The 56,933-nt window shown below is 58.6% G+C and carries 54 protein-coding genes and 1 riboswitch (2 of these 55 cut by a window edge); of the genes, 25 read left to right on the top strand and 29 right to left on the bottom strand.

Annotated features, from left to right (window positions below):
- Window positions 1-817, top strand: partial view of a histidine ammonia-lyase gene (hutH, locus tag QFI97_RS20000; protein WP_346431858.1) — the 3' portion only. 716 nt of this gene lie to the left of the window's left edge; only the last 817 of its 1,533 coding nucleotides appear in the window; its start codon lies beyond the left edge, outside the window; its stop codon occupies window positions 815-817.
- A gap of 100 nt (window positions 818-917) precedes the next feature.
- Window positions 918-2,306 (top strand): amino acid permease, encoded by a 1,389-nt coding sequence (locus tag QFI97_RS19995; RefSeq protein ID WP_346431857.1) that lies wholly within the window; start codon window positions 918-920, stop codon window positions 2,304-2,306.
- Window positions 2,307-2,356: 50 nt separating this feature from the next.
- Here the strand turns inward: QFI97_RS19995 and QFI97_RS19990 are convergent, their stop codons facing one another.
- A complete protein-coding gene (locus QFI97_RS19990; RefSeq protein ID WP_346431856.1) occupies window positions 2,357-2,833 on the bottom strand; it encodes a kinase inhibitor in 477 nt (158 codons plus the stop codon).
- Window positions 2,834-2,902: 69 nt separating this feature from the next.
- Entirely contained in the window at window positions 2,903-4,192 is a 1,290-nt protein-coding gene (bioA, locus tag QFI97_RS19985; RefSeq protein ID WP_095095248.1) for an adenosylmethionine--8-amino-7-oxononanoate transaminase, read from the bottom strand.
- Window positions 4,193-4,277: 85 nt separating this feature from the next.
- On the opposite strand from bioA, the gene bioB reads away from it, so the two are divergent.
- Genes bioB through bioD form a run of 4 tightly spaced genes read left to right on the top strand, consistent with a single transcriptional unit; the run spans window position 4,278 to window position 7,926 of the window.
- Complete coding sequence (gene bioB / locus QFI97_RS19980) at window positions 4,278-5,318, top strand: biotin synthase BioB (RefSeq protein ID WP_159237248.1); 1,041 nt, start codon at window positions 4,278-4,280, stop codon at window positions 5,316-5,318.
- Window positions 5,315-6,472, top strand: a complete 1,158-nt coding sequence (gene bioF, locus QFI97_RS19975; RefSeq protein ID WP_331835736.1) for an 8-amino-7-oxononanoate synthase — start codon at window positions 5,315-5,317, stop codon at window positions 6,470-6,472. Before bioB ends, bioF begins: the two co-directional genes overlap by 4 nt.
- A complete protein-coding gene (bioC, locus tag QFI97_RS19970) occupies window positions 6,456-7,211 on the top strand; it encodes a malonyl-ACP O-methyltransferase BioC (protein WP_346431855.1) in 756 nt (251 codons plus the stop codon). The genes bioF and bioC overlap by 17 nt, the downstream gene beginning before the upstream one ends.
- Window positions 7,204-7,926, top strand: a complete 723-nt coding sequence (gene bioD, locus QFI97_RS19965; RefSeq protein WP_331835734.1) for a dethiobiotin synthase — start codon at window positions 7,204-7,206, stop codon at window positions 7,924-7,926. The genes bioC and bioD overlap by 8 nt, the downstream gene beginning before the upstream one ends.
- On the opposite strand, the gene QFI97_RS19960 is transcribed toward bioD, so the two are convergent.
- Window positions 7,868-8,590 (bottom strand): ABC transporter ATP-binding protein, encoded by a 723-nt coding sequence (locus tag QFI97_RS19960; protein ID WP_095097988.1) that lies wholly within the window; start codon window positions 8,588-8,590, stop codon window positions 7,868-7,870. The two genes, bioD and QFI97_RS19960, sit on opposite strands and share 59 nt — an antisense overlap.
- Window positions 8,591-9,327: 737 nt before the next feature.
- Between QFI97_RS19960 and uvrB the strand changes: the two genes are divergently transcribed.
- Entirely contained in the window at window positions 9,328-11,343 is a 2,016-nt protein-coding gene (gene uvrB, locus QFI97_RS19955; RefSeq protein ID WP_095095262.1) for an excinuclease ABC subunit UvrB, read from the top strand.
- A gap of 268 nt (window positions 11,344-11,611) precedes the next feature.
- Here the strand turns inward: uvrB and pmrB are convergent, their stop codons facing one another.
- The 4 genes from pmrB to yvcK form a co-directional block, all read right to left on the bottom strand.
- Window positions 11,612-12,709 carry a two-component system sensor histidine kinase PmrB gene (gene pmrB, locus QFI97_RS19950; protein ID WP_346431854.1) on the bottom strand — a complete coding sequence of 366 codons (1,098 nt, stop codon included), beginning with the start codon at window positions 12,707-12,709 and terminating at the stop codon, window positions 11,612-11,614.
- Between the two features lie 2 nt (window positions 12,710-12,711).
- Window positions 12,712-13,386, bottom strand: coding sequence for a two-component system response regulator PmrA (gene pmrA, locus QFI97_RS19945; protein WP_095095271.1), 675 nt, complete (start codon window positions 13,384-13,386; stop codon window positions 12,712-12,714).
- Window positions 13,383-15,029 carry a phosphoethanolamine transferase EptA gene (gene eptA / locus QFI97_RS19940; protein WP_331835732.1) on the bottom strand — a complete coding sequence of 549 codons (1,647 nt, stop codon included), beginning with the start codon at window positions 15,027-15,029 and terminating at the stop codon, window positions 13,383-13,385. Before eptA ends, pmrA begins: the two co-directional genes overlap by 4 nt.
- A gap of 112 nt (window positions 15,030-15,141) precedes the next feature.
- On the bottom strand, window positions 15,142-16,047 hold the full coding sequence (gene yvcK, locus QFI97_RS19935) for a uridine diphosphate-N-acetylglucosamine-binding protein YvcK (RefSeq protein ID WP_095095277.1): 906 nt from the start codon (window positions 16,045-16,047) through the stop codon (window positions 15,142-15,144).
- 209 nt (window positions 16,048-16,256) lie between these two features.
- A riboswitch (molybdenum cofactor riboswitch) is annotated at window positions 16,257-16,395 on the top strand.
- Between yvcK and moaA the strand changes: the two genes are divergently transcribed.
- The 6 genes from moaA (at window position 16,383) to QFI97_RS19905 (ending at window position 19,843) form a co-directional block, all read left to right on the top strand.
- Window positions 16,383-17,372, top strand: a complete 990-nt coding sequence (gene moaA, locus QFI97_RS19930) for a GTP 3',8-cyclase MoaA (RefSeq protein ID WP_346431853.1) — start codon at window positions 16,383-16,385, stop codon at window positions 17,370-17,372. It overlaps the preceding riboswitch by 13 nt.
- A gap of 22 nt (window positions 17,373-17,394) precedes the next feature.
- Window positions 17,395-17,907 (top strand): molybdenum cofactor biosynthesis protein B, encoded by a 513-nt coding sequence (moaB, locus tag QFI97_RS19925; protein WP_095095286.1) that lies wholly within the window; start codon window positions 17,395-17,397, stop codon window positions 17,905-17,907.
- 3 nt (window positions 17,908-17,910) lie between these two features.
- Entirely contained in the window at window positions 17,911-18,399 is a 489-nt protein-coding gene (gene moaC / locus QFI97_RS19920) for a cyclic pyranopterin monophosphate synthase MoaC (RefSeq protein ID WP_095095289.1), read from the top strand.
- A complete protein-coding gene (moaD, locus tag QFI97_RS19915; RefSeq protein WP_095095292.1) occupies window positions 18,392-18,640 on the top strand; it encodes a molybdopterin synthase sulfur carrier subunit in 249 nt (82 codons plus the stop codon). Before moaC ends, moaD begins: the two co-directional genes overlap by 8 nt.
- Window position 18,641: 1 nt before the next feature.
- Entirely contained in the window at window positions 18,642-19,094 is a 453-nt protein-coding gene (moaE, locus tag QFI97_RS19910) for a molybdopterin synthase catalytic subunit MoaE (RefSeq protein WP_095095294.1), read from the top strand.
- A 44-nt stretch (window positions 19,095-19,138) separates the two neighbouring features.
- The gene (locus tag QFI97_RS19905) at window positions 19,139-19,843 is read left to right on the top strand and encodes a Bax inhibitor-1/YccA family protein (protein ID WP_095095297.1); all 705 of its coding nucleotides are present in this window, start codon (window positions 19,139-19,141) and stop codon (window positions 19,841-19,843) included.
- 62 nt (window positions 19,844-19,905) lie between these two features.
- Here QFI97_RS19905 and QFI97_RS19900 read toward each other — a convergent pair whose 3' ends face one another.
- From QFI97_RS19900 to QFI97_RS19890, 3 genes are read right to left on the bottom strand one after another with little or no spacing between them, the layout of a single operon-like run.
- Window positions 19,906-20,871 carry a lysylphosphatidylglycerol synthase domain-containing protein gene (locus tag QFI97_RS19900; protein WP_331835730.1) on the bottom strand — a complete coding sequence of 322 codons (966 nt, stop codon included), beginning with the start codon at window positions 20,869-20,871 and terminating at the stop codon, window positions 19,906-19,908.
- Window positions 20,871-22,115: a cardiolipin synthase ClsB gene (gene clsB / locus QFI97_RS19895; protein WP_095095304.1), complete on the bottom strand. Its 1,245-nt coding sequence runs from the start codon at window positions 22,113-22,115 to the stop codon at window positions 20,871-20,873. Before clsB ends, QFI97_RS19900 begins: the two co-directional genes overlap by 1 nt.
- Window positions 22,112-22,873, bottom strand: coding sequence for an endonuclease/exonuclease/phosphatase family protein (locus tag QFI97_RS19890; RefSeq protein ID WP_331835729.1), 762 nt, complete (start codon window positions 22,871-22,873; stop codon window positions 22,112-22,114). The genes clsB and QFI97_RS19890 overlap by 4 nt, the downstream gene beginning before the upstream one ends.
- Window positions 22,874-23,004: 131 nt before the next feature.
- On the opposite strand from QFI97_RS19890, the gene QFI97_RS19885 reads away from it, so the two are divergent.
- Window positions 23,005-23,442 carry a YbhQ family protein gene (locus tag QFI97_RS19885; RefSeq protein WP_095095307.1) on the top strand — a complete coding sequence of 146 codons (438 nt, stop codon included), beginning with the start codon at window positions 23,005-23,007 and terminating at the stop codon, window positions 23,440-23,442.
- A 65-nt stretch (window positions 23,443-23,507) separates the two neighbouring features.
- Here the strand turns inward: QFI97_RS19885 and QFI97_RS19880 are convergent, their stop codons facing one another.
- The 5 genes from QFI97_RS19880 to cecR form a co-directional block, all read right to left on the bottom strand.
- A complete protein-coding gene (locus QFI97_RS19880; RefSeq protein WP_346431852.1) occupies window positions 23,508-24,614 on the bottom strand; it encodes an ABC transporter permease in 1,107 nt (368 codons plus the stop codon).
- An 82-nt stretch (window positions 24,615-24,696) separates the two neighbouring features.
- On the bottom strand, window positions 24,697-25,818 hold the full coding sequence (locus QFI97_RS19875) for an ABC transporter permease (RefSeq protein ID WP_095097991.1): 1,122 nt from the start codon (window positions 25,816-25,818) through the stop codon (window positions 24,697-24,699).
- 1 nt (window position 25,819) lies between these two features.
- Window positions 25,820-27,559, bottom strand: a complete 1,740-nt coding sequence (locus QFI97_RS19870) for an ATP-binding cassette domain-containing protein (protein WP_346431851.1) — start codon at window positions 27,557-27,559, stop codon at window positions 25,820-25,822.
- Entirely contained in the window at window positions 27,552-28,547 is a 996-nt protein-coding gene (gene hlyD / locus QFI97_RS19865; protein ID WP_346431850.1) for a secretion protein HlyD, read from the bottom strand. The genes QFI97_RS19870 and hlyD overlap by 8 nt, the downstream gene beginning before the upstream one ends.
- Window positions 28,544-29,221 carry a transcriptional regulator CecR gene (gene cecR / locus QFI97_RS19860; protein WP_095095329.1) on the bottom strand — a complete coding sequence of 226 codons (678 nt, stop codon included), beginning with the start codon at window positions 29,219-29,221 and terminating at the stop codon, window positions 28,544-28,546. Before cecR ends, hlyD begins: the two co-directional genes overlap by 4 nt.
- Window positions 29,222-29,479: 258 nt before the next feature.
- Here cecR and rhlE point away from each other — a divergent pair, with 258 nt between their 5' ends.
- The 3 genes from rhlE to ybiB all read left to right on the top strand — a co-directional run bounded on the left by rhlE (window position 29,480) and on the right by ybiB (window position 34,296).
- Window positions 29,480-30,850, top strand: a complete 1,371-nt coding sequence (gene rhlE, locus QFI97_RS19855; protein ID WP_095095332.1) for an ATP-dependent RNA helicase RhlE — start codon at window positions 29,480-29,482, stop codon at window positions 30,848-30,850.
- A 207-nt stretch (window positions 30,851-31,057) separates the two neighbouring features.
- Window positions 31,058-33,202 (top strand): ATP-dependent DNA helicase DinG, encoded by a 2,145-nt coding sequence (gene dinG, locus QFI97_RS19850; RefSeq protein ID WP_346431849.1) that lies wholly within the window; start codon window positions 31,058-31,060, stop codon window positions 33,200-33,202.
- 125 nt (window positions 33,203-33,327) lie between these two features.
- Window positions 33,328-34,296 carry a DNA-binding protein YbiB gene (gene ybiB, locus QFI97_RS19845; RefSeq protein WP_095095338.1) on the top strand — a complete coding sequence of 323 codons (969 nt, stop codon included), beginning with the start codon at window positions 33,328-33,330 and terminating at the stop codon, window positions 34,294-34,296.
- Window positions 34,297-34,546: 250 nt separating this feature from the next.
- Here ybiB and ybiJ read toward each other — a convergent pair whose 3' ends face one another.
- From ybiJ to QFI97_RS19815, 6 genes are all read right to left on the bottom strand, one after another.
- Window positions 34,547-34,807 (bottom strand): DUF1471 family protein YbiJ, encoded by a 261-nt coding sequence (gene ybiJ, locus QFI97_RS19840; RefSeq protein WP_095095340.1) that lies wholly within the window; start codon window positions 34,805-34,807, stop codon window positions 34,547-34,549.
- 285 nt (window positions 34,808-35,092) lie between these two features.
- Window positions 35,093-35,359, bottom strand: coding sequence for a DksA/TraR family C4-type zinc finger protein (locus QFI97_RS19835; protein ID WP_095095343.1), 267 nt, complete (start codon window positions 35,357-35,359; stop codon window positions 35,093-35,095).
- Between the two features lie 193 nt (window positions 35,360-35,552).
- Window positions 35,553-36,230, bottom strand: a complete 678-nt coding sequence (ybiX, locus tag QFI97_RS19830; protein ID WP_331835723.1) for a PKHD-type hydroxylase YbiX — start codon at window positions 36,228-36,230, stop codon at window positions 35,553-35,555.
- A 45-nt stretch (window positions 36,231-36,275) separates the two neighbouring features.
- Window positions 36,276-38,564: a catecholate siderophore receptor Fiu gene (locus QFI97_RS19825; RefSeq protein WP_346431848.1), complete on the bottom strand. Its 2,289-nt coding sequence runs from the start codon at window positions 38,562-38,564 to the stop codon at window positions 36,276-36,278.
- Window positions 38,565-38,853: 289 nt separating this feature from the next.
- The gene (locus tag QFI97_RS19820; RefSeq protein WP_331835721.1) at window positions 38,854-39,117 is read right to left on the bottom strand and encodes a YdgH/BhsA/McbA family protein; all 264 of its coding nucleotides are present in this window, start codon (window positions 39,115-39,117) and stop codon (window positions 38,854-38,856) included.
- 167 nt (window positions 39,118-39,284) lie between these two features.
- Window positions 39,285-39,899, bottom strand: a complete 615-nt coding sequence (locus QFI97_RS19815) for a flavin reductase family protein (protein WP_346431847.1) — start codon at window positions 39,897-39,899, stop codon at window positions 39,285-39,287.
- A 95-nt stretch (window positions 39,900-39,994) separates the two neighbouring features.
- Between QFI97_RS19815 and rlmF the strand changes: the two genes are divergently transcribed.
- The gene (rlmF, locus tag QFI97_RS19810; protein WP_346431846.1) at window positions 39,995-40,909 is read left to right on the top strand and encodes a 23S rRNA (adenine(1618)-N(6))-methyltransferase RlmF; all 915 of its coding nucleotides are present in this window, start codon (window positions 39,995-39,997) and stop codon (window positions 40,907-40,909) included.
- A 58-nt stretch (window positions 40,910-40,967) separates the two neighbouring features.
- On the opposite strand, the gene ybiO is transcribed toward rlmF, so the two are convergent.
- The 6 genes from ybiO to rhtA all read right to left on the bottom strand — a co-directional run bounded on the left by ybiO (window position 40,968) and on the right by rhtA (window position 47,625).
- Window positions 40,968-43,184: a mechanosensitive channel protein gene (gene ybiO / locus QFI97_RS19805; protein ID WP_095097994.1), complete on the bottom strand. Its 2,217-nt coding sequence runs from the start codon at window positions 43,182-43,184 to the stop codon at window positions 40,968-40,970.
- Window positions 43,185-43,293: 109 nt separating this feature from the next.
- A complete protein-coding gene (gene glnQ / locus QFI97_RS19800; protein WP_346431845.1) occupies window positions 43,294-44,016 on the bottom strand; it encodes a glutamine ABC transporter ATP-binding protein GlnQ in 723 nt (240 codons plus the stop codon).
- The gene (gene glnP, locus QFI97_RS19795) at window positions 44,013-44,672 is read right to left on the bottom strand and encodes a glutamine ABC transporter permease GlnP (protein WP_095095381.1); all 660 of its coding nucleotides are present in this window, start codon (window positions 44,670-44,672) and stop codon (window positions 44,013-44,015) included. Before glnP ends, glnQ begins: the two co-directional genes overlap by 4 nt.
- A 168-nt stretch (window positions 44,673-44,840) precedes the next feature.
- Entirely contained in the window at window positions 44,841-45,587 is a 747-nt protein-coding gene (gene glnH, locus QFI97_RS19790) for a glutamine ABC transporter substrate-binding protein GlnH (protein WP_095095384.1), read from the bottom strand.
- 402 nt (window positions 45,588-45,989) lie between these two features.
- Window positions 45,990-46,493 (bottom strand): DNA starvation/stationary phase protection protein Dps, encoded by a 504-nt coding sequence (gene dps / locus QFI97_RS19785; protein ID WP_095095388.1) that lies wholly within the window; start codon window positions 46,491-46,493, stop codon window positions 45,990-45,992.
- A gap of 244 nt (window positions 46,494-46,737) precedes the next feature.
- Window positions 46,738-47,625 (bottom strand): threonine/homoserine exporter RhtA, encoded by an 888-nt coding sequence (gene rhtA / locus QFI97_RS19780; protein ID WP_346431844.1) that lies wholly within the window; start codon window positions 47,623-47,625, stop codon window positions 46,738-46,740.
- 353 nt (window positions 47,626-47,978) lie between these two features.
- On the opposite strand from rhtA, the gene ompX reads away from it, so the two are divergent.
- Window positions 47,979-48,488, top strand: a complete 510-nt coding sequence (gene ompX / locus QFI97_RS19775; RefSeq protein WP_346431843.1) for an outer membrane protein OmpX — start codon at window positions 47,979-47,981, stop codon at window positions 48,486-48,488.
- Between the two features lie 104 nt (window positions 48,489-48,592).
- On the opposite strand, the gene QFI97_RS19770 is transcribed toward ompX, so the two are convergent.
- Window positions 48,593-50,170 (bottom strand): phosphoethanolamine transferase, encoded by a 1,578-nt coding sequence (locus tag QFI97_RS19770; RefSeq protein WP_095095394.1) that lies wholly within the window; start codon window positions 50,168-50,170, stop codon window positions 48,593-48,595.
- Window positions 50,171-50,438: 268 nt separating this feature from the next.
- Complete coding sequence (mntS, locus tag QFI97_RS19765) at window positions 50,439-50,564, bottom strand: manganase accumulation protein MntS (protein ID WP_331835718.1); 126 nt, start codon at window positions 50,562-50,564, stop codon at window positions 50,439-50,441.
- A 183-nt stretch (window positions 50,565-50,747) separates the two neighbouring features.
- On the opposite strand from mntS, the gene mntR reads away from it, so the two are divergent.
- From mntR to QFI97_RS19735, 6 genes are all read left to right on the top strand, one after another.
- A complete protein-coding gene (gene mntR, locus QFI97_RS19760) occupies window positions 50,748-51,221 on the top strand; it encodes a manganese-binding transcriptional regulator MntR (protein ID WP_095095400.1) in 474 nt (157 codons plus the stop codon).
- On the top strand, window positions 51,218-52,330 hold the full coding sequence (locus QFI97_RS19755) for an anion transporter (RefSeq protein WP_346431842.1): 1,113 nt from the start codon (window positions 51,218-51,220) through the stop codon (window positions 52,328-52,330). The genes mntR and QFI97_RS19755 overlap by 4 nt, the downstream gene beginning before the upstream one ends.
- Window positions 52,331-52,437: 107 nt before the next feature.
- On the top strand, window positions 52,438-53,475 hold the full coding sequence (locus tag QFI97_RS19750) for an aldo/keto reductase (protein ID WP_346431841.1): 1,038 nt from the start codon (window positions 52,438-52,440) through the stop codon (window positions 53,473-53,475).
- Between the two features lie 158 nt (window positions 53,476-53,633).
- Window positions 53,634-55,010, top strand: coding sequence for a glycoside hydrolase family 1 protein (locus tag QFI97_RS19745; RefSeq protein WP_346431840.1), 1,377 nt, complete (start codon window positions 53,634-53,636; stop codon window positions 55,008-55,010).
- Window positions 55,011-55,122: 112 nt separating this feature from the next.
- Window positions 55,123-56,442, top strand: a complete 1,320-nt coding sequence (locus QFI97_RS19740; protein WP_331835715.1) for a PTS sugar transporter subunit IIC — start codon at window positions 55,123-55,125, stop codon at window positions 56,440-56,442.
- A gap of 12 nt (window positions 56,443-56,454) precedes the next feature.
- Window positions 56,455-56,933 carry the 5' portion of a GntR family transcriptional regulator gene (locus QFI97_RS19735; RefSeq protein WP_076945013.1) on the top strand. Its footprint extends 235 nt past the window's final position, so only the first 479 of its 714 coding nucleotides appear in the window; it begins with the start codon at window positions 56,455-56,457; the stop codon falls past the right edge of the window.

The following is a 56,933-nucleotide window of genomic DNA, read 5'->3' as shown; positions in this document are numbered from 1 at the left end:
ACGTATCCATGAGGCTCGCGGCCAGCGCGGGCAGATTGACGCCGCCGCGCTCTATCGCCACGTTCTGACCGACGATAGCGCGATTTCTCAGTCGCACCACGACTGCACCAAGGTGCAGGACCCGTACTCTCTGCGCTGTCAGCCGCAGGTGATGGGCGCCTGTCTGACGCAGATCCGTCAGGCGGCGGAAGTTTTATTGGTTGAAGCCAACGCGGTCTCCGACAACCCGCTGGTGTTCGCCAGCGAGAATGAGGTGATTTCCGGCGGTAACTTCCACGCCGAACCGGTGGCGATGGCGGCGGACAACATCGCCCTGGCGATAGCCGAAATCGGCTCGCTGTCGGAGCGTCGCATCGCGCTGATGATGGACAGCCATATGTCGCAGCTGCCGCCGTTCCTCGTGAAAAACGGCGGCGTCAACTCCGGCTTTATGATCGCCCAGGTGACCGCGGCGGCATTAGCCAGCGAAAACAAAGCGCTTTCGCACCCGCATAGCGTTGATAGCCTGCCGACTTCAGCAAACCAGGAGGATCACGTCTCGATGGCGCCGGCCGCCGGTCGCCGCCTGTGGGCGATGGCTGAAAACACGCGCGGCGTGCTGGCGGTCGAGTGGCTGGCCTCCGTCCAGGGGCTGGATATGCGCGAGGGCCTTGCCAGCAGCCCGCTGCTGGAAAAGGCGCGCCATCTGCTGCGCGAACGCGTGCCGCATTACACCGAAGACCGCTTCTTCGCGCCGGATATTGAAAACGCTATTGAGCTTTTGGCCGCGCGTCACCTGACGCGACTGCTGCCTGCCGTACTGCCCGATCACAACTAACCATTCGCTGTTCTCTGTACCCGCGTCGGGGGGATGTCTTCCCCCCGGCCGTCCTACACGCATATTTGTCGTCGTATAAAAATTATCAGGACACTTGCATATGCAACAACAATCGCAACAAAAGCCCCATCTGCTGCGCGGGCTGAACGCTCGCCATATTCGCTTTATCGCGCTCGGTTCCGCCATCGGCACCGGGCTGTTCTACGGATCGGCCGCCGCCATCAAGGCCGCCGGTCCTGCGGTGCTGCTGGCCTATCTTATCGGCGGCGCGGCGGTCTTTATCGTGATGCGGGCGCTGGGAGAAATGGCGGTGCGCAACCCCATCTCCGGCTCCTTCGGCAGCTACGCGCGGCAGTATCTCGGCCCGCTGGCCGGGTTTATCACCGGCTGGACCTACACTTTCGAAATGGTGATTGTGGCCCTCGCCGACGTGACCGCGTTTGGGATTTATATGGGGCTGTGGTACCCCGACGTGCCGCGCTGGATTTGGGTGCTGAGCATTATCTTTTTCATCGGCGCGATGAACCTGTGCCACGTGCGAATTTTTGGTGAGATGGAGTTTGGGCTCTCGCTGATTAAAGTGGTGGCCATTATTGCGATGATCGTTGCCGGCGGCAGCATCATCTTCTTTGGCTTCGGCCACGCGTTTCCGGCGACGGGGCTGGAAAATCTGTGGAGCCACGGCGGATTTGCCCCCAACGGCTGGCAGGGGATTATCGCTTCGCTGGGGATTGTGATGTTTGCCTTCGGCGGGGTCGAAATCATTGGCGTCACCGCCGCGGAGGCGCAGGACCCGAAAAAGGTTATTCCGCAGGCAATCAATACCATCCCGCTGCGCATCGTGCTGTTCTACGTCTGCACGCTGGCGATCCTGATGGCTATTTTCCCGTGGAACAGCTTTGGCGAGCAGGGCAGCCCGTTCGTGCTGATCTTCAGCGGGCTGGGGATTCCGGCGGCGGCGACCATCCTCAATATTATCGTCATTAGCGCCAGCATTTCGGCCATCAACAGCGATATATTTGGCGCGGGGCGCATGATGTACGGCATGGCGAAAGAGGGCATGGCGCCGAAAAGCTTCCAGCGTATCGCCAGCAACGGCGTGCCGTGGATGACGGTGGTGGTGATGGGCGTGGCGCTGCTGGCGGCGGTAGTGCTGAACTACCTGATGCCGGAGCAGATCTTCGTGCTGATCGCCTCGCTGGCGGCGTTTGCCACGGTATGGGTCTGGCTGATGATCCTGCTGGCCCACTTTGCGATGCGCCGGGGCCTGTCGGCGCAAGAGCGGCGCAATATCGCGTTCCCGGTGCCGTTCTGGCCGCTGGCGCCGCTGCTGACCCTGCTGTTTATGGGGCTGGTGATTGCGGTGCTGGGGATGGTGGAAGAGACGCGTATTGCGCTGATCGCCGGCCTGGTCTGGCTGGGCCTGCTGACCGTGGTGTGGTATGCGCGGGTGCGAAAAAGCGCGGTCATCGCGGTGACGGAGCAGTAATCAGACATCCCCGGGTCAGGCGTGAGCCCCGGCCCGGGGATGTTCCGAAGTTAGCTAAACAGGGCGGTTATCGAGGCGCTGCCGAGGCTGTGGAAATGCACGTTAAAACCGACCATCGCACCGCTTGCGCCTTCATCGACGTCAATTTTGTCGACGTCCAGGGCGTGCACGGTAAAGATATAGCGATGGCTTTCACCCTTCGGCGGCGCCGCGCCGCCGTAACCCGCCTGGCCGAAATCGGTCCGGGTTTGAACCGCCTCTTCCGGCAGCGCCGCGAGGCCGGAACCGGCGCCCTGGGGCAGCACGCGGGTCTCGGCAGGAAGGTTCGCCACAATCCAGTGCCACCAGCCGGAGCCGGTCGGCGCGTCCGGGTCGTAACAGGTCACCACAAAGCTTTTGCTGCCCGCCGGAACATCATCCCACGCCAGATGCGGTGAAATATTGTCCCCCGCGTAGCCCATGCCGTTGAATACATGACGATTGGGCAGTTTTTCACCATCCTGCAAATCATGACTGATGAGTTTCATCGTCTCTCCTCAAGTTAATCTACTGATTCGCAAAGAAGTGTAGCGCGTGAGGCGCGGTATTACCGTCTCTTAATCGCTAAAAAATGTTTCTTCCAGCACCGCCGCGTTAACCGCCCGGGTCAGGCGCGTCAGCTGTTCTGAGGTAATGATATACGGCGGCATCAGGTAGATAAGCTTGCCGAACGGGCGGACCCACACGCCTTGCTCGACGAAAAAGCGCTGCAGGGCGGCCATATTCACCGGCCGACGGGTTTCAACCACGCCAATGGCGCCAAGCACGCGCACGTCGGCCACCAGCGCGGAGTCGCGCGCGGGAGCCAGCTCGGCTTTCAGCTGCGCTTCTATGGCGGCAACCTGGGCCTGCCACTCGCCGCTTGCCAGCAGGTTCAGGCTCTCTGCGGCCACCGCGCAGGCCAGCGGGTTGCCCATAAAGGTCGGGCCGTGCATAAAGCAGCCGGCCTCCCCGTTGCTGATGGTTTCCGCGACAGAACGGGTCGTCAGCGTCGCGGAGAGCGTCATGGTCCCGCCGGTCAGCGCTTTACCGAGACACAGTATATCCGCCGCAATGCCCGCATGTTCACAGGCAAACAGCTTACCGGTACGGCCAAAGCCGGTGGCAATCTCATCGGCAATCAGCAGGATACCTTCGCGATCGCACATCTTACGGATGCGCCTTAACCACTCGGGATGGTACATCCGCATCCCGCCGGCGCCCTGTACGATGGGCTCAAGGATCACCGCCGCAATTTCATGACGATGGGCGGCCATCAGGCGCGCAAAGGGCACCATATCCAGCTCGTCCCACTCGCCGTCAAAGCGGCTTTGCGGCGCCGGCGCGAAGAGGTTGTCCGGCAGATAGCCCTGCCACAGGCTGTGCATGGAGTTGTCCGGGTCGCACACCGACATCGCGCCGAAGGTGTCGCCGTGATAGCCGTTGCGGAAGGTGAGAAAACGCCGGCGCGGTTCGCCCTTTGCCTGCCAGTACTGCAGAGCCATTTTCATCGCCACTTCGACCGCCACGGACCCCGAGTCGGCGAGGAACACGCACTCCAGCGATTCCGGCGTCATCGCCACCAGCTGGCGGCAGAGCGCGACCGCCGACGGGTGGGTTATGCCGCCAAACATCACGTGCGACATCTCGTCGATCTGCGCTTTCATCGCCGCATTCAGCCGCGGGTGGTTATAGCCGTGGATCGCCGCCCACCATGACGACATGCCGTCAATCAGCCGTTCGCCGCCGGCCAGAGAAAGCTCGCAGCCGTGAGCGGCCGCCACCGGGTAAACCGGCAGGGGGGAGGTCATGGAAGTGTAGGGGTGCCAGATGTGGCGTCGATCGAAGGCGAGATCGTCCATTGTCATAAGCGACTTGTAAACCATTTTGAAAACATTTAGGTTTACGAGTATAAACCGAACCGACAGTTAACAAAACCCTTTGGAGAAGCCAATGGCTCACCACGCACGCTGGACAATGTCGCAAGTCACTGAGTTATTTAATAAACCATTGCTGGATCTGCTGTTCGAAGCCCAGCAGGTCCACCGCCAGCACTTTGACCCGCGCCAGGTTCAGGTCAGCACGCTGCTGTCGATTAAGACCGGCGCCTGCCCGGAAGATTGTAAATACTGCCCGCAAAGCGCGCGCTATAAAACCGGCCTGGAGTCCGAGCGCCTGATGGAAGTTGAACAGGTGCTGGAGTCGGCGCGACAGGCTAAAAATGCCGGTTCGACCCGTTTCTGCATGGGCGCGGCGTGGAAGAATCCGCACGAACGCGATATGCCGTATCTTGAGCAGATGGTCAAAGGGGTTAAGGCGCTGGGGCTGGAGTCCTGTATGACCCTCGGCACCCTCACCGATAGCCAGGCGCAGCGCCTCGCCGGTGCCGGCCTCGACTACTACAACCACAACCTGGATACCTCGCCGGAGTTCTACGGCAATATCATCACCACCCGTACCTACCAGGAGCGCCTCGATACCCTTGGTAAAGTGCGCGGCGCGGGAATTAAGGTGTGCTCCGGCGGTATCGTCGGGCTGGGCGAAACGGTAAAAGATCGCGCCGGACTGCTGCTGCAGCTGGCCAACCTGCCGACGCCGCCGGAAAGCGTGCCCATCAACATGCTGGTGAAGGTGAAGGGCACGCCGCTGGCGGACAACGACGACGTCGACGCGTTTGAGTTTATCCGCACCATCGCGGTGGCGCGGATCATGATGCCGACCTCCTACGTGCGCCTCTCCGCCGGCCGCGAGCAGATGAACGAACAGACCCAGGCGATGTGCTTTATGGCCGGGGCCAACTCCATTTTCTACGGCTGCAAGCTGCTGACGACGCCGAACCCGGAAGAGGATAAGGACCTGCAGCTGTTCCGCAAGCTGGGGCTTAATCCGCAGCAGACGGCGGTGCTGGAAGGCGATAACGAGCAGCAGCAGCGCCTGGAGCACGCGCTGAATAACCCGGATACCGAGGAATATTACAACGCGGCGGTGCTATGAGCTGGCAGCAACGCATCGAGCAGGCGCTGAGCGAACGGCGGCAGGCGGATGCCTTTCGCTCTCGTCAGCCGGTAGCGCAGGGGGCCGGGCGTTGGCTGACCCGCGAAGGGCAGCGCTGGCTCAACTTTTCCAGCAACGATTATCTCGGCCTGAGCCAGCATCCGCAGATCGTTGCCGGCTGGCAGCAGGGCGCCGAACGTTACGGCGTCGGCAGCGGCGGTTCGGGTCACGTCAGCGGCTACAGCGACGCGCATCGCCAGCTGGAGGAGGCGCTGGCCGACTGGCTGGGCTATCCGCGCGCGCTGCTGTTTATCTCCGGCTTTGCCGCTAATCAGGCGCTGATTGCCGCCCTGCTCGGCAAGGACGATCGCGCGGTAGCGGACCGTCTGAGCCACGCCTCGCTGCTGGAGGCGGCCAGCCTCAGCCCGGCGCAGCTGCGGCGCTTTCAGCACAACGACGTTCAGCAGCTGAAAACGCTGCTGGAGAAACCGCTGGCGGGCCAGCAGCTGGCGATCACCGAAGGCGTCTTCAGCATGGACGGCGATAGCGCGCCGCTCGGCCCGATCCAGCAGGTGACCACCGAAGCCGGCGGCTGGCTGCTGGTCGATGATGCCCACGGCATTGGCGTGCTCGGCGACGAAGGGCGGGGCAGCTGCTATGCGCAAAACGTCCACCCTGAACTGCTGGTGGTGACCTTCGGGAAGGCCTTTGGCGTCAGCGGCGCGGCGGTATTGTGCAGCGATGCGCTGGCGGACTACCTGCTGCAGTTTGCCCGCCACCTGATTTACAGCACCGCCATGCCGCCGGCCCAGGCCGTTGCGCTCAGCGCCGCGCTGCGGACTATCCGCGGCGATGAGGGCCAGCAGCGGCGGGAAGCGCTGGCCTGCCGCATTGCGCAGTTCCGCGACGGTATGCGCGACTGCCCGGGGCAGCTCACCGAATCGGTCAGCGCCATTCAGCCGCTGATTGTGGGAGACAATACGCGCGCCCTGCGCCTGGCGGCACGCCTGCGCGAGCAGGGCTGCTGGGCGACGGCGATCCGTCCGCCGACGGTGCCGGTCGGCAGCGCCCGGCTGCGGCTGACCCTGAGCGCGGCGCATGAGTCCGCGGATATCGATCGCCTGCTGGAGGTTCTGCATGCCGGCGGTGAATAAACGCGCGGTGGCCGCCGCCTTCGGCCGGGCGGCGAGCCGCTATACGCAGCACGATGAGCTGCAGCGGCGCAGCGCGGAGCTGCTGCTGCGTCAGCTTGGCGACCGGTGCTTTGCCGAAGTTCTGGATGCGGGCTGCGGCCCCGGCGGCATGAGCCGCTACTGGCGCGAGGCGGGCAGCCGCGTCACCGCGCTGGATATCTCCGTCGAGATGCTGGCGGAGGCCCGGCGTCAGCAGGCCGCGCACGGCTACGTGGAGGGCGATATTGAATCCCTGCCGCTGCCGGAGGCCTGCGTGGACCTGGCGTGGAGTAATTTGGCCGTGCAGTGGTGCGACGACCTCAGCGCCGCGCTTGATGAGCTGTATCGGGTCGTGCGTCCCGGCGGGCGGGTGGCCTTCAGCACCCTGCTGGCCGGCTCGCTCCCCGAACTCAATCAGGCCTGGGAGGCGGTTGACCGGCATCCGCACGCCAATCGTTTCCTCAGCGAGCAGGCGGTACGGAGCGCGCTGAGCGGCCGGCGGGTCGAGACGCAGGTTGATGCCGTGACGCTGCCGTTCGCCGACGCCCTGAGCGCGATGCGTTCGCTGAAGGGCATCGGCGCCACCCATTTACACGAGGGGCGCGGCGCGGCGCCCCTCAGCCGCGGGAAGCTGCGCCAGCTTCAGCTGGCGTGGCCCAAACTGCACGGGCAGTGCCCGCTGACGTACCATCTTTTTACAGGAGTGATTGAACGTGATTAAACGTTATTTCGTCACCGGAACGGATACCGAAGTCGGCAAAACGGTGAGCAGCTGCGCCCTGCTGCAGGCGGCGAACCTGCGGGGCCTGAAAAGCGCCGGCTATAAGCCGGTGGCCTCCGGCAGTGAGTACACGGAGCAGGGCCTGCGCAACGACGACGCGCTGGCCCTGCAGCGCAACAGCCGCGTGCCGCTGAGCTATGAGCAGGTTAACCCGTTAACCTTTGCGGAACCCACTTCGCCGCATATTATCAGCGCTGATGAAGGCCGCCCCATTACCGCCGCCGCGCTCTCCGCCGGGCTGCGCGAGCTGGAGAGTCTGGCAGAATGGCTGCTGGTGGAAGGAGCGGGGGGCTGGTTTACGCCGCTGTCCGAAACGCTGAGCTTTGCCGACTGGGTGCAGGAGGAGCGGCTGCCGGTGATTCTGGTGGTGGGGATAAAGCTGGGCTGCATTAATCATGCCCTGCTGACGGCTCAGGCGGTGCGCCAGGCAGGGCTGCCGCTGGTGGGCTGGGTTGCCAACGACGTCCAGCCGCCGGGGAAGCGGCATAGCGAATACCTCGCGACCCTCAAACGGCTGCTGCCAGCGCCCCTGCTGGGTGAGATCCCGTGGCTGGAGGAGGCGTCGCAGCGGGAGGATCTCGGCCGGTATCTCGATCTTAGCGCGCTGGATCGGGCGTCATCCACTGCGCCAGCAGCGGTTCATCCAGCTGTATAACGTCGCCTTGCGCCACGCTGCGCCCGCGGTGCAGCAGGCAGAAGCGGTCTGCCACCCGGCGAATAAACGGCAGGTGCTGCTCGGCGAGCAGTACCGTTAAACCGATATCCCGGTTCAGGCGAACCAGCAGGTCCCCCAGCTTATGCATAAAGTGCTGTCCGCTGCCGCGCGACGGCTCGTCGAGTATCAGCAGGCGCGGCCGGACGATCAGCGCCCTCGCCAGCGCCAGCTGGTACCTGTCGTCTTCCGAGAGCGCGGCGCCTTTGCTCTGGCGAAGGGCGTACAGCTGCGGAAACAGATCGTAAATCTCGCTATTCACCACGGCGCCGGGCGTTCCTCCGGCCGCCAGCGCAATATGCAGATTCTCTTCTACGCTGAGCTGCGAAAAGATGCGTCGGTCCTGCGGCACGTAGCCGATACCTATAACGCTGCGTGAATGAGCGGAGAGCGGCATCAGGTCGCAGGGCGGCGCTCCGCGCTCCTGCCAGGTGATGCTGCCGCTGGCGACCGGGAGATTCCCGGTAATGCAGTTAACCAGCGTGGTTTTCCCCATTCCCTGACTTCCCATCACGCAGGTGCACTCTCCTGGCCTGAGCTCAAGATCAACGTTCCACAGCGTGTGCTGGCTTCCATAGTACTGATTGACGGCGCGTAGACTCAACATAGGCGTTTTCTCCTTTTTGGCGATAGCGAGCGAGACAAACATTCTGCAAATCTCTTGCCAGGAAAAAGAAGTGACGGCATTTTTCCGCCAGAGCAGGTCGCGGCTGGAACCATGAGCAGGGGGCAGCGAAGCGGCTGCACTTTCCCGGTGCTAAACGACGTGAAATGTGGTGCAGAAAGCAACAAAAAGGCGGGCGCCCTTAGCTGATAAATATCAAAAATAATTCAATAATATTTTTTAGCGGCGCGTTTTCCGACGGCGGGCAATTTCTGCCGGGTGGCAGAGGTCATGGCCTGCAGCGAGTTATCCACTATTCCTGTGGATAACCTTGTGTATTAGAGTTAGAGAACTTGCGGTAAGCTAGAGATTACGCGGCCTGCGGCGGAATTGGCGCGAAACCCGTCTTTTATTAAATTCTATTTAATATCAATTGGTTGGATAAAATCAATGGCTGTAAGGAAAGTGTCACCTGCTGCCATAAAAGATTCACCACCTTGCTTGACAAATGTTAAATGACAAATTTTTCTGGGGATAACCTTACACAGTGGCGGATTATTCCACAAGGCGGCGTTTTTTTGCCCAAATGTGGCGGCATAGCGCAAGGTTTACAGGGCAAACAATAATACGGCACTGGTTTTATATCCAGTATTATTTGTTGGCAAAAGCCACGGCGACGGGTAGAATTAAACACCTGCCGTCTCGCGCCGGGCGCTTCATCCTCCTTCAGGGTCAGACATATGAGTAAAACGTTCACGCTGCATTCCGCTTTCCGTCCCTCTGGCGATCAGCCGGAAGCCATTCGCCGCCTCGAAGAGGGGCTGGAAGATGGCCTGGCGCACCAAACGCTGCTGGGGGTAACCGGGTCGGGTAAAACCTTCACCATCGCTAACGTCATTGCCGACCTGCAGCGTCCGACGATGGTCCTTGCGCCTAACAAGACGCTGGCGGCTCAGCTGTATGGCGAAATGAAGGAGTTTTTCCCGGAGAATGCCGTCGAGTACTTCGTCTCCTACTACGACTACTACCAGCCTGAAGCCTACGTGCCGAGTTCGGACACCTTCATCGAGAAGGACGCCTCGGTCAACGAACATATTGAGCAGATGCGTCTGTCGGCAACCAAGGCGCTGCTGGAGCGTCGTGACGTCATCGTGGTGGCCTCGGTCTCCGCCATTTATGGCCTGGGCGACCCTGACCTGTACCTGAAAATGATGCTGCATCTGACTACCGGCATGCTGATTGACCAGCGGGCCATTTTGCGTCGCCTCGCGGAGCTGCAGTACACCCGTAACGATCAGGCTTTCCAGCGCGGGACCTTCCGCGTGCGCGGTGAGGTCATTGACGTCTTCCCGGCGGAATCGGACGATATTGCCCTGCGTATTGAGCTGTTTGACGAAGAGGTTGAGCGCCTGTCGCTCTTTGACCCGCTTACCGGGCAGGTTGAATCGTCCATTCCGCGCTATACCATCTACCCGAAAACGCACTACGTTACCCCGCGCGAACGTATCGTTCAGGCGATGGAAGAGATAAAAGTCGAGCTGGCGGACAGACGTAAAGTGCTGCTGGAAAACAACAAGCTGCTGGAAGAGCAGCGCCTGAGCCAGCGTACCCAGTTTGACCTCGAAATGATGAACGAGCTGGGCTACTGCTCGGGCATTGAAAACTACTCGCGCTATCTTTCCGGGCGCGGGCCGGGCGAGCCGCCGCCGACGCTGTTCGACTATCTGCCGGCGGATGGCCTGCTGGTTATCGATGAATCCCACGTCACCATTCCGCAAATCGGCGGGATGTATCGCGGCGACCGGGCGCGTAAAGAGACGCTGGTGGAGTATGGTTTCCGCCTGCCGTCGGCGCTGGATAACCGTCCGATGAAGTTTGAAGAGTTTGAGGCGCTGGCGCCGCAGACCATTTACGTTTCGGCCACGCCCGGCGCCTATGAGCTGGATAAATCCGGCGATGAGGTGGTCGATCAGGTTGTTCGTCCGACCGGTCTGCTTGACCCGGTTATCGAAGTGCGCCCGGTGGGAACCCAGGTCGACGATCTGCTTTCGGAGATTCGCCTGCGCGCCGCCATCAACGAACGCGTGCTGGTGACGACCTTGACCAAGCGGATGGCCGAAGACCTAACCGAGTACCTCGAAGAGCACGGCGAGCGCGTGCGCTACCTGCACTCGGATATCGATACCGTCGAACGTATGGAGATTATCCGCGACCTGCGCCTCGGCGAGTTTGATGTGCTGGTCGGGATCAACCTGCTGCGCGAAGGGCTGGATATGCCGGAGGTTTCGCTGGTGGCGATCCTTGATGCGGACAAAGAAGGGTTCCTGCGCTCCGAGCGTTCGCTGATCCAGACCATCGGCCGCGCGGCGCGTAACATCAACGGTAAGGCGATTCTCTACGGCGACAGGATCACCGCCTCGATGGCGAAGGCCATCGGTGAAACCGAGCGGCGCCGTGAGAAGCAGCAGCGCTATAACGAAGAGCACGGCATCACCCCGCAGGGCCTGAACAAGAAGGTGGTCGATATCCTGGCGCTGGGCAGCGGCCTGGCGAAGACCAAGGCCAAGGGGCGCGGCAAGTCGCGTTCACCGGTTGAGGCGGATACGCCAGTGCTGACGCCAAAAGCGCTGCAGCAGCGAATTCACGAGCTGGAAGGGCAGATGATGCAGCATGCGCAGAACCTGGAGTTCGAAGAGGCTGCCGAGATCCGCGACCAGCTGCATAAGCTGCGGGACCTGTTCATCGCCGCGTCGTAGGCCCGGCGCGCGTCACGCCTCTTGCTGCGGCCAGTTTAGGCCCGGACAGCGCGCAACAGCCGCAGCGTACGGGCGGCAGGTGACGATGCGCGCGCTTCCCGGATCAAAACGGCAAATAAAATAGCCCTGGGGCTGGATCTTAATATCCGCTTAATCTTGTTCAGGGACACTATCTTCATTCTAATGAGGATAGCGTCATGCAAAAACTACACTTTCGCGAATATCTGGCCATCACCTGCGCCTTTATTATCGTCGTCGCCTTCTTCCATCAGTGGGTGCTGACCTTCTGACGTGAAGGCCTGGGAAAGAGTACCCAGGCGCGAACGCCGGGACCCGGCTGGCGGTTATGCAAAAAAAACTGGGTATCGTGCAGCTGGGCGATACGGGTGACGATGCTTAATCCCAGGCCAATGCCGCCGTAGCGGCTGTCCATGCGGACAAAAGCTTTGCTCAGCTCGCCGCTTTTCGCCTCATCAATTCCCGGACCTTCATCTTCCACCGCCACGATCGGCGTTGGCCCCGCCTGAATCGAGACTCTGATCGTTGAGTCCGTGGGGCTATAGCGGTGCGCATTCTCCACCAGATTGCGCAGCACCACGCGCAGCAGCGTGGCGTCGCCGGAAACCATCACCTCCTCGTCCGGGCTGACGATCTCAAGCTTTTGCCGGCGCGGCGCCAGCATCGCCTCCAGCTCCTCCTCAAGCGGTTTTACAACATCCTCCATCAGCTGTACCTGCTGGTAGCTACCGGCGGAAAACGACTGACCCACGCGGGCCAGCTGCAGGAGCTGGGAGATGCTGTTGGTCATCTGGTCGAGGCGCTGAATAAGCGGATCGACGCCGACTCCGTGCACTTTGGCCAGCAGTTCGAGGTGCAGGCGCAGCCCGGCCAGCGGCGTGCGCAGCTCATGGGCCACATCGGCGGTAAACAGGCGTTCGCGGTCGAGCGTCAGGTTCAGGCGCGATACCAGCTGGTTCAGCGCGGTGGTTACGGCGGTCACTTCCGGCACCGACTCGCTGAGCTCGATGGGCTGGAGGTTATCCGGGGTGCGGTTCTCCAGCTCGCCCTGCAGGCGGGAGAGCGGGCGGGTTATCTTTTTCACCGCCAGCAGGCTGAGATACAGCGCGAGGCCGATAATCAGCAGGCTTGGGATCAGCAGGCTGGCGACCGCTTCCCGCACCTCGTGCTCAACGTGCTTCTGGTTGTTGTGCCCCTCGATGGCGCTGGCCACCAGCAGCTGAATTTGCTCTTTGCTTTCATGCCATAGCCAGAACACGCTGATAATCTGGCAGACCACCAGAATCGTGCCGATGGTCAGCAGCAGGCGAAAGCGCATGGTCCATTTTTCGGTGGCTAATAGCGGCATCTTTATGACTCCGATTCGGTATTGTTCACCAGCATATAGCCGAAGCCCCTGACGGTGCGGATCCGCGCTTTACCGACCTTATCGCGCAGGTTGTGGATATGAACCTCCAGGGTATTGGTCGCCGGTTCGTTATCCCAGCTGTAGATATCGTTGTAGAGAATTTCCCGATGTACCGGACTGCCTGCCTTCATCATCAGGCGCGACAGCAGGGAGTACTCTTTCGGCGTCAGCTCCAGCGAATCCCCGCCAAGCCACACCTGCCGGCGGGTGATATTGAGGCGTAGGTTGCCTACCACCATTTCGCTATCGCCCTGGTTATTGTGGCGGCGGAGCAGCGCGCGGATGCGGGCGTTGAGCTCTTCCAGCGCAAAGGGCTTCACCAGATAGTCGTCGGCGCCGGTATCGAGACCGTCGATGCGGTCTTCGACGGTATCGCGAGCGGTGAGGATCAGCACCGGCTGGCTGAATTTCTCCCGCCGCATCCGCGCCAGGAAGTGCAGGCCGTCCTCATCCGGCAGCCCAAGGTCGAGGACCACCAGGCTGTAGTGGTTGCTGGCCAGAGATAGCGCGGCCTCATGAGCGCTGGAGACGCCGTCGCAGGCGTATCCCTCGCTCTGCATAGCCAGAATTAATCCCTGTAACAGGAGCGCGTCGTCTTCAATGACTAAGATTTTCATCTGCCGGCCTCGCTTTGGCATGGCGTTAAAATATCATCTGTCGCCTGGTATTCACGGGTATTGACCCCGAACAGGCCGAGCAGGGTGGAGAACAAATTATCCTGCGAATAGGGCGCCGTTTTTGCTTTTTGCTGCAAGCATTCGCTGGAAATACCGTAGCGCCGCTGATAATCCTGCGACAGCCACATCAGCATCGGGACGTGCTTTTGCGTATCCGGCGCGATGGACCACGGCAGCCCGTGCAGATAAACGCCGTCTTCGCCCAGCGACTCGCCGTGGTCGGAAAGATACACCAGGCTGGTGGTAAATTTATCCTGCTTTGACTGCAGCAGCTTTATGGCCTTATCCACCACGTAATCGACATACAAAATGGTGTTGTCGTAGGTGTTGGTCAGCTGCTGCTGCGTGCAGCTCTGGATTTCATTGGTATCGCAGGTCGGGGTGAATTTTTTAAATTCAGCCGGGTAGCGATTGTAATACGTCGGGCCGTGGCTACCGATAGTGTGCAGAACGATAATGCCGTCCTGTTGCAGATTGTCGATGTAGCTTTCCAGATTATGGAACAAGACCTCATCGTAGCACTCGCCATCGATGCACTGACCCGTCAGCTTCAGGTCGGTGACGTTCTGATGCGGCACGCGATCGCAGGCGCCTTTACAGCCGCCGTCGTTGTCGTTCCACAGCACCTGAATACCGGCGCGCTGCAGAATATCCAGCACGCCTTCCTGGTGATGCGCCAGCTCTTCATCATAGTGCGCGCGAGGCATGTTGGAGAACATGCACGGAACGGAGACGGCCGTCGCGGTGCCGCAGGAGGTGGTATCGGGGAAATAGATAACGTTATCCTGCTGCAGGCGCGGGTTGGTTTCACGGGGGTAGCCGCCCAGGGAGAAATCTTCCGCCCGCGAGGTTTCGCCCAGCACCAGGATGGTCAGGTTTTTCCGCGGCCCGTCGCGCATTTGCGACTTCTGCAGCGCATCTTCGCCAATTTTGACCAGCGGCAGATTGTCCATCTTATTGTGCGCATACCAGGAGTTGATCGCCACGATGCTGTTTGACGGACTCAGCGACTTCACCAGCTCTTTATTGTTGCGGAACACCGAGGCGTAATCTTTATAAAACAGGGCGGCAATCAGCATGATAAGGATCGCCGAGAGCGCAACGTTCAGCAGCCGCACGGCGACGCCGCGCGCGAACGTTTTCGGCTTACGCACCTTGATCCACCAGGCCAGCGCCACCGCCAGCACGCCGGAAAGGCCGAGGGTCAGTACCATTCTGCCCGACAGCAGGGCGAAGCTTTCCGCCGGCGTGGTATCAAGAATATTGGTTATCATCGCCCGGTCGATAATGACGCCGAAGGTCCAGATAAAATACTGCGCTGAGGCGCTGAGCAGAATAAACAGGCTGATAACGACGCGGTCCAGCTTCAGGAAAGAGGCCAGGGTGGTGAGGATATTCATGACGCTGAAGGCGACCAGCGGCATGCTGAGAAACACCAGCCAGCTATGCAGGCTATTGACCGGCAGCAGGACGAAGACCTGGCGGTAGAAGGCGATATTGAGGCATAGCCCAACGTAGGCGGCAAAGAGAAGCAGGTAAGTCGTACGGCTCACTACCGGCCGACGCAATGGAAATAACGACATAGCAAAAATCCTGGTGAAAACATGCTCGCTATGCTGCCACTTCTATTTTAAGACAACCTTAAGATTTTAATGTGGGGAGCGGAGGCTCCCCACGGTATCAACCGGTGTGGAATTAGCCCGGTATCTGAATTGCCTTTTCCAGCGCGTTGCGCAGCAGCTGGCGATCGTGGCGATAGGGCACGTCGCTGGCGTCCAGCGGCGTCTGGATCACCATCCGCTTCTCAAGGCCGCGGGTATCGGCTTTCGGCCCAATGACCACGGCGTCAATCACCCGCTTGCCCACGTAATGCTCCATGATCGCGATGCGGTCTGCCAGCGTCAGGCTGGCGGCCGGGCTGTGCTCTTTGCCGAGGTTGTCGATAAAAACCATCGGCGCCGGCGTGCGGCGCAGCGCCTGCGCCATCTCGTCGAGCAGTAAAATAGGCAGCAGGCTGGTGTAAAAGCTGCCGGGCCCGATCAGGATCAGATCGGCTTCGGCGATCGCCGCAACCGCTTCGCGAGTGGCGGGAACCGGCGGGGTCAGCATCAGCTCACGCGGCACCCGGGGAAGCTGGTCGATATTGACTTCGCCATAAACTTCGTGACCTTCGTCGTCAATCGCCATCAAATCCACCGGTTGTTCAGACATCGGTATCAGTAACGCGTCAACTTTTAGCAGGTTTCTGATTAAATTAATCGCCTCTAAGGGCCTGACGCTGAGGTGGTCAAGGGCCTTTAACATCAGATTTCCGAGGTTATGTCCGGAAAGTTCGCCATTACCGGCAAAACGGTATTCAAACATGGCGGATGCTACGCTGGGTTCGGCGATCAGCTGGTTAATACAGTTGCGCATATCCCCCCAGGCAATGCCGCCTTCAGCACGGCGAATACGCCCCGTGGATCCGCCGTTATCGGTGGTGGTGACGATGCCGGTCAGGCGCGATCCGAGCGATGAGAGTGACGACATCACCCGGCCCAGACCATGCCCTCCGCCAAGTGCCACTACCCGATCGAGGTCGGCGAAAGTCCGATTGCGCATACAAATTCCTTATCTCAAATGAACGGGCTCACAGTAACCGATCTACCCCTAAAAGACGATGCCCGCATCCTGACAAACTGACCGACATCAATGCAAAATTGTGAATTTTGGCTATTCTGTAACGAAAATGCACGATCGTAGCGATATATACATAATTATATAGCGAAATCGAAAATGGCGAAATAGCCGTTTCCGCGCTACTATCGGCATAAACCAGTTAACACTCTAGCCTCTGTGCCTGTGTCGCAAGATATGGTGCTTTGGCCGTGACGGCTCAGCTAGTCACCAGGGCGTGGGAAGAAATGACCGCGTCTCCCGTATTTGGAAAGGTGTATATGGCTTCACAGCTTACCGATGCATTTGCGCGTAAGTTTTACTACTTGCGCCTGTCGATTACCGACGTGTGTAACTTCCGTTGCACCTACTGTCTCCCGGACGGCTACAAGCCCGGCGCGGTGACCAATAAAGGCTTTCTCAGCGTAGATGAAGTGCGTCGCGTGACGCGCGCGTTTTCCGCCCTCGGGACCGAAAAGGTTCGTCTGACCGGCGGTGAGCCCTCGCTACGCCGTGATTTCACCGACGTCATTGCCGCCGTACGTGAAAACAGCGCCATCCGGCAGATTGCGGTCACCACCAACGGCTATCGCCTGGCGCGGGACGTCGAGCGGTGGCGCGACGCCGGGCTGACGGCAATCAACGTCAGCGTGGACAGCCTCGACGCCCGCCAGTTTCACGCCATCACCGGGCAGGATAAATTTCAGCAGGTGATGGACGGTATCGATGCCGCCTTCGCCGCCGGCTTTGAGAAAGTGAAGGTCAACACCGTGCTGATGCGCGATGTTAACCACCATCAGCTCGACACCTTCCTCGCGTGGATCCAACCGCGCCGCATCCAGCTGCGCTTTATTGAACTGATGGAAACCGGAGAGGGCAGCGACCTGTTCCGCCGGCATCATATCTCCGGCATGGTGCTGCGCGATGAGCTGCTCCGACGCGGCTGGATCCACCAGATTAGCCAGCGCAGCGACGGCCCGGCGCAGGTCTTCTGTCATCCGGACTACGCCGGAGAGATCGGCCTAATCATGCCCTATGAAAAAGATTTCTGCGCCACCTGCAACCGCCTGCGCGTCTCCTCCGTGGGCAAGCTGCATTTGTGCCTGTTCGGCGACGGCGGCGTAGATTTACGCGATCTGCTGGCCGAGGACTGTCAGCAGGCGGTGCTGGAAGCGCGCATCTCCGAAGCGTTAACCCATAAAAAACAAACCCATTTCCTGCATCAGGGCAACACCGGTATTACGCAAAACCTGTCGTATATTGGCGGATAATTGATTCTAAAGGAGCGAACAGATGAGTCAGGCCAGCGCTGAGTTTATCCCGACCCGTATTGCTATTCTCACCGTTTCCAGCCGCCGTGGCGAAGAGGATGATACCTCTGGCCACTGGCTGCGCGACGCGGCGCAGGAAGCGGGCCACGTGATTGTTGATAAGGCGATTGTTAAAGAGAACCGCTACGCCATTCGCGCCCGGGTGTCGGCGTGGATCGCCAGCGACGACGTTCAGGTGGTGCTCATTACCGGCGGGACCGGTTTTACCGAGGGCGATCAGGCCCCGGAAGCGCTGCTGCCGCTGTTTGACCGGGAAGTTGAAGGTTTTGGTGAGGTCTTCCGCATGCTCTCCTTTGAAGAGATCGGCACCTCGACGCTGCAGTCCCGCGCCGTTGCCGGCGTGGCCAACCGCACGCTAATTTTTGCGATGCCCGGCTCGACCAAAGCCTGCCGCACCGCGTGGGAAAATATCATTGCGCCCCAGCTCGATGCCCGCACCCGCCCGTGTAACTTTATCCCTCATTTGAAGAAATAATTTATGTCACAACTGACCCATATTAACGCCGCCGGCGAGGCGCACATGGTCGACGTCTCGGCGAAGGCCGAAACGGTTCGCGAGGCGCGCGCTGAAGTTTTTGTCGAGATGCAGGCGACCACGCTGGCGATGATTATCGACGGCAGCCATCACAAGGGCGACGTTTTCGCCACCGCCCGCATTGCCGGGATCCAGGCGGCGAAGCGGACCTGGGAGCTGATCCCGCTGTGCCATCCGCTGATGCTGAGCAAGGTGGAGGTTAACCTGCAGGCGCAGCCTGAACATAGCCGGGTGCGGATCGAATCCCTGTGCCGGCTGACCGGGAAAACCGGGGTTGAGATGGAGGCGCTGACCGCAGCCTCCGTGGCGGCGCTGACGATTTACGATATGTGCAAAGCCGTGCAGAAAGATATGGTGATTGGCCCGCTGCGCCTGCTGGCGAAGAGCGGCGGCAAATCCGGCGACTTTAAGGCGGACGAGGCTCATGATTAAGGTTCTGTTTTTTGCCCAGGTGCGCGAGCTGGTGGGTACCGATACGTTAACCCTCGAGGCGAGCGAAGCCTCGACGGTGGAAGCCGTTCGCCGCCAGCTTATCACCCGCGGTGACCGCTGGGCGCTGGCGCTGGAGGAGGGCAAGCTGCTGGCGGCGGTGAACCAGACGCTGACCGCCTTTGACCATCCGGTCACCGCCGGCGACGAAGTGGCGTTTTTTCCACCGGTCACCGGAGGCTAAGATGACGCAAACCCGCATTATCGTTAGCCCGGCGCGTTTTCGCGTTGGCGACGAATATCCGTGGCTTGCCGAGCGCGATGAGGACGGCGCCGTCGTCACCTTCACCGGCAAAGTGCGTAACCACAATCTCGGCGAGAGCGTTAAGGCGCTGACCCTCGAACACTACCCGGGCATGACCGAAAAATCGCTGGCGGAGATTGTCGACCTGGCGCGGGAACGCTGGCCGCTGGGGCGGGTCACGGTGATCCACCGCATCGGTGAAATGTGGCCTGGAGAAGAGATTGTGTTTGTCGGCGTCACCAGCGCGCACCGCAGCAGCGCCTTTGCCGCCGGTGAATTCATTATGGATTATCTGAAAACCCGCGCGCCGTTCTGGAAACGTGAGGCCACGCCGGAAGGCGATCGTTGGGTTGACGCGCGTGACAGCGATCGTCAGGCGGCAGAGCGCTGGTAGTATGATACGCTTAGAGGGTTAATTTCGTTAATCAGGAGATAGTCATGGACAGATTCCCCCGTTCCGATTCCATCGTCCAGGCGCGCAGCGGCCTGCAAACCTATATGGCCCAGGTGTACGGCTGGATGACGGTTGGGCTGCTGCTAACGGCGTTTATCGCCTGGTTCGCCGCCAACACTCCGGCGGTGATGATGTTTGTTTTTTCCAGCAAAATTACCTTCTTCGGGCTGATTATTGCCCAGCTGGCGCTGGTATTCGTGCTCTCCGGCATGGTTCAGCGTCTGAGTGCGGGCATGGCGACGACGCTATTTATGCTCTATTCGGCGCTGACGGGGCTAACGCTATCCAGCATTTTCATCGTCTACACCTATTCGTCGATTGCCAGCACCTTTGTGGTCAGCGGCGGGATGTTTGGCGCGATGAGCCTCTACGGCTATACCACTAAACGCGATCTCAGCGGTTTTGGTAATATGCTGTTTATGGCGCTGATTGGTATCGTTCTGGCCTCGTTGGTGAACTTCTGGCTGAAGAGCGAGGCGCTGATGTGGGCGGTGACCTATATCGGGGTCATTGTGTTCGTGGGCCTCACCGCCTATGACACCCAGAAGCTGAAAAATATCGGCGAACAGATCGACACCCGCGATACCTCGACGCTGCGCAAATACTCGATCCTCGGCGCGCTGACGCTGTATCTGGACTTTATCAACCTGTTCCTGATGCTGCTGCGTATTTTCGGCAACCGCCGTTAAGATCTAAAAACCCCGGCAGGCCTTACGCCGCCGGGGTTTTCTTGTTCTCTCTTCTTCTCTCTTCATCCGCCCGCCAGCTTGCGCTGATTTTTCTCGCGCAGCTTTTTGGCCTGACTTTCCAGAATCAGATAGCCCATCGTGGCGATAGCCAGCGGCAGGAAGTAATAGAGCAGGCGGTACGCGAGCAGGGCGGCAATCACCGCTCCCCGGGAGATCGGCTCCGCTGAGAGCATCGCGATAAACACCGCCTCCAGCACGCCAATACCGGCGGGGATATGCACGACCACCCCGACGATGCTGCTCACCAGCAGCGCGCCGAGCACGAGGAAATAGCTGACTTCCTGACCCAGCAGCAGCCAGATAATAACCCCCATCACCAGCCAGTTAGCGCCGGAAAGCGCGGCCTGCAGCAGCGCGAATCGCCAGGAGGGAAGCACCAGCCGCTGCCCCTTCACTGTTAAATGGCGGCGTTTGGCGAACGCGCAGGCCCACAGATAAAGGGCCGAAACCAGCAGCATCGCGATGCCGATGATGCGCAGCGACTCCTGGCTGATATACCAGCGCGCGGGAAGCTGCACCAGATTGGCGCTGAAAATCACTCCGCCGAGCACCACGTAGCCGAGCCAGTTGGTGGTAATGCTCAGCGAAAAGATGCGGGTAATGGTTCCGCCGCGCAGGCCGAGGCGAGAGTAGAGGCGATAGCGCATCCCAATACCGCCGATCCAGGTGCTGAGGGTCAGGTTAAAGGCGTAGCAGATAAACGACACCAGCATGACCTGGCGTTTAGCCAGCCTGTGCCCGCAGTACGCGCGCCCGAGCAGATCGTAGCAGCCGTAAATCAGATAGCTGACGATGACCAGGCCAAACGCGCCGAGCAGCGCCACGCGGTTATAGCCGCGAATTACTTTCCATACCTCCGGCCAGTCTATTTTTTGCGCATAGACTACCAGCAGTCCGGCAACGGCGATAAAAAAGAGCCCGCTGAGGATACGTTTGACCAGCCGCCAGCGAGGATGAGATTTGGCCATCAGGATTTTACCTCCGGGCTGTCCGTCTGCGTCCGATCCTGAGTTTCCATTTCCGGCTGCGCCGGCGGTTTGACCTGCGCCATCTTCGGCGTATGGGCGGGCAGCCAGCCTACCCACGCCGGGAAGTGGCGCAGGAAGTGGAAGGCCAGTACGCTGCGGCCCAGATTCCACCAGCTGCGCCTGGGCAGCATGGAGCGGTCTACCTGTCTGCAATCCTGCTGGATCAGCGTATTAAGATTATCCCGCAGGGTTTGGTTGAAATCCCGGTCATGAACGATCAGGTTGGCTTCGAGGTTTAATGACAGGCTGAGCGGGTCGAGGTTGCTGGAGCCGACGGTGGCCCAGTGGTCATCCGCGAGGGCAACTTTGCCGTGCAGCGGGCGGCGGTGATACTCAAAAATCTGCACGCCTCCCTTCACCAGATAGTTGTACAGCAGGCGAGCGCCAACCTTGACGATGGGTATATCGGGCTCGCCCTGCACGATAAGCTTCACCCGCACGCCGCGCCGGGCGGCGCTGCGCATCGCGTGCAGCAGCCGATAGCCGGGGAAGAAATAGGCGTTGGCGATAATCACCTCCCGACGCGCGTTGGCCAGCATTTTCAGGTAGTGACGCTCAATATCATCCCGATGATCGAAATTATCCCGCCAGACGAACAGCGCCTGCGCTTCTCCGGGATGCTGGTTAACCTCCGGCTGATGGCGACGTCGCCGCCAGTGACGGCGTCCGCTTTCGCTGGCGGGCAGGTTTTGCTGCACAAATTGCGCAATATCCAGCACCACCGGCCCCTCCACCTGCACGGCGTAGTCCTGCTTAGCCTCCGGGCCGTAGCTGGTCATATGCTCTGCGGAGTAGTTAATCCCGCCGACAAACGCGGTGGTTTCATCCACGACGACAATTTTACGGTGCATACGGCGAAACAGGTTGGTGCGCATCCCCAGCAGGCGCGGACGCGGGTCGTAGTAGCGAAAGATCACTCCCGCCGAGCTGAGCTCGTGAACGAAGCGATCGCTCAGATCAGGGGAGCCGTAGCCGTCGAGCAGCACCTCAACCTCGACGCCACGGCGCGCGGCTTTCAGCAGCACCGCATGGAGCTGCCAGCCCACGTCATCCTCGAACCAGATGAAGGTTTCAAGGGTAACCTTCCGCTGCGCGCGGTCGACGGCGCGAAACAGCGCCGGATAGTAGCTATCGCCGTTCTCCAGAAGCTGGATCCGGTTTCCATTTTGCCAGCTGCATTTCACAGATGAAGCTCCACGCTAAGCGGGGCGTGATCCGAAAGATGACGCCATTGCTGAAGATCCAGCGCCTGTGGCTGACCGGCGTGGACGTTTTTGACATAGATGCGGTCAAGGCGCAGCAGCGGAAAGCGCGCCGGGAACGTGCGTGCCGGGCGACCGCGGGCGCGGGTGAAGATCTCCTCCAGCCCGGCCAGCGCCTTGAGCGGACGGTTGGCCTGCTGGCGCCAGTCGTTAAAATCGCCCGCCACCACCACCGGCTCTCCCGCCGGCAGGCTGTTAACCCGCTCAGCCAGCATCGCCAGCTGAGCTCGCCGCTGGCCCGCGCTGAGCCCTAAATGGGCGCAAATCAGATGCAGATTGACGCCGCTTTCCGGCGCCACGATCCGACAGTAGAGCAGGCCGCGCTTTTCGCTCTTACCGACGGAGATATCGAGATTCTCATAATATTCAATGGGGAATCGGGAGAGCACGGCGTTGCCGTGATGCCCCTGCGGGTACACCGCGTTGCGCCCGTAGGCGTAATCGCTCCACATCGCATCGGCAAGAAACTCATAATGGGTGGTGTCTGGCCAGTTTTCGATATGCAGCGGGTGAATCTCATGCGCGCCCATGACCTCCTGGAGGCAAACAATGTCGGCGCCGATGCTGCGTACCGCGTCACGGAGTTCGGGCAGAATGAAGCGTCGGTTAAACGTCGTAAAGCCTTTATGAGTGTTAATTGTCAGCACGTTTACTGAGAATAAAGGGTTTTTCTCGGCCATATTTCTCCGGTTAACATCTCTTTCCTGAATGAAATAGTGTAGTAGCTGTCACAAAAAGATGCGGTGATACGGAATTTTCCGTAAAGTGCGGTACTCTGAGTTACAGATAAAGATCCTTCAGGAGAGAAGCCATGAAGTGGCAACAACGTGTACGCGTCGCAACTGGCCTCAGTTGCTGGCAGATTATGTTGCATCTACTGGTCGTGGCAGTACTGGTGATGGGTTGGATGGGCGGCGCGCTGGTTCGCGTCGGATTAGGGCTGTGCGTGCTGTACGGCGTTACGCTACTGTCGATGCTGTTTTTACAGCGTCACCACGAAGAGCGCTGGCGTGATGTCGGTGATTTCCTTGAGGAGCTCACCACCACCTGGTACTTTGGCGCCGCGGTTATCGTGCTGTGGCTGCTGTCACGAGTGCTGCACAATAACCTGCTGCTGGCGCTCGCCGGGCTGGTTATTCTGGCCGGTCCGGCGGTGGTATCGCTGCTGGCGAAAGATAAAAATCGCTACCCTAAAGCGTTCGGACTGCATCAGGGCGGCAGCGCCGCGAACCCGCCGAAGCATAGATAATAGCTATGTGGCCGGGGGCAAAGAAAGGCAAGCCAACGCCGAGGCAGCCTGAGCAATGGCGGGGATCAGGCGATCTTTCTGCGGAACATCGCATACGCCGCTGACCCCGTGGTGGCCGCTATGACCAGTAGCGGCCACAAACTTCCCCACACGATTTCCAGACTCGCGTCCTTCAAATAAATCTGCTTGGTAATATCGGTAAAATGACGGATAGGGTTTATCCACGTCACGTCCTGCAGCCATTGCGGCATGTTTTCTACCGGTGAAACGTAGCCGGAGAGCAGGATTGCCGGCATCATAAAGACAAATACGCCAATAAACGCCTGCTGCTGAGTCGAGCACAGAGATGAAATCAGCAGGCCAAATCCCACCAGCGAAAGCCCGTAAATCAGCATCGTAAAGTAAAACAGCAGCAGCGAGCCGGCGAAGGGGATCTGGTAGGCCCAGATCCCGACCCCCAGCACGATGCTGGCCTGCAGGGTGGCAACGATCAGCGCCGGTATCGCTTTGCCGACGAAAATTTGCCAGGTCGCCAGCGGCGAGACCAGCAGCTGATCGAGGGTGCCCTGTTCGCGCTCGCGGGCAACCGATAGCGAAGTGACGATCATCACGCCGATAGTGGTGATCATGGCGATCAGCGACGGCACCACGAACCACTTATAGTCGAGGTTGGAATTATACCAGTTGCGTACGACCAGCTCGCTGTTGTTGGGCTTCGCTTTCCCCTCCAGCAGCTCCTGCTGATACTCTTTGACTATTTGCTGCAGGTAGTTGGCGGCGATTTGCGCGCTGTTTGAGTTGCGGCCGTCCAGCAGCAGCTGGAGCGGGGCGGTCTGATAGTTATCGAGGTTGCGCGAGAAATCCGCCGGGAAGCGGATCAGCAGCAGCGCCTTTTGTTCATCAATGGTGGGCTGGATCTCCTGCGGGCTTTTGAGGATCAGGATATGGGTGAACGCCCTGGCGCGGGCAAAACGCTGCGTCAGCTCAACCGCGTGCCTGCCATTATCTTCGTTATAGATAGCAATGGTGGCATTGGTCACCTCCAGCGTCGCGGCGAAGGGGAACAGCAGCACCTGAATCAGCACCGGCATAATCAAAATCGCCCGCGTCTGCGGCTCGCGCAGCAGCGACTGCAGTTCTTTGCGAATCAACGTCCATAAGCGATGAAACATCTTCAGTTCTCTCTTTACGCTGCCCCGGATAGAGACCGCTGGGTGCCCCGCAACCGCCTCGCAGCAGGGAATGGCTAATGCCCTAATCTAAGCGCCGTTTGGTTTTCAGCCACGTCAGGCCGATAAACATCGCCGCCGAGGCGATCAGAAACATCACGTTTACCAGCAGCACCACCGGAATATTGCCCGCCAGGAACAGGCTTTGCAGGGTGCTGACAAAATAGCGCGCCGGGATGACGTAGGTCACCGCGCGGATTATCGCGGGCATGCTGTCTATCTGGAAAATAAATCCGGACAGCATAATCGATGGCAGAAAGGCGGCGTTGAGCGCCACCTGGGCGGCGTTAAACTGGTTGCGGGTAATGGTCGAAATGAGCAGCCCCATCCCCAGGGTGCTGAGCAAAAACAGGCTGGTGATGAAAAACAGAATTAACAGCGAGCCGCGGTAGGGCACATTGAGAATAAACACCGCCACCAGCATGCACAGCAGCATCGCCAGCATGCCGAGAAAATAGTAGGGGATCAGCTTACACAGCAGCAGTTCGACGCGGGTAATTTCGGTGGAGAGCAGCGCCTCCATAGTGCCTCGCTCCCACTCGCGGGCGATAACCAGCGAGGTGAGAATCGCCCCAATCACCGTCATAATGATGGTGATCGCGCCGGGAATAATAAAATGCTGGCTGATCGCCGCCGGGTTAAACCAGTAGCGGGTTTGCACATCGATCAGCGGTTCAAAGGTTTCACCACGATCCTCCGCCCGCTGCTGCTGCCAGATCTGCCAGATACCTTCGATATAGCCCTGGGCGAAGTTGGCGGTATTGGGCTCGCTGCCGTCGGTGATAAGCTGAATGGGGGCATCGTCGCCGGGGCGAGCCATCTTCTGGTCAAAATCCACCGGAATGGTCACCAGCGCGCGGATCCGCCCGGCCTGCATGAGCTGAATCAGCTGCTGGCGGTTATCGCTGATGGTGGCGTCGATATAGGGCGAGCCGGTCATGGTATGGACGAAATCCAGCGCCTCATCGCTCTGCTGCTCCAGCAGCACGCCGACCCGCAGCCTGCTGGAGTCGAGGTTGATGCCGTAGCCAAAGATAAACAGCAGCATCAGCGGGATCACCACCGCAATCAGCCAGCTGCTGGGATCGCGCACGATCTGCCGCGTCTCTTTGACGCACAGGGCGCGCACGCGCCGCCATGACAGCATTTTAGCGCTCACTGCTATTCTCCTTATCCCAGTCGTGAATCAGGGTGATAAACGCCTGCTCCATAGTGGGATCCGGCTGCTCATCGTTGGCCGCCAGCGCTTTTAGCGCATCCGGCGTGCCGCTGGCGATAAGCTTGCCGCGATAGACCAGCCCGATCCGGTCGCAGTATTCGGCCTCGTCCATAAAGTGGGTGGTGACCATCACCGTCACCCCTTTATCCACCATGCTATTGATATGCAGCCAGAACTCGCGGCGGGTAAGGGGGTCGACGCCGGAGGTGGGCTCATCGAGAAACAGGATATCCGGTTCGTGCATCAGCGAGCAGGCCAGGGCCAGCCGCTGCTTGTAGCCCAGCGGCAGCTCGTCGGCGGCGTGGTTGGCGATCTCCTTCAGGCCGAAGGCTTCGCTCATGCGCTCGATTTTTTCGTTCTGTACCCGGCCGCGCAGGCCGTAAACGCCGGAGAAGAAGCGCAGATTTTGCTCCACGCTCAGGTTGCCGTACAGCGAGAACTTCTGCGCCATATAGCCGAGATGCTGGCGCGCCTTGCCGGAGCTGAGCTTCAGATCCATGCCCAGCACCAGCGCTTTACCGGAGGTTGGCACCAGCAGGCCGCACATCATTTTAAAGGTGGTCGATTTGCCCGCGCCGTTAGGGCCGAGGAGGCCGAAAATTTCCCCGCGCTTAACCTTGAAATCAACGTGGTCGGTGGCGGCGAAATCGCCGAATTTTTTGGTTAAGGTTTGCGCTTCGATCACCGTTTCATCATGGGAGCCTTCGACGCTGTGAATAATCGCCCCCAGCGGCGATTCCGCGGTGCCGGCGCCGCCCAGCAGGTCGATAAACGCATCCTCAAAGCGCGGCGCGGTTTCGGCGATCTCCAGCGGTGGCAGGCTGGCGTGATTGCGCACCTCATCAATGCTGGACTCCTTCTTGAGGATCAGACGCACCGATTTGCCCTGAATCACGCCGTCGCTGATTTGCGGCAGCTTCAACGCCCGCTGCAGGAGGCGGCGGTTGTTCTCTTCGCGGCTGGAGACCAAAAAGCTGCGTCCGGCCATCGTTTGGGTCAGGGAACGGGGTTCTCCCTGATACAGCAGCTGGCCTTCGTTCATCAGCAGCACCTCGCGGCACTGCTCCGCTTCATCAAGGTACGATGTGCTCCAGAGGATCAGCATTCCGTCTCCCGCCAGCTCGTGGACCATTTGCCACAGCTCGCGGCGCGAGATGGGATCAACGCCGACGCCCGGTTCGTCGAGCAGCAGCACCTTCGGCTCGCCCACTAACGTACAGGCCAGCCCCAGCTTCTGCTTCATCCCGCCGGAGAGCTTACCGGCCAGCCGGTCGGTAAAAGGGCCGAGGGAGGTAAACTCGAGCAGGCGGTCGAAAATTTTTTGCCGCGCTTCGCCGGTCACGCTGCGCAGATCGGCATACAGCGTCAGATTCTCCATGACCGTCAGGTCTTCATACAGGCCGAACTTTTGCGGCATATAGCCGAGCACCGCGTGCAGGGCGCTATCGTCGGCAATCGGATCAAAGCCGATCACCCTGGCGCTGCCGCTATCCGCTTTGAGCAGCCCGGCAAGCATGCGCATCAGGGTGGTTTTCCCCGCGCCGTCGGGGCCTACCAGCCCGGTAACGTAGCCGGAGCGAACGGTGCAGCTGAGCGGGGCGACGGCGGGCCGCGTCATGCCGGCGAAGCTGCGGGTCAGCCCGTCAAGCGTGATGAGGTCCTCACTCATGTCCGTTTCCGCTGCTGAAGGCGATGGTTACCGGCATCCCCTGGCGCAGCGCGTCGTCGGCATCGGTTACCACGATACGCAGGCGGTAGACCAGGTCGGTTCGCAGGTCCGGCGTTTCTACGGTCTTCGGCGTAAATTCAGCCGTGGGCGAGACGAAGCCAATCCTGCCGCGCCAGGGCTGATTGGGACGGCTATCGGTATACAGCAGCACTTCGCGTCCGGGCTGCGCGTTGCCGAGGTTTTTTTCATCAATGTAGGCGCGAACCCACACCGGGCGGGTTAACGACAGCGTCATTACGGTAGCTCCGGCGCTGAGCATGCTGCCCGGCTCAACGGCGCGGGTCATCAGCGTGCCGTCGGAAGGCGCGGCCAGCGTGGTATCGTGCAGATCGAGCTTCGCCTGCGCTAAGGCGGCCTGCGCCTGTTCAAGGTTGGCTTTGGCCTGGGCGATCTCCTGCGGACGGTTACCCGCGCGATACTGGCGCAGCTTATCCTGCGCCGATTTCAGCGTAGCCTGGGCCTGGTCGCGGGCGGATCGCGCGTTGTCGAGATCGTTGACGGATATGGCGCTGCTTTTGCGCAGCCCCAGCTGGCGCTGGTAGAAGTTCTGCGCGTATTCATAGGCGGCCTGCGCCTGGTTGACCGCCGCCGCGGCCTGGGCAATCTCTTCCGCCCGGTAGCCGGCCATCATCAGGTCATACTGCGCCTGCGCGGTTGAGACGTTGGCCTGCGCCTGCTGCAGCGCGTTTTCGTAAGGGGCGCGGTCGAGCTGGCCCAGCGTTTGCCCGGCCTTGATAGCATCGCCCTCATCCACGCTTAGCGAGGCCAGCCGCCCGCCGACGCGAAAGCTCATATTTACGGTACGAATATCGACGTTGCCATACAGGGTCAGTCCCTTCTGCTGGCTGCTTTGATACCACCACCAGCCGCCGCCTGTAGCAACGATCAGCAGCAGCACCACCAGGACGACGATGACCGGTTTTTTCATGATCCCAAACTCCTTTGCGATAACCCTTGCAGGACGAAATCGATATGGCAGGTAATAACCTGATAAATTTGCTCGGTTTTTTCGGTATCAAACTGCGCCCATCCGGTGCGCAGCAAAATGGTCTCTCGCCCGAGGCGAAAGGCGAGGATCTCCCCCAGCAGCGCGTGGGTATGCAGGACCATCCGCGTGTCGTCCGCCTCAAGCCCGGTAAAGGCGGCGATTAAGCGCGTCAGGTAGCAGTGCAGCGGAGCGATAACCTGGTCATGGATTAACTGGTACGCCGGGGTAGGCGACAGCTGCTCCCGGGAGATAAATTTGCTCAGGTTTACCGTGTCATCCTGGGTCAGCAGCAGGATCATATTGCGGCAGGCGCGCAGGATCAGCGTCCGCAGGGCCTCTTTATCCGGGTGCGGTTCGGCAAGCAGCCGCTCCGCCGCTTCGGCGTGAGGGCGGAAATTATGGCCAATAAAATCGGCTATCCACTGCGCGCAGGCGAGATAGAGATCGTCTTTTGAGCCGAAGTAGTAGGGGATAGCGGCGATGTTTTGCCCGGCCAGGGCGGCAATATCGCGGGTGGTGGCATGCAGGCCATATTCGCCAAACTGGGCGATAGCCGCGGTAATCAACTGGCTTTTTGCCTGTTCGCCTTTGCTGGTTGCGGGAGTGGTATTCATCGCACCTGAAAAAATTAATCAATCGATTGATTAAGAATATGACCAATTCGCGGAACTGTCCAGAATAGTGAATACTCTATTTATCGTCGAAGAGAGTATCTTGATTTCGCAGAAAAACCCCAAGGGGATATTTTATGCGATACGTCACAAAACCTGCTAGACTGCGCCCCTTCATGGCATTGTGGTTTTTGCCATCTCTTTCGCAATAATCTCCCTGAAAACTACGCCTGTAAAAGGCCGGGGCGGTTTGGAGTTGTTATGTCTTTTGATTCCCTTGGCCTGAATCCTGAAATCCTGCGTGCTGTCGCCGAACAGGGTTATGTTGAGCCAACCCCCATTCAGCAGCAGGCGATCCCTGCGGTGTTGCAGGGGCGCGATCTGATGGCCAGCGCCCAGACCGGCACCGGCAAAACGGCGGGCTTCACCCTGCCGCTGCTTCAGCATCTGATCCAGCAAGAACCGCACGCTAAGGGCCGTCGCCCGGTGCGCGCGCTGATCCTTACCCCAACGCGTGAGCTGGCTGCCCAGATTGGCGAAAACGTCCGTGATTACAGCAAGTATCTGAACGTTCGCTCGCTGGTGGTTTTCGGTGGCGTGAGCATTAACCCGCAGATGATGAAACTGCGCAGCGGCGTCGATATCCTGGTGGCAACGCCGGGTCGCCTGCTGGATCTGGAACACCAGAATGCCGTCAGCCTGGATAAGGTCGAAGTGCTGGTGCTGGATGAAGCCGACCGCATGCTGGATATGGGCTTTATCCATGATATTCGCCGCGTGCTGTCGAAGCTGCCGGCGAAGCGCCAGAACCTGCTGTTCTCGGCAACCTTCTCCGACGAGATTAAATCGCTGGCGGAAAAGCTGCTGCATAACCCGCTGGAAATCGAAGTCGCCCGTCGCAACACGGCTTCCGAGCAGGTAAGCCAGTACGTGCATTTTGTCGATAAGAAGCGCAAGCGCGAACTGCTGTCGCAGATGATCGGCGAAGGCAACTGGCAGCAGGTGCTGGTCTTTACCCGTACCAAGCATGGCGCCAACCACCTGGCGGAGCAGCTGAACAAAGACGGCATTCGCAGCGCCGCTATCCACGGCAACAAAAGCCAGGGCGCGCGTACTCGCGCATTAGCTGATTTTAAATCCGGCGGCATTCGCGTGCTGGTAGCGACCGACATCGCCGCGCGCGGCCTTGATATTGAAGAGCTGCCGCACGTGGTGAACTACGAGCTGCCGAACGTGCCGGAAGATTATGTCCACCGTATTGGCCGTACCGGCCGCGCCGCCGCTACCGGCGAAGCGCTGTCGCTGGTCTGCGTTGATGAGCATAAGCTGCTGCACGACATCGAGCGTCTGCTGAAAAAAGAGATCCCACGCATTAGCGTTGCCGGCTATGAGCCGGATCCGTCCATCAGAGCGGAGCCGATTCAGAACGGTCGCCAGCAGCGCAGCGGCGGTGGCGGCGGTCGCGGTCAGGGCCAGGGACGCGGCGGCCAGAGTCAGGGTCGCGGCGGTCAGAGCCAGGGTCGTGGTCAGCAGTCTTCACCGCGCCGCAGCGACGGTGACGCGCCGAAAGCGCGTACTCAGGACGGCAAACCGCAGCGTCGTCGCTCGCGTAAGCCGGCGGCCGCTGAGTAACAGCACTTCCGCAAACCTGCTATCCCTGCGGCAGCCCGGCGCTGCCCGAGGGTATCGGTTTGCCTCTCCGGGCGGGTCTCCCTGCCCGGAACTCCCCCGCCTGATGCTAAACCTCGAGCACGATCCCCGTTTGCTCAGAAAGAAATTCCTCCAGCCAGGCAAAAAGTGTCACAATAGTGGCTGTTTATACAGTATTCAGGTTTTCTCATGGCTTTGACCACTGCGCTAAAAACGCAAATCGCCGCCTGGTATAAGGCGCTCCAGGAACAGATTCCTGACTTTATTCCCCGTACTCCGCAGCGGCAGATGATTGCTGACGTGGCGAAAACGCTCGCCGGGGAAGAGGGAAGGCACCTGGCGATTGAGGCGCCGACCGGCGTCGGGAAAACCCTGTCGTACCTGATCCCCGGTATCGCCATCGCCCGCGAAGAGCAAAAAACGCTGGTGGTCAGCACCGCCAACGTTGCGCTGCAGGACCAGATCTTCAGCAAAGACCTGCCGCTGCTGCGTAAAATTATTCCCGACCTGCGCTTCACCGCCGCCTTTGGCCGCGGGCGCTACGTTTGCCCGCGTAACCTCAACGCGATGGCCAGCACAGAGCCAACGCAGCAGGACCTGCTGGCGTTTCTTGACGACGATCTCACGCCGAATAATCAGGCGGAGCAGAAGCTGTGCGCCACGCTGAAGACCGATCTTGATAGCTATAAATGGGACGGCCTGCGCGATCATAGCGACAAGGCCATCGATGACGCGCTGTGGGGCCGTCTGAGCACCGATAAGGCAAGCTGCCTGAACCGCAACTGCCACTACTATCGCGAATGTCCGTTCTTCGTCGCCCGGCGTGAGATTCAGGAGGCCGAAGTGGTGGTGGCAAACCACGCGCTGGTGATGGCGGCGATGGAGAGCGAAGCGGTGCTGCCGGAGCCGAAAAATCTGCTGCTGGTGCTTGATGAGGGCCACCACCTGCCCGACGTCGCCCGGGATGCGCTGGAGATGAGCGCCGAAATTACCGCCCCCTGGTATCGGCTACAGCTCGATCTTTTCACCCGCCTGGTGGCGACCTGCATGGAGCAGTTTCGCCCCAAAACGACGCCGCCGCTGGCGAACCCCGAGCGCCTGAATGCCCACTGCGAGGAGCTGTCCGAGCTTATCTCTTCGCTGAATAATATTTTGAATCTGTATATGCCCGCCGCTCAGGAAGCCGAACACCGTTTCCCGATGGGGGAGCTGCCGCAGGAGGTGATGGATATCTGCCAGCGGCTGGCCAAACTGACCGAGACGCTGCGCGGCCTGGCGGAGCTGTTTCTTAACGATCTCAGCGAAAAAACCGGCAGCCATGACGTGGTTCGCCTGCACCGGGTGCTGCTGCAAATGAACCGCGCGCTGGGCATGTTTGAAAGCCAGAGCAAGCTGTGGCGACTGGCGTCGCTGGCGCAGTCATCCGGCGCGCCGGTCACTAAATGGGCCTCCCGCGTTCTGCGCGACGGCCAGGCGCACATCTGGTTCCACTGCGTCGGGATTCGCGTCAGTGAACAGCTGGAAAGGCTGTTGTGGCGCAGCGTGCCGCATATTGTCGTTACCTCCGCCACCCTGCGTTCGCTGAACAGCTTTTCTCGCCTGCAGGAGATGAGCGGCCTCAAGGAGAAGGCCGGGGATCGCTTCGTCGCCCTGGATTCTCCCTTCAACCACGTTGAGCAGGGAAAAATTATCATCCCGCAGATGCACTATGAGCCGGTCATCGACAACGAAGAGCAGCATATTGCCGAAATGGCGGCCTGCTTTCGCGAGCACGTAGAGAGCAAAAAGCACCTCGGGATGCTGGTGCTGTTTGCCAGCGGGCGGGCGATGCAGCGTTTTCTCGAGCACGTCACCGATCTGCGCCTGATGCTGCTGGTTCAGGGCGATAAGCCCCGCTATCGGCTGGTGGAGCTGCATCGTAAAAAGGTGGAGAGCGGCGAGCGTAGCGTGCTGGTCGGGCTGCAGTCGTTTGCCGAGGGGCTGGACCTCAAGGGCGAGCTGCTCAGCCAGGTCCATATTCACAAAATTGCCTTCCCGCCGATAGACAGCCCGGTGGTGATCACCGAAGGCGAGTGGCTTAAAAGCCTGAACCGCTACCCCTTCGAAGTGCAAAGCCTGCCAAGCGCCTCTTTCAACCTGATTCAGCAGGTAGGCCGTCTGATCCGTAGCCACAGCTGCTGGGGGGAGGTGGTGATTTACGATAAGCGTTTGTTGACCAAAAATTACGGCAAGCGTTTACTGAATGCATTACCCGTGTTTCCGATAGAGCAGCCTGCCGTCCCGGAGGTTATAGTAAAAAGTAAAACAAAACAGACGCGTCGCAGACGTCGTTAGCGGCGCAGGTCGGCAATGTGAGCAGCACGACTCGTCTTCCTTCACGCCGTCGGTGACGGGTTGCCGGAATAATACGGCGGCAATCTGTGTATCGCGTGAAGCAGGGCGGATAAGAGGAATCTTCGATGGATTACACCAAGATCATTAAAGAAGTCGGACGGGGGAAAAATCACGCCCGCGACCTGGATGTGGAGACCGCCCGCGCGCTGTACGCACGGATGCTAAGCGGTGAGGTTGCGGAGCTTGAGCTCGGCGCGATCCTGATTGCCCTGCGTATTAAGGGTGAAGGCGAAGCTGAGATGAAGGGCTTCTATGAAGCGATGCAGCAGCAAACTCTGCGCCTGACGCCGCCGGTAGCGCGGCCGATGCCGATTGTGATCCCGAGCTACAACGGCGCGCGTAAGCAGGCCAACCTGACGCCGCTGCTTGCCGTCCTGCTGCATAAGCTCGGCTTCCCGGTGCTGGTGCACGGTGTCAGCCACGATCCAACCCGGGTGCTGACGGAGACGATTTTTGCGCTGATGGGGATCCCGGTTACGCAACACGGCGGTCAGGCCCAGGCGCGTCTGGATGGCCACGAACCGGTCTACGTCCCCGTTGGCGTCCTGTGTCCACCGCTGGAGAAGCAGCTGGCTCTGCGCTGGCGGATGGGCGTGCGCAACAGCGCGCATACGCTGGCTAAGCTGGCGACGCCGTTTGCTGAAAATGCGGCGCTGCGGTTGTCGAGCGTGTCGCATCCGGAATACATCGGCAAGGTGGCAAAATTCTTTAGCGAAACCGGCGGTCGTGCGCTGCTGATGCACGGTACTGAAGGCGAAGTCTATGCCAACCCTCAGCGCTGTCCGCAAATTAGCCTGATTGACGAGAGCGGAACGCGGGCGCTGTACGAGCGGCAGAATGATGCGCCGACGCAGCCGGTAGCGCTGCCGGAATCAAAAGATCCTGCGGTGACCGCGCGCTGGATTGAGCGCTGCGTGGCCGGGATCGAGCCGCTGCCGCTGCCGCTGCGGATCCAGCTGGCATGCTGCCTGCTGGCGACCGGAGAGGCTGCGTCCCTGGAGCAGGGGCTGGCTAAGGTTGCAGAACGCTGGTAGCGCGCGGAGGCTTACTCGCAGAGGGAATCATCAAGGAGCGCGGGGTAATAGTGAACGGAACATTCCGCCTACCCGAGCATGTACAGAAGTTAATCGCGCGATAAGGCTTCGCAAAACCACCGCCTGAATGCATCACTCGACCCTGCGAGAACCCCAAAAAAAAGCCCGTCCGGTGGCACGGACGGGCAAAACAAGGGTATTAAAGGGTATTTCAGGGGTAATACAGTGGCATTACAGGGTCGGGCGGCGATTATTTATAGATAACCGCGGTACCGCTAACTTTGTTGTTGGTGTTAGCGGAGGTGATGCTGTAACCAGTCGCGCCAGCGGCATCCGCTTTAGCAGCCAGTTTGGCTTCCAGGCCATCCAGAGTCGTTGCGCCTTCCGCAGAAACGACGCCGATTTTATTCATGCTTTCTGCCTGAGACGGGGTTACCGACTGAGCGGCGAAAGCGCCAAAGGACAGAGCGGACAGGGCGATAGCAGCGGCAGCATATTTGATGGTTTTCATAGTTAATCTCTCGCAGGTTATTCTGTTAAGGTGACGATGTTCCGTCGATGTGATAAGTATCACGTTTTTTTGCGAGATATAAAATCGAAGGAAATTAACAGTCTCCATCGAATTTTTTGAATGATTATTAATTTATTGATTATTAATAAATTATTTATAAGAAACGGGGCGCCGGATTCTGCAGCGGGGTTCTGCGGGCTTTCAGGGCACATTTTGCTACTTTATTCGCCAAAAAACGTGCGCGAAAAGATAACGCGATCTGTGGTAATGAACGGTAAAGGAAGGTCAACGTAGCTGGCTATCCTTGGAGCCACGCCGATTATATCCTGAAAATGTATTGTTATGTAAGTCTTTATCCTGCTGGCATTTCACGCAGAACCTGACCCCAGGGATCGCCTTGCGCCGGGCCTCCGGAATGGGCTCTCCGCATTCATCACAAAATTTGTGGCTCTCGCCGGCCGGTAGCTCGCTTCGCGCCCGCGCCACCGCATCGTCAATTGTGCTGTCGATCTGCTGCTGTACCGCGTCATCATTTGCCCAGCCTGATGCCATGATATATCCCCCATCTGATGCTGTATCAATTAACCGAGTGTCTAAAACGTTCGAACTGCCGCCAGGCGGCGGGAGCCGCGTTCTCGTGGATCGTGGAAAGCGGCGCGGCGTGAGCGCGCTTTATCAGCGCGACGGCCGCCGGAAATTAAGAAGAGTATAGATAAGATGGGGGCAAAAAAGGGCCAGACAAGGCTTAGATCTCCGACCATTCCCGCAGCAGGTTATGGTACAGATTGAGCAGCGATAAGACCTCTTCACTCTCGCCGTGGCGGCTCTTCAGCGCCTGGATAGTGCCGTCCAGTTCGAACAGCATCGCGCGCCGTTTATCATCGCGGATCATCGACTGGACCCACAGGAAGGAGGCGACGCGCGCGCCCTGAGTCACCGGGGTCACGCAGTGCAGGCTGCTTGAAGGGTAGAGCACCAGATCGCCCGCCGGGAGTTTAACCGCATGCTGGCCGTAGGTATCGTTGATGACCAGCTCGCCGCCGGTATAGTCGTCCGGGGCGCTAAGAAACAGGGTGGCGGAAAGGTCGGTGCGCATCCAGCCGCCCTGGGCCTGGCTGCGCACCGCGCCGTCAACGTGAAAACCGTAGGTTTCGCTCTGCTGATAGCGGTTGAACAGAGGGCTGGAGAGGGTTTTTGGCAGCGCGGCGGCGAAAAACAGCGAGCTACGGTTGAGCGCCGCCAGCACCTTGCCCTGCAGTTCGTCGTAAAGCGCGCTGCGGGTGTCTACCTGCTGATTATTTTTTACCTGGGCGCCCTGATCGCCGGTGGTTGCGCGTCCGTCAACCCACTCGGCCTGCTGCAGCCGCCCGGTAAAATAGTCAACTTCCTGTGGGCTGAGGACGGCGGGAATATGGTACATCATGGTTATTTCTCCTGAACAGACGGGGCGCAAGCGCCCCGCTGCGGATTAGAAGTGCATATTGGCGGTCAGCAGGAACGTACGCGGTTCGCCCGGATGATAGCGGTAGCCGCTCTTGTTGATTGAGGCGACATAGTTGGTATCAAACAGGTTATAGACGTTCAGCTGCAGATCGAGGTTACGGTTAATGCGATAGCCGACCTTCGCATCTGCCACCCAGTAGCCTTCGGTGTAGGACGGCGTGCCGACGGCGCCATCGCTGCCGCGGTGCATACTGCCGATATAGCGCGCGCCGGCGCCAAGGGCAAGAGCATCGGTGGCCTGGTACTGGCTCCAGACGGTAAAGGCGTGTTCAGGCGTGTACGGCAGCGCGCTGGTGCCGTCCTGGGCGACGTTCTTGCCTTCTCTGATGCTGGCGTGCTGCTGGGTATATCCGCCGATGACCTGCCAGTCCGGGGTGATGTTACCGGCCAGCGACAGCTCGTAGCCTTCGACGCGCTTTTTGCCGTACTGGGAGTAGGTGCCGTCGTCGTTTTGCTCGACTTCGTTTTCAATATCGGTACGGAACAGGGCCGCCGTCAGCAGCAGGCGCTTATCCATCAGCTCCCACTTGGTGCCCACTTCGCTGGTTTTCGCTTTCTGCGGCTGGAAATCGGTGCGGTTGGCGCTATTCCCCGTTCCGCTCTGCGCCAGCGCGAAGTTGCTGCCGCCCGGAGGCTGCTGAGAAATGGCGTAGTTGACGTAGACGTTGCCGTTATCGGTCAGATGATACAGCGCGCCGGCCTTCCAGTTAACCAGGTTGCCGCTGGTTGAAGTATCAACGGTGGTCACCGGCGAGTTTTTCGCCACGCCGTCCGGACAGGCAATCGCGCCACGACCGCTACCGCCGCACAGGCTAGCACTGTCGTATTTAGTCTGGTAGTTATCCAGACGAATGCCGCCGTTGATCTCAAAGTCACGGGTAATCTGCAGGGTATCAAAGGCATAGACCCCGAAGGTGTCGGTCTGTCCGTTGGCGTTGGCGCCGCTCCGATCCAGGCCGCCGATGGAGATCGCGCTGTTCGGGTGGTAGATATTCACCGCCGGAGGCGTGATGGGATAAACCCCGTAGTTAGTTTGAGTTTCGCGGGTCAGCTCGAAACCGGCGCTGATGTCATGACCGATCGATCCGGTATAGAACTTTGAGGTCAGGTTGGTCTGGTTGGTCAGAATTTTATTGCTGACGTCCTTGGTGTTAGCCAGGCGTGACCAGCTCCAGGTGCCGACATCGTTCGGGTTCGGCTGGGTGATGTTTGTTGCGCCGCCCATCACCGCGGTGAGTAAATAATCCTGCTTCACGCGCGACCAGCGGGTGGTGTTGCGGATGGTCGTGGTATCGCTCAGATCGTGCTCGAAGCGCATGGTCACCGTGTCGGTCGTGGAATCGTCGTAATCCGAATCGGTACCGTAGAAGTTGCTGGTCGCGACTTTACCGGAGTGATTCAGGGCCGCGGTACCTGCGCTCGGTGCGGAGTATCCCGGCAGGCCGATGGTAGGAATACCGCCGTCCGGAGTGTTGTGCTGGGTTACGTGGAGATAGTTGAGATACAGGCGGTTCTCCGTGCCGAGGCCGAAGGCGGCCGATGGCGCAACCCCGTAGCGCTCATTTTTAACGTTGTCGCGGCCGGCATCATGGGTTTTCTCGCCCATCAGGTTCAGGCGCACCGCGCTGGTTTCGCCGACCGTCTGGTTGATATCGAGCGTGCCGCGGCGGAACCAGGCGCTGCCGACGCTGGCGGAGGCGTCAATGCCGGAGTCCAGGCGCGGCTGCTTGCTGATCATATTGATGGAGCCGGTTGGCGCGCTGCGGCCGTAGTCAGAACCCGATGGGCCCTTGATGACTTCGACCTGTTCGGTGTTAAAGGTGTCGCGGGTCACGCTGCCGATATCGCGAACGCCATCAATATAGATGCTGTTTGACGTATCGGCACCGCGCATATAGATGGAGTCACCGGTAGATGAGCTGCCGTTTTCACCGGCATAAAAGGCCCCGACGCCCGGCACGTTTTTCAACGCATCGGTAAGGTTGGTGACGCCCTGATCTTTCATCACCTGTTCGGAAACCACCGTTACCGTACGGGTCGTATCGACCAGCGGTCGGGAAAACTTGGGATCGGCGGATTGGGTTGGGGCATACAGCGAGGGCGCCTGCGCCTCTACCACCAGCGTTTCGCCGCCATTTTTTTCAGTGCCATCCGCTGCCAGCACCTGGCCTGTCGGCGACAGGCTCAGACACAGGCCGGTAAAGATCGTCAGCGAGCCAAAACTGCTGAACGGTAAATTATGTTTTTTATCCATTTCAATGAGCAACTTATAGTTTTAATTTGAGCCATTAAGACCGCAGGCAAAGCGATGCCGTGCCCCCGACCACTGCAGGTGTTTGTTACAACAACAATGCTTTTGATAATGATTGTGATAAGCATTATCAAACAACGGCAGATTTTCTATCACTCATTTATAAAAAAATAAATACATTTATTTACATTAGCTGCATTTTTTCTACATAAACCGATTTTGTCAGCAGAGAACGGCGCGAACGTGGGCGAAGGCGGTTGGAACTCCGCTTCCGACCCGAGCGGCCGGCGCGCTATTTATAGATGATGGCGGTCCCCGACATCCTGTTTGTGCCGCCGGCAGAGTTGATACGCCAGGCTATCGCCCCCTGCTGATGCGCTTTTTGCGCCAGCTGTGCCTGCAGATCGTCGAGATTGCTGGCGCCAGAGGCGGAGACGGTGCCTGAAGGCCGCAGCGGGCCGGGGTCGGCGGGAGCGGAGAGGGGAGCTGCGGCCTGCGCGGTAAAAGAGGCGGCGGCAAGCGCGATAGTCGCGAATAGCAGCAGAGATTTTCTCATGAGCATATCCTCATTAACGGCATGGGACATACTCTAAGTTTAGGCCTTTGCCGGAGAGTATTCAGGATAAAAAATTGAAGCTAAACAACGATTTTTTTGCGCAAACGCCGCTCGCCCGCGCGAATAACGTCGTGGCGAACGAACGGCGAGCCAGCGCGGAGATGGCGCTAGCGGGCGTCGGGGCGGATCAGATCAAAACGCTGGCTTTCATCAATACCGTAGTAGGCGCTCGGGCCACCGGCACGCAGGATCGGCTGGGCTTTGGCGGTCTGATAGACCCCCTCTTCCAGCAGCGACTCGTCGATATGGACCGCAACAACTTCGCCAAGTACCAGCCAGCTGTCGACGGGGGTGCCATCGGCGGTCGTTAAGCGGACGCACTGCGAGAGCCGACACTCAAAGTTCACCGGGCTTTCCGCTACCCGCGGGGCGGCGACGATCCGGCTGGCGGCGGCGGTCAGCCCGGCGCGGATGAATTCATCTTCGTGGCGCGGGAGGGTGGCAGAGGTCTCGTTCATGGCTTCGGCCAGCGGACGGGTTGCCAGGTTCCAGACAAATTCCTTAGTTTCGACAATATTCTGTACGCTATCCTTCCAACCGCTGCTGGCAAAGCCGATAATCGGTGGCCGGTAGTTGAAGCAGTTAAAGAAACTGTAGGGCGCGAGATTGCGCTGTCCTGCCGCATCCAGCGAGGCGATCCAGCCGATAGGACGCGGCCCGATAATAGCGTTAAGCGGGTCGTGCGGCAGACCGTGTCCCTGTGAAGGTTGATAGAAATACATAGAATACCCGTAACGGAAGAGGAGATATCCAGACTCCCTTATTTACCGCGCCGCCGTCAACGGGTATCTTACGCGGCTGTTCAAAGGAGATTGCCATGAAAGCCCAGAAACCGGGGTTACACCCGCGTAACCGTCATCATCAACGCTATGATTTGCCCGCGCTATGCCTGGCTCACCCCGAGCTACAGGGCTTTATCACCCTGAATCCGCTGGGCGAGCAGACCGTTGACTTTGCCAACCCGCTCGCGGTGAAGGCGCTGAATAAGGCGCTGCTGGCGCACTTTTACGCGGTGAAACACTGGGATATTCCGGATGGCTTCCTGTGTCCGCCGGTGCCGGGAAGGGCGGATTATATCCACCACCTCGCCGATCTGCTGGCGCTGGATACCGGCACTATTCCTGAGAATGCGAGCATTCTCGATGTGGGCACCGGCGCAAACTGTATCTACCCGCTGATCGGCGTGCATGAGTATGGCTGGCGCTTTACCGGCAGTGAAATCAGCCAGGAAGCGCTCTCCAGCGCCCAGGCCATTATTGCCGGCAACCCGGGAATGAGCCGCCAGATTCGCCTGCGTCGTCAAAAAGACGCCACGGCGATTTTTGCCGGCGTGATTCATAAAAACGAATGCTTTGACGCGACGCTATGCAACCCGCCGTTCCACGATTCCGCCGCCAGCGCGCAGGCGGGCGGCGAGCGCAAACGGCGTAACCTGGGCCTGGGCGCCGATAGCGTGATGAACTTCGGCGGCCAGCAGCAGGAGCTGTGGTGTGAAGGCGGAGAGGTGGCCTTCATCACCCGGATGATCCAGGAGAGCCAGCAGTTTGGCCGTCAGGTGAAATGGTTTACGTCGCTGGTTTCTCGCGGCGATAATCTGCCGCCGCTGTATCGTGCCCTGACCGAAGTCGGCGCGGTGAAGGTGGTGAAAAAAGAGATGGCGCAGGGGCAGAAGCAGAGCCGCTTTATCGCCTGGACCTTTATGGATGAAGCAAAGCGCCGACGCGCGTTTTAAGCCGTTCGGCGGCCGCGCTTCTTCTTCGCGCCCCGGTCTGCTCCGTGCCGCCGGGGCGCTATAGCGTTGGCTCCGCGGGGGCCGGCGGCCCGGCGGCGACGGAGGGCGTCATCGGCAGCACCTGGTAGGTTTGCACCGGGGCGCGCACGCCGGCAAGGTCGAAATGCCTTTTGACCTGCGTATCCAGCGCAAAACGTACCGTCCACTGCTTCAGCGGCAGCGTGGTAAACGTCACCCGTAGGGTAAAGGCGGTATTGCTCAGACCGACAAGCCCGGCAAACGACGGCTCGCCAATCACCAGCCCGCGGACCTCCTCCTGGGCCATTACGTCCGCAACCGCATCCTTCAGCGCCTGGTTGGCCTTATCCAGATCCTCCTGACGATCGACATCATAGTTAGCCACCACCGAGCCTATTCCGCGCACGAAGTTGGCGAAAGTGGTGATCGAAGACCACGGAATAATATGGTAGGCGCCGGTATCCTGGCGCACCCCGACCGAGCGGATCGACATCCGTTCCACCGTGCCGGTTAACGGCCCGATCGTCACCAGATCGCCGGTGTTCATCCCGTTTTCAAACTGGATAAAAATGCCGGTGATAATATCTTTCACCAGCGTTTGCGCGCCGAAAGAGATAGCCAGCCCCAGCGCCCCCGCGCCCGCCAGCAGCGGGGCGATATTCACCCCCACTTCGGAGAGCAGGATCATCACGGTGATGGTACTGATGATCACCGCCAGCGCGTTGCGAAACAGCGTCAGCAGCGTTCTCGCCCGGGCGCCCGGCAGCGGACGGCCGTGAATATCCGAGGCGAGGCGGTTTTCTATCAGGCTGGCGAGCAGCGTCCAGCCGATGGCGGAAAAGAACAGGATGAGCGCGATGCGGATCATGACATCCACCGCCTTCTGCCCGGCGCCGTTATGCATCCAGTTCCAGAAGTCGAACAGCCCCCAGGCGCTGAGCAGCAGCATAATGGCGACGGCGACCACTAGAATGCGCGCCACCTTCAGCGCCACGGAGATCCAGCCGTTGAGCCGTTTTTGCAGCTCAGGGTAGCTGCGCTGGGTTTGCGGCGACAGGGTGATGGTTTTGGCTATCCAGCGCGACAGAATGCCGGAGATCAGCGCCGCGGCGCCGACGATCGCCAGGCTGCGCACCGTGGCGCCCATCATAAACTTCAGGCTGTTGCCGGGGTCGAAAAGCGAGAAGAAAAACAGCACGATGAAATAGGCGCAGGCCAGCCAGTGCCACACCAGCGCGAAGGCGCGGATAAACAGGCTGAAGAAGGCCAGCGAGCGATCCGCCAGATGAATCAGCCCTTCGGTAATCACGTGCTTGTTATGAAAAATCAGATACAGCGCCCACAGGGTGATGCACAGCATAATAGTCACGTTGGCCAGCGCGCCGACCTGGACGTTGACCTGGTTGGAGATAATCGGCACGGCGACGATCAGGCCGTAGCCAATCAGGCTGCTGAGCGCGCTCAGGCGTAGGTTCCAGTATTTCGCACTGTCGTCGCTGAGGTTAAACGGCCGCAGCTCCGCCACTCGTGGGCAGAAGATCAGCCGCAGAATGGCTTTGAAGAACTCGATCAGCGCGAAGGCGTTCAGAAACAGGCTTTGCTGGAAGGCGATGGTGCGGTTGCCTCCGTTCAGCCTGTCGCTGAGGAGCTGGCCAACGAACAGCGTGAGCGCCAGCAGGATCAGATCGAAAATAAAGGCGCCGGCAATCGTGGCCGGCAGCTGCAGCCAGTTGCTGCGATCGTGGTTTTTATGCCGTCCCCATTGGCCCATTTTGCGATACAGCGGCAGCGCGGCCAGCCGCACCAGCCACCAGAAGGTAAAGACCAGCGCCGCCAGCAGCAGGAAGGTGCTCGCGGCGTGGCGAAAGGTATCGGCATGGAAAGGCTTATGCGGCGCGCCGGTGATATTGCGCCACAGCTGCGAGAAACGCGACGAGAAGCGCTCGCCGTATTCACGGCTGATGTGGGTAACGTTTTCCAGCACCGTCGGCTGATCTTCCTCTTTCGGCGGCGTGAGCGTTGGCGCGCTGGCCGGCGGCGGCGTGGCGGCGGCGGTGCGCAGCTGGTCGATTAGCTCCTGACGGGCGGCGTCGTTATCCAGCACATCGGCCAGCGCCGCGTAGGCGGCCTTTTTCTTCTCAAGGTCGGGTTCATTGCTGCCGGACTGCTGCGGGGTAGCGGTTGGGACGCCGGCCAGGCCTGCGGCGGAAAGCGGGGCGGTAAATAGCGCGGCAAGCAGTAACAGGATCCACGGCACGAGCACCTCCATTGCGTCTCAAACCAGTAAGTATAGAAGACGATGTCAGGAGGGAGGGGGTGGGATGAATCTGGAAAGCGGCTCCCCGCGCCGGGGGAGCCTTGGGCTATCAGGCAACGTGCTGCAGGAATTCGCGCAGGCGCGGGCTCGGCGGGTTCTTAACCAGAACCTGCGGATCGCCATCTTCCGCAATACGACCTTTATCAATGAAGATCAGGCGGGAGGCCACTTTTTCGGCGAAGCCGATTTCGTGGGTAACGATAACCATCGTCATCCCTTCCTCTGCCAGGTCCTGCATTACCTTCAGCACTTCATGGCGCAGCTCCGGGTCCAGCGCGGAGGTTGGCTCATCGAACAGCATCATTTTCGGCTTCACCGCCAGCGCGCGGGCGATGGCCACACGCTGCTGCTGGCCGCCGGAGAGCTCTGAAGGATAGTGGTGCGCGCGTTCAGCCAGCCCCACTTTTTCCAGCAGATCTTTCGCCAGCTTCTCGGCCGCCTCTTTCTTCGCCCCGCGCACGCGCAGCGGCCCGAACATCACGTTCTCCAGCGCCGTCAGGTGCGGGAACAGATAGAACTGCTGGAACACCATGCCGGCTTCCTGGCGGATCAGGCGATCGTCTACCTTCGGATCGTTGACCTTCAGGTCGTCGACAATCAGCTCGCCGCTGGTTATCTCTTCCAGCTTGTTGATGCAGCGCAGCAGGGTTGATTTACCTGAGCCGGAAGGCCCGATAATCACCACGACTTCACCTTTGTTAATCTTCAGATCGATATCATGCAGCACCTTGGTTGGGCCAAAGTGCTTGGAAACGTTTTTAAATTCAATCACAGGATTTTCATCCTTCTTTCAAGACGGCGCAGAATAAAGCTCAGAACCAGGGTGATAATCAGATAAATAACGGCAACGGCGCTCCAGATCTCCAGCGCGCGGAAGTTACCGGCAATAATCTCCTGTCCCTGGCGGGTCAGTTCGGCAACGCCGATGACGATAAAGAGCGAGGTGTCTTTGATGCTGATGATCCACTGGTTGCCCAGCGGCGGCAGCATACGGCGCAGCGCCAGCGGCAGGATCACGTGGCGAATCGTTTCGCCTCGGGACAGGCCGAGCGCCAGGCCGGCTTCGCGAAAGCCCTTGTGGATAGAGAGCACCGCGCCGCGGGTAATTTCCGCGATGTAGGCGCCGGAGTTGATCATGATCGTCACCACCGCGGCGGAGAACGGATCGATGCGTAAATCATTAAACGCCATCGGCAGGGCGAAGTAGATAAACATGACCTGCACCACGATTGGGGTGCCGCGAATAATTTCAATAAAGACCAGCGCGATGTGGTTCGCTATCCAGCCGCCAAAGCAGCGGGCGAAACCGGCGACGAGGCCGATTATCAGACCGCCAGCCAGGCCGAGGACCGAGATCCACAGCGTCATTTTGGCGCCTTCCAGCAAAATCGGAATGGCGGGCCAGATGGCACTCCAGTCAAACTGCATAATTCGTTCCTGTTACCGTGTCGAAAAACAGAGGATGGCCCTCTGAGAAAAAATGACTCAGGCCTGCTGCGAGGTGATTCCCGGCAGAGGGCGCAAGCGCCGCTGCCGGGCTACCAGACCTCAGCAGGCCTGTAAGAGATATATCCGTGCGGATACGGGCTCTGATTATTATTTTGGCTCAGTACCGAACCATTTTTTATAAATTTCGTTGTAAGTGCCGTTTTCACGCAGGGTTTTCAGCGCGCCGTTCACTTTTTCACGCAGTTCGTCGCTGCCTTTCGGGAACGCGATACCGTAGTTCTGCGCTTCCAGCGATTCACCTACCGCTTTGAACTGGCCGTGGCCGGCGGTTTTGATGAAGTACAGGATGTTTGGCGTATCGTGCAGCACGGCATCGGCGCGGCCGGTACCCAGCTCCATATAGGCGTTATCAATGTTCGGGAACTGGCGCAGGTCTTTGGTTTTGATGTTGGCCTTGGCGTAGTCAACGGAGCCGGTGCCGCCTTTAACCGCGACCACTTTACCGTTCAGATCCTTCACGTCTTTGATATCGTTGTTGTTCGCTTTCACCATCACCAGCAGGCCGCTTTTATAGTAGCCATCGGAGAATTCGATCGCTTTTTTACGCTCTTCAGTAATGGTAATACCCGCCAGCGCGAGGTCGATGTTTTTAGTTTGCAGCGCCGGGATGATGCCGCTGAAATCCATTGGCTTCAGGGTATAGTCCAGTTTCAGCTCTTTGGCGATGGCGGCCCACAGGTCGACATCGAAGCCAACGTACTTATCGCCTTGCTTAAATTCAAACGGAACAAACGCCGTATCGGTCGCAACAATCAGTTGTTTTTCAGCGGCCTGGGAAGAAACCGCAAAAGCCAGGGTCAGTGCAGCCAGTGAAACTTTTAATACAGACTTCATAGCATTTCCTTTTTTATCCACGGGACGATCCCCTGCGAGAACGAGTAACCCTATGAAAAAATCGTGCCAGTTTTACAACTTGTTGTTTTATAACAACCAGAGTCGATCCTGTTGCACGCTTTCGGGTCTGGCAAATGGAGTTTGCACCACGCCGGGGCGTCATTTTGGTGCGTCATAAATATGCCGAATAACAAGAGCATTTTTAACGCAAACACCGATGGGAAAACAATCTCGCTGTAACGATTGTGTGAGGTGATTATTACATTTGATTTACTTTAGTACGCATTTTGTACATTGTGGTGCACTAAAGTGGTGCATATAAGCGTGGGTGAGAAAAAAGCGGGAAAGGCGAGGGGAAAGAGGCAGTGCCGCCAGCGGGGCTGACGGCAGTCGGTTTGCCGATTATTCGATATTAGATTCGATAAACCACAGGAATTTATCCAGATCGCGAGAAGCGGCGGTGAAGATATCGGCAGTATCTTCGTCTTTTGCCTCACTAATCGCTTTGCGCACGTCGTTGGCGACAATCGCGTAGCGGTCGGCCAGCTCTTTCAGGTGGTCCTGGACGCTATGGATGTCCAGCGGATAGCTTTTCAGCGGAGTTTTGCTGTTGATAACCTGAGTGGTGCCCAGCGCAACGCCGCCGAGCTGTACGGCACGTTCGGCCATCGTATCGAGGTGTTCGGTCAGCGCCGTGCGGAAGCCGTCCAGCATTTCATGGACGGCAATAAAGTTGGCACCGCGCATATTCCAGTGAGCCTGTTTGGTAATCAGCGACAGGTCGATGAACTGGATAACCTGACGATTGAGCAGCTCTACGGTGGCTTTCTTCTCGCTGTCGGTCACATCGTTGCGGGTATAGAGCAGGTTAGACGCTTTAGTTTTAACCAGTTTTGCGGTACTCATAGTTTCATATCCTCTTGATATTTATACTCGTCATACATCAAATTCGAATTATATGGAGCGCTTGTCCCCGGTAACTCATGGGGACAAGTATAGCAACGGATCCGCAGAAGGCGGTGTCGGTAGTCTCTATCGGTTTGATAGCGCAGGCTTGTTGATAATTTATAAGGTAATTTAAATCAAATGCTTGTAGGCGTTTTAGGCCAGTTCTGCACGGCGCGACGGCGATGCAGAACTGTCTGACAATTTAGCTAATATCCACTTTTTTCAGCTTCGTTTCCCGCCGCATCGTCAGCGTCGATCCCATCGAGGCGAGAATTATCGCCCCCAGCGCCAGCGTCTGCGTGAAGGTCAGCGTCTCGCCAAGGAACACCATTCCCGACAGCGCGGCAAGGGCGGGCTCCATGCTCATCAGAGTGCCAAATGTTTTCGTCGGCATGCGGGTGAGGGCGATCATTTCCAGCGAATAGGGCAGCGCGGTGGAGAGCACGGCGATCCCCAGCCCCAGCGGCAGCAGCGACCACTGGAACAGCGTATCCGTTGCCTGCAGCATACCCAGCGGCACAAAAATCACCGCGGCAATCAGCGAGCCCATCGCCACCGTTGCCGGGCCGTGCTCTTCGCCCGCGCGCTGGCCGGTGAGAATGTAGACCGCCCAGCAGGCCCCGGCGCCCAGCGCCAGCAGCGCGCCGGTGAGATCCACCTGCGACACGTCTTGCCCCAGCGGCAGGAGATACCATAGCCCCAGCACCGCCAGAACCACCCATACAAAGTCGAGCGGACGCCGCGAGCCAAACAGGGCCACCGCCAGCGGGCCGGTAAACTCCAGGGCTACCGCAATGCCCAGCGGTATGCGCTGAATGGATAAATAAAACAGATAGTTCATCGCCCCCAGCGAGAGGCCGTAGAAGAGCAGCGGCAGGCGCTGTTCGGGGGCGAAGCGCAGCCGCCAGGGTTTGAAAATGACCACCAGAATCAAGGTGCCTAGCGCCAGGCGCAGGGCTGTCACGCCGGGCGCGCCGACTAACGGGAAGAGTGATTTCGCCAGCGATGCCCCGCTCTGAATAGAGATCATGGCGATTAAAATAACTGCTGTCGGCAACCATGCCGGGACCTTACGGGACGAGCCGGGCATCCTTTCTCCTGTCAAAATTTGTCAAACGCGGTAAAGGATCCAGTGTAAATGAATTAGCCAACGGCAGTTGAGCTATTGTTGAAAAAATCCCCGCAGAGGGGAGTACAATTGGGAGAGAGGCGCTGAAATACTCATCTGGCGATTAGGAATAATCTGGATGCATGTCCGGCGATCGGCGGGCATTAATATGATGGTATTCGTTAAAACCGGTTGTTTTCCAGTTTGTTATAGTTTTGTGGAAACTTTTGGTTACATGAAAAAGTATGTTAGACACTGTAAAGTGAAAAGAGTTTCCCGAAAGTTTTTGATATATTTAAGACTTAGGACTTATTAGAAACACATTTGAGGTGGTTATGAATAAAATTGCACGTTTTTCAGCACTAGCTGTTGTACTGGCTGCATCCGTAGGTACCGCTTTCGCTGCAACTTCTACCGTTACCGGTGGTTATGCTCAGAGCGACATGCAGGGCGAAGCGAATAAAGCAGGCGGTTTCAACCTGAAGTACCGTTACGAGCAAGACAATAGCCCGCTGGGTGTTATCGGTTCCTTCACTTACACTGAAAAAGATCGTACCGAATCTGGCGTATACGAAAAAGGCCAGTACTACGGCATCACCGCTGGTCCGGCTTACCGTCTCAACGACTGGGCAAGCATCTACGGCGTAGTGGGCGTTGGCTACGGTAAATTCCAGGACAACAGCTACCCGAACAAATCTGACATGAGCGACTACGGTTTCTCCTACGGCGCTGGTCTGCAGTTCAACCCGATCGAAAACGTTGCTCTGGACTTCTCTTACGAGCAGTCTCGCATTCGTAACGTTGACGTTGGTACCTGGATCGCGGGCGTTGGTTACCGCTTCTAATCACTTCGGTGATATAAAAAATCCGCCTCACAGGGGCGGATTTTTTTTGCCTGTCATTCGGCAAAACCCGTCGCCATCAGCTTCCCGATGGCGAATGAGGTGGCCTACTGGGTGGTGAACAGGTCGCTGCCCAGATGGGTATAGTCCACTTTCTGCAGCTGGAAGTTGGTGATGAAAACCGGCCCGGCCTTTTGCTCAGAGATAAAGCGATAGCGCGGCTTTATTTCCTCGGCGCTGATCCCGGTCCACTGTGAGAAGAAGCTGAGGAAATCGTTGGCCGAGCGGCGCGCTTTGATAACCTTGTGCGCTTTATCATCGCTGGACAGCACCATGAACGGTACCTGGAAGTTTTGCTGGAACTTATCGTCGTGCGCCAGATACTGAACCGCTTTGCCGCGCTCTTTAAAGGCGAGGCCGTGATCGGAGAAATAGGTCATCGAGAAGCTATCGCCGGAGTTCTGCAGCTGGCTATACAGTTTGCCCAGCAGCGCATCGGTTTGCGTCATGCTGTAGAGATAGCAGGAGGTCTCTTTTGATTGCACAAAGACGGTATATTTTCCTTTGGTGCGGTCACAGGCCTGAGGGTGCGAGCCCATCAAATGCAGGACGATCAGCTGCGGCTGAGTCCGCTGGGTCGAAAGGACCTGCTCGGTTAGCTTCAGCAGCTGCTCATCCTGGGTATTTTTATTGGCCTCAAAATCGCCGTTTTTGAGGAACTGCACTTCGTCGGCGCGTTTGGCAATACTGGCAATCGCCGTATCGTACTCGCCGATTTGCCCCTGATTCGAGAACCACCAGGTCTGGAAGCCCGCGCGGTTGGCCAGCGTGACGAAGTTGTCCTGGTACTGCGGCTTGCCGTCGACCACCCGGTTAAGCGTCAGGCCCAGCGACTTTTGCGTTGAACCGCTGGCCGCAATGTAGTCATTGAACAGATAGCCGTTCACCGAACTGGCGAAAGGGGTGTTGTCCCAGTGGCCGCCGAAGGCGCCGAGCGCGTCGCGGCGCGCGCTTTCACCAATAACCACCACGTAAAGATGATATTTGGGCTTCACCGCCACGACGTGCCAGCTATCTTTCATATTCGCCAGCTGCGCCATGCGCGCCTGCTCATCCAGCACCTCATTGTTATTGACCACCACGTCTTTGACGAAGCGCAGGGCCGGATAGCCGGTATCAATCACTTTGAAGACGCCGCCCCACGCCAGATTCTGCACCGGCTGCAGGAAGAAAATGCCGATGCTGAACAGCAGGCCCAGGCTCTCCATTTTGCTCCAGCGCCTCGGTTCTTCCGGTTTGCGACGCACGGCAATCACGCCCAGCGCGAAAATAAACACCGCCAGCAGATAGCTGTACCACGGGAAGATGGTCAAAATTTCGGTGGATTCTTCAACGTTGGTGGCGTGCAGCGCCAGCAGGGTATTGAAATTGGGCGCGCCGTAGGCCTGACCAAACGGATAATAGAGCGCGGCAAGCAGCGAGTAGCCGCCGACCACCACTTTCTGCGCGCGCGGGAAGCTGCGCCACAGCAGATGTAGCACGCATGTAAAGGCAACGGCATAGAGCAGGCTAAAATCATAGCCAAGGGCCAGGTTAATCAGCAGGGACTGTAAAAAGTAGAATCCGGTCCACGGGTTCAGGACCAGTCCACGAGCGACCAGCGTTTCTTTCAGGGTGAGATTCATAGTTAACAATCAAAAAGACGCCATGTGCATCCCCTGGCATCAAGGGGTAAAACCTGCTGGACAGTGCCGGAAGAGGGTCTCTGCGAGCCGCAGTAGTGGCAGGGCTGACAAAAGATAGGGCTTGCAAATGCTAAGGTCAACTAGCCATAACAGATTGTTTTGGGAGAAAGCTTACAAAACTTGAAAAAAGTCCGGGAAAGGAGGGCAAACGGGCCAGTATGACGAGGAATTATGACCGAAAAATGAAGCGGCGTACCGCGACGCCGCGTTAGTTGCTCGGTTTGTCCTGCTCTTTTTTGCCGTTAAGCAGATCGCACAGCATGCCGAGTAGCATTAAGCGTACTTTAAATGGGGAGTGGGTAAACACCTGTAAGCACCTCTTGAGTTCGTTCATCGTAACCTCCTGTGATTTCGCCCTTCGCTCCTTGAAGGATGTTTGCATTACATACAGATATAGCACAGGCTATATTTTATAGCTATGGCTAAAAAGTTAATTTTTTGTGCTACGGGCCCAATCATTTACAATGGCCCTCTTTGAGATGACGCTTGCTGCGTCACACGTATTTGAGGAAGCACAATGAACCGTCGCGCAGGCAAACAAATAACAAAAAAAGTGACGCAGCTAGTGAATGTTGAAGAGCACGTTGAGGGGTTTCGTCAGGTGCGTGAGGCGCATCGTCGCGAGCTGATTGACGACTACGTTGAGCTGATTTCCGACCTGATCCGCGAGGTGGGTGAAGCGCGGCAGGTCGATATGGCCGCGCGCCTGGGCGTCTCGCAGCCGACGGTCGCTAAAATGCTCAAGCGCCTGGCCAGCGTCGGATTGATTGAGCAGATCCCGTGGCGCGGCGTCTTTTTAACGCCGGAAGGCGAGAAGCTGGCGCACGAGAGCCGCGAACGTCATCAGATTGTGGAAAATTTCCTGCTGGTTATCGGCGTCAGCCCGGAGATAGCCCGTCGCGATGCCGAAGGGATGGAGCATCACGTGAGCCAGGAGACGCTGGAGGCCTTTAGCCAGTTTACGCTCAAATACGGGCAGCAGGGAAAATGAACCTGCCCCTTGTTCAGTCGCTGGCGGGTGACCGCTTTTTGCATTTACTGCTGATTATTGCCGGCGTATTAAGCATTTTTGTGCCCTTTGCCCCTGCCAGCTGGCCTCAGGCTATCGACTGGCAGACGATTATTACCCTAAGCGGGCTGATGCTGCTGACCAAAGGGGTCGAACTGAGCGGCTATTTTGACGTGCTGGGCCGCAAAATGGCGCGGCGGTTTGTGACCGAACGGCAGCTGGCCATCTTTATGGTGCTGGCCGCGGCGCTGCTTTCCACCTTCTTAACCAACGATGTGGCGCTTTTTATCGTCGTTCCGTTAACCCTGACGTTAAAAAAATGGTGCGCCATTCCGGTTAACCGGCTGATCATTTTCGAAGCGCTGGCGGTCAACGCCGGCTCGCTGCTGACGCCGATCGGCAATCCGCAAAATATTCTGCTTTGGGGGCGTTCAGGCCTCAGTTTCCCGGCGTTTATTGGCCAGATGCTGCCGCTGGCGGCGGCGATGATGATAACGCTGCTGGCGCTGTGCTGGTGCTGTTTTTCCGCCGTACGCCTCACTTATCAAAGCGGCGAACGGGCGCCCTCCTGGCAGCCGAAGCTGGTCTGGAGCTGCCTGGCGTTTTATCTGATTTTCCTCACTGCGTTAGAGATGAAGCAGGAGCTTTGGGGCCTCGCGCTGATCGTCATCGGCTTCTTGCTGCTGGCGCGCGCGGTGATTATCAACGTTGACTGGTCTTTGCTGCTGGTCTTTATGGTGATGTTTATTGATGTTCACCTGCTGATCCAGCTGCCGGCGCTGCATCAGCTGCTGAGCGGCGTCGGCCAGCTCTCCCCCGGCGGCCTGTGGCTGACGGCGATCGGCCTGTCGCAGTTCATCAGCAACGTCCCGGCAACCATTCTGCTGCTCAACTACGTCCCCCCGTCAACGCTGCTGGCCTGGGCGGTTAACGTCGGCGGCTTTGGCCTGCTTCCCGGCTCGCTGGCCAACCTGATTGCCCTGCGCATGGCGGCGGATCGGCGGATCTGGTGGCGCTTTCATCTTTACTCTCTGCCGATGCTGCTGTGGGCGGCGCTGCTGGGTTACGCCATGCTGCGCTACGGGTTCTGATATTTAGAGGATTGGGCAAGAAACGGACAGGATCCCCCCATTCGCGCTCGTGCTGCGGGGGGTATAACTATAGCGCTGACGTTAATTATCCTGATGAGGAGAGTCCGATGCGTTATAAAAAACTCGGAAATACCGGTCTGTTTGTCTCTGAACTGTGCCTTGGCACCATGACCTTTGGCGGCGAAGAGGGGATGTGGGGAAAAATTGGCCAGCTGCGCCAGGCGGAAGCCGAGCAGCTGGTGGGCAGCGCCCTGGATGCCGGCATCAACTTTATCGACACCGCTAACGTCTATTCGGAAGGGCGTTCGGAAGAGATAACCGGCCAGGCGCTAAAAAATCTCAAGATCCCGCGCGAAAACGTGGTGGTCGCCACCAAAGTGTTTGGTGAAACCGGCACCGCCGGCGTTAATTCGCGCGGCAGCTCCCGCTACCACATTCTCGGCAGCGTCAAAGAGAGCCTGCGGCGCCTGCAGCTCGATCATATCGATCTCTACCAGCTGCACGGCTTCGATCCGGCAACGCCCGTGGAAGAGACCCTCTACGCCCTGGATACCCTGGTTCGCCAAGGGCACGTCCGCTATATCGGCATTTCGAACTGGGCGGCCTGGCAAATCGTCAAGGCGCTGGGGATCGCCGAACGCCTTGGGCTGGCCCGCTTTGCCTCTTTGCAGGCTTACTACACCATCGCCGGGCGCGACCTGGAGCGTGAGCTGGTGCCGATGATGCAGAGCGAAGGGCTGGGGCTGATGGTCTGGAGCCCGCTGGCGGGCGGATTGCTGAGCGGCAAATACACCCGCGACGGTCAGGGGGAAGCGGGCGGCCGTCGGCTGGAATTTGATTTCCCGCCGGTGAATAAGGATCGCGCGTTTGATTGCGTGGACGCGATGCGCGAGGTGGCCGACGCCAAAGGCGCGACGGTCGCGCAGGTCGCGCTCGCGTGGCTGCTCCATCAGCAGGCGGTGACCAGCGTGATTATCGGCGCCAAACGCGCGGAGCAGCTGGCGGATAATATTGCCGCAACCCAGATCCAGCTCAGCGAAGAGGATCTCAGGCGGCTTGATGCGGTGAGCGCGCTGCCGCGCGAATATCCCGGCTGGATGCTTGAGCGCCAGGGCGAATATCGCCGCAATCAGCTTAACGATTAATCCTGTCCGATCCTCAACGGCGGGCGCTGTCCCGCCGCTTTCTATCCTCTCTTTTCGAAATCGCTCACAAAAACGACACAACTCCTTTGCGTGATTTATCATTTCATTCTATATGACTAGTCATGAATTTATAATGACTAGTCATAGTAGCGGAGTGAATGATGAAGACACTGGCAAAGGATTTTTTATGGGGCAACTCGGTTTCCAGCATGCAGACGGAAGGTGCGTGGAATGAAGGCGGAAAGGGGATGTCGGTATACGACATTCGCGAGCCCTCAGAGTTTGCCTCTGACTGGAAGGTGGCGACCGACTCCTACCATCGCTATGAGGAAGACTTTGATTTAATGCAGGATCTAGGGATGAACTGCTACCGCTTCCAGATTTCGTGGAGCCGCATTTGCCCGACCGGCGATGGCGAGTTCAACGAAGAAGGTATCGCCTTCTATCACCGCTTTATCGACGCTCTGATTGCCCGCGGCATTGAGCCGATGATTTGCCTGTACCATTTTGACATGCCGCTGGCGCTGGCGAATGAGTATAACGGCTTTATCGATCGCCGCGTGATGGAGGCGTTTGTGCGCTATGGCAAGAAAATGATCGACTGCTACGGCGACAAGGTGAAGTACTGGCTGACCTTCAATGAGCAGAATATTTTCCACATGCCGATTGCGTTCCGCATTGCGGGCTATATGCATGGCGATGAAACGCTCCGCGAGCTGTACGAGATCCAGCATTACACCATGATGGCGCACGTCCATCTGACCGCTTACCTGCATGAAACCCAGCCCGGCAGGCTGATGGGGGGGATGCTGGCGCATCAGCTTATCTACCCGGCGACCTGCCAGCCGCGCGATATTTTCTGCGCTCAGCAGCATGATGAGTTTCTCAACCAGAACCTGCTGCGCGTCTATGCCGGCCAGGGCTACAGCCCCGAGGTGATGGCCGTGGTCGCCCGTGAAGGCTTCGAGGATATCTATCGCGCAGAGGATTTAGCCCTGATTGCGCAGAATAAAAATGACTATATGGCCTTTAGCTACTATGCCAGCCGCACGCTCAGCAGCGATCCGATCCCGGAAGGCACCGAGGTGAACTACTACATGCAGTTCGGCGATAAGGACAACCCGTACCTGAAGTCTACGGAATGGAACTGGCAAATCGATCCACTCGGCTTTCGCACCATCATCACCCGCTACTACAACGACTGGCGCCTGCCGGTATTCCCGATTGAAAACGGTATCGGGGTGATTGAGTCCTGGGATGGCGAAAACATGATTGCCGACGATTATCGTATCGCCTATCACCGCGACCATATCAACGCCATGAAAGAGGCGATTTTTGAGGACGGCGCGGAGGTGATCGGCTATCTCGGCTGGGGGCTGATCGATATTCTCAGCTCGCAGGGCGATATGCGTAAACGCTACGGGGTGGTGTACGTCAACCGCGAAAACCACGATCTTAAAGACCTTAACCGCGTGCCGAAGAAAAGCTATGCATGGCTGAAACGAGCGATCCACAGCAACGGTGAAGAGATGTAGTTCGCGCGGGCCGCACCGGGCTATCGCCGTCAGGTTTCAGGCCGCGGGCGCGCTGCCTGCAACCTGAAGCCTGGCGGGGAATACGGGTAAGTGATGAAGAGGATTCTGCAAAATGTCTGATAATACAACGTCCAGTATGCAGTCTTTGACCGATCGCTTTGTTGAGTTTTCCGCGCGTATCGCCAACCAGGTACACCTGCGTTCGCTGCGCGATGCGTTTGCCGGGGTGATGCCGATTTTCATTCTGGCAGGGCTGGCGGTACTGGTGAACAACGTGGTGTTTCCCTGGATACTGGAGGGCGACACTCTGGTGCGCTTTAAGGTATGGGGCGATGCGATTATCAACGGGACGTTGAATATCGCCGCGCTGCTGATTGCGCCGATGATCGCGTGGTCGCTGGCGCGTAACAAAAACTTCGCTAACCCGGTTTCGACCGTCGTCATCGCTATTTGCAGCTTTATTATTATGATGCCGATGCAGGTGGATCTGGTGCCGGTTGGCGGGAAGACGACGGTCAGCCTGACGTCGGTACTGACCTTCGCCAACATCGGCTCTACCGGCATTTTCGCCGGCGTGCTCATCGGCCTGGTGGCGACAGAAATCTTTATGCGCATCGCCGGAATCAAGCGCCTGACCATCAACCTTGGAGAGAACGTGCCGCCGGCGGTGGGCCAATCGTTTTCGTCGCTCATCCCGGCTATCCTGACGCTGTCGATGTTTGCGGCGCTGGCCGCCCTGCTGAATAACCTGCTGCACACCGATCTTATCCATCTGATCACCACGCTTATCCAGCAGCCGCTGCGATTGATTAATACCAGCCTGCCGGGGACTATTTTTATCTACAGCTTCGGCAACTTCCTGTTTACGCTGGGTATACACCAGTCGGTCGTGAACAGCGTGGTGCTGGAGCCGTTCCTGCTGATTAATACCAATGAGAATATGCTGGCCTACGCCAGCGGCCAGCCGATTCCGCATATTATTAACAATATTTTCGTGCCGACCTTCGGCATGGTGGGCGGTACCGGCAGCACCATCTCTCTGCTGATCGCCATCTTTCTCTTCTCGCGTCAGCAGGCCTCGAAGCAGGTGGCGCGCCTGGCTATTACCCCGGGGCTGTTCAATATCAACGAACCGGTGATTTTCGGCCTGCCGATCGTTTTCAACGTGCCGCTGATGATCCCGTTTGTGCTGCTGCCCGCCATCGGCATCTTTTTCGCCTGGCTGTGCACCACGCTCGGGCTTATGTCGCGCTGCGTGGTGATGATCCCGTGGACCACGCCGCCGGTGCTCAGCGCCTGGCTGGCGACGGCGGGGGACTGGCGGGCGGTGGTGGTGCAGTTGATAATCATCACCTTTGGTGTATTCTTCTACCTGCCATTCCTCAAAATATCTGAGAGAGTGGCGTTAAAAAACAATGGGATAAATGAATAATAAGGAAGGGCGATGGCGGCGAAGTATCTTTTGATCGCGCGGGAAATTAAAAAGCGGATTATCAGCCAGCAGTACCCCGCCAGCATGCCATTACCCGACCAGTTTGCGCTGGCGGCGGAGTTTAACACCAGCAGGATGACCATCCAGCAGGCGATGCGCCAGCTTATTGTTGAAGGATTGATTTATACCCGCAAGGGGCAGGGCACCTTCGTGCGTAAAAACTTTCTTCAGCTTTCGCAGTGGGATCTTCCGGGAAGCGACTATTTTGGCGCCACCAAAACCTGGGCCCATCTGGGGGCGGTTAGCAGCAAGGTGGTGCGCTTCGAGCTGCGCTTTCCCAGCGAGAAGGAGCAGACTTCGCTGCTGATTAATGCCGATTCGCCGGTTTATGACTTCGTGCGCCTGCGGCTGCTCAATGACGAGCCGATGTCGCTGGACGCCACGGTGATGCCGGTGAATCTGGTACCCGGCCTGAATAAAAGCCACCTCGA

Origin of the sequence: Klebsiella scottii (assembly GCF_036561945.1) — a bacterium.
Lineage (GTDB): Bacteria > Pseudomonadota > Gammaproteobacteria > Enterobacterales > Enterobacteriaceae > Klebsiella > Klebsiella scottii.
This window is presented reverse-complemented; position numbering and strand designations above follow the sequence as displayed.

Coding starts and splice junctions, on each gene's coding strand:
- QFI97_RS19995 (WP_346431857.1), top strand. CDS start 918: ATGCAACAACAATCGCAACAAAAGCCCCATCTGCTGCGCGGGCTGAAC.
- QFI97_RS19990 (WP_346431856.1), bottom strand. CDS start 2,833: ATGAAACTCATCAGTCATGATTTGCAGGATGGTGAAAAACTGCCCAAT.
- bioA (WP_095095248.1), bottom strand. CDS start 4,192: ATGACAATGGACGATCTCGCCTTCGATCGACGCCACATCTGGCACCCC.
- bioB (WP_159237248.1), top strand. CDS start 4,278: ATGGCTCACCACGCACGCTGGACAATGTCGCAAGTCACTGAGTTATTT.
- bioF (WP_331835736.1), top strand. CDS start 5,315: ATGAGCTGGCAGCAACGCATCGAGCAGGCGCTGAGCGAACGGCGGCAG.
- bioC (WP_346431855.1), top strand. CDS start 6,456: ATGCCGGCGGTGAATAAACGCGCGGTGGCCGCCGCCTTCGGCCGGGCG.
- QFI97_RS19960 (WP_095097988.1), bottom strand. CDS start 8,590: ATGTTGAGTCTACGCGCCGTCAATCAGTACTATGGAAGCCAGCACACG.
- uvrB (WP_095095262.1), top strand. CDS start 9,328: ATGAGTAAAACGTTCACGCTGCATTCCGCTTTCCGTCCCTCTGGCGAT.
- pmrB (WP_346431854.1), bottom strand. CDS start 12,709: ATGCCGCTATTAGCCACCGAAAAATGGACCATGCGCTTTCGCCTGCTG.
- pmrA (WP_095095271.1), bottom strand. CDS start 13,386: ATGAAAATCTTAGTCATTGAAGACGACGCGCTCCTGTTACAGGGATTA.
- eptA (WP_331835732.1), bottom strand. CDS start 15,029: ATGTCGTTATTTCCATTGCGTCGGCCGGTAGTGAGCCGTACGACTTAC.
- yvcK (WP_095095277.1), bottom strand. CDS start 16,047: ATGCGCAATCGGACTTTCGCCGACCTCGATCGGGTAGTGGCACTTGGC.
- moaA (WP_346431853.1), top strand. CDS start 16,383: ATGGCTTCACAGCTTACCGATGCATTTGCGCGTAAGTTTTACTACTTG.
- moaB (WP_095095286.1), top strand. CDS start 17,395: ATGAGTCAGGCCAGCGCTGAGTTTATCCCGACCCGTATTGCTATTCTC.
- moaC (WP_095095289.1), top strand. CDS start 17,911: ATGTCACAACTGACCCATATTAACGCCGCCGGCGAGGCGCACATGGTC.
- moaD (WP_095095292.1), top strand. CDS start 18,392: ATGATTAAGGTTCTGTTTTTTGCCCAGGTGCGCGAGCTGGTGGGTACC.
- moaE (WP_095095294.1), top strand. CDS start 18,642: ATGACGCAAACCCGCATTATCGTTAGCCCGGCGCGTTTTCGCGTTGGC.
- QFI97_RS19905 (WP_095095297.1), top strand. CDS start 19,139: ATGGACAGATTCCCCCGTTCCGATTCCATCGTCCAGGCGCGCAGCGGC.
- QFI97_RS19900 (WP_331835730.1), bottom strand. CDS start 20,871: ATGGCCAAATCTCATCCTCGCTGGCGGCTGGTCAAACGTATCCTCAGC.
- QFI97_RS19890 (WP_331835729.1), bottom strand. CDS start 22,873: ATGGCCGAGAAAAACCCTTTATTCTCAGTAAACGTGCTGACAATTAAC.
- QFI97_RS19885 (WP_095095307.1), top strand. CDS start 23,005: ATGAAGTGGCAACAACGTGTACGCGTCGCAACTGGCCTCAGTTGCTGG.
- QFI97_RS19880 (WP_346431852.1), bottom strand. CDS start 24,614: ATGTTTCATCGCTTATGGACGTTGATTCGCAAAGAACTGCAGTCGCTG.
- QFI97_RS19875 (WP_095097991.1), bottom strand. CDS start 25,818: ATGCTGTCATGGCGGCGCGTGCGCGCCCTGTGCGTCAAAGAGACGCGG.
- QFI97_RS19870 (WP_346431851.1), bottom strand. CDS start 27,559: ATGAGTGAGGACCTCATCACGCTTGACGGGCTGACCCGCAGCTTCGCC.
- hlyD (WP_346431850.1), bottom strand. CDS start 28,547: ATGAAAAAACCGGTCATCGTCGTCCTGGTGGTGCTGCTGCTGATCGTT.
- cecR (WP_095095329.1), bottom strand. CDS start 29,221: ATGAATACCACTCCCGCAACCAGCAAAGGCGAACAGGCAAAAAGCCAG.
- rhlE (WP_095095332.1), top strand. CDS start 29,480: ATGTCTTTTGATTCCCTTGGCCTGAATCCTGAAATCCTGCGTGCTGTC.
- dinG (WP_346431849.1), top strand. CDS start 31,058: ATGGCTTTGACCACTGCGCTAAAAACGCAAATCGCCGCCTGGTATAAG.
- ybiB (WP_095095338.1), top strand. CDS start 33,328: ATGGATTACACCAAGATCATTAAAGAAGTCGGACGGGGGAAAAATCAC.
- ybiJ (WP_095095340.1), bottom strand. CDS start 34,807: ATGAAAACCATCAAATATGCTGCCGCTGCTATCGCCCTGTCCGCTCTG.
- QFI97_RS19835 (WP_095095343.1), bottom strand. CDS start 35,359: ATGGCATCAGGCTGGGCAAATGATGACGCGGTACAGCAGCAGATCGAC.
- ybiX (WP_331835723.1), bottom strand. CDS start 36,230: ATGATGTACCATATTCCCGCCGTCCTCAGCCCACAGGAAGTTGACTAT.
- QFI97_RS19825 (WP_346431848.1), bottom strand. CDS start 38,564: ATGGATAAAAAACATAATTTACCGTTCAGCAGTTTTGGCTCGCTGACG.
- QFI97_RS19820 (WP_331835721.1), bottom strand. CDS start 39,117: ATGAGAAAATCTCTGCTGCTATTCGCGACTATCGCGCTTGCCGCCGCC.
- QFI97_RS19815 (WP_346431847.1), bottom strand. CDS start 39,899: ATGTATTTCTATCAACCTTCACAGGGACACGGTCTGCCGCACGACCCG.
- rlmF (WP_346431846.1), top strand. CDS start 39,995: ATGAAAGCCCAGAAACCGGGGTTACACCCGCGTAACCGTCATCATCAA.
- glnP (WP_095095381.1), bottom strand. CDS start 44,672: ATGCAGTTTGACTGGAGTGCCATCTGGCCCGCCATTCCGATTTTGCTG.
- glnH (WP_095095384.1), bottom strand. CDS start 45,587: ATGAAGTCTGTATTAAAAGTTTCACTGGCTGCACTGACCCTGGCTTTT.
- dps (WP_095095388.1), bottom strand. CDS start 46,493: ATGAGTACCGCAAAACTGGTTAAAACTAAAGCGTCTAACCTGCTCTAT.
- rhtA (WP_346431844.1), bottom strand. CDS start 47,625: ATGCCCGGCTCGTCCCGTAAGGTCCCGGCATGGTTGCCGACAGCAGTT.
- ompX (WP_346431843.1), top strand. CDS start 47,979: ATGAATAAAATTGCACGTTTTTCAGCACTAGCTGTTGTACTGGCTGCA.
- QFI97_RS19770 (WP_095095394.1), bottom strand. CDS start 50,170: ATGAATCTCACCCTGAAAGAAACGCTGGTCGCTCGTGGACTGGTCCTG.
- mntS (WP_331835718.1), bottom strand. CDS start 50,564: ATGAACGAACTCAAGAGGTGCTTACAGGTGTTTACCCACTCCCCATTT.
- mntR (WP_095095400.1), top strand. CDS start 50,748: ATGAACCGTCGCGCAGGCAAACAAATAACAAAAAAAGTGACGCAGCTA.
- QFI97_RS19755 (WP_346431842.1), top strand. CDS start 51,218: ATGAACCTGCCCCTTGTTCAGTCGCTGGCGGGTGACCGCTTTTTGCAT.
- QFI97_RS19750 (WP_346431841.1), top strand. CDS start 52,438: ATGCGTTATAAAAAACTCGGAAATACCGGTCTGTTTGTCTCTGAACTG.
- QFI97_RS19745 (WP_346431840.1), top strand. CDS start 53,634: ATGATGAAGACACTGGCAAAGGATTTTTTATGGGGCAACTCGGTTTCC.
- QFI97_RS19740 (WP_331835715.1), top strand. CDS start 55,123: ATGTCTGATAATACAACGTCCAGTATGCAGTCTTTGACCGATCGCTTT.